Raw genomic sequence first — 56142 nt, 5'->3', positions numbered from 1 at the left:
CCCGCTCACCGTGACCCCGGGGGAGGCAGGCCCCGGCTACGAGGCCGCCACCACCGGCCCCGCCTACCGTGCCGCCCGTACCGCGCTGCGCCGTGCCTGGGGCGCAGATCCCGTGCACTCCGCGAGCGGGGGCTCCATCCCGCTGGTCAACGGCCTTGCCGCGGCGGTGCCCGACGCCGAGGTCCTGCTCTTCGGCGCCGAGGACAACCGGTGCAACCTGCACGGCCCCGATGAGCGCGTACTGCTGTCCGAACTGCGCGGCGCGCTGCTCGCCGAGGCGGCCTTCCTGGCCGAGTACGCCGCGGCGTACCGTCCCGGACGAGCCGGATGACGCAGCCGCGGACGCACGGCCCGGTGCCGCCCGCCGATGGGCCGCCCGCGACACCCGCCCAAGAGCCGCCCGAAAAGCGGCGGTTCACCTTCCCCAGCGCGCTCACCGTGCTGGCCGCCGTCACCCTCGCCGTCTGGATCCTGGCGTTCGTCATCCCCACGGGCACCTACGAGCGGGACGGCGACGGCAGCCCCCTCCAGGGCACCTACCACCGTGAGCCGTCCGACCAGACCTTCCTCGACCGGCTCGACGACCTCTTCCTCGCCCCGGTCAACGGTCTGTACGGCATCAAGGACGACCGCACCGGGCAGGTCGGTCCCGATCTGAGCGGCGAACTGTACGGCAGCGCCGGGGTGTTCCTCTTCGTCCTGGCCATCGGCGCCTTCATCACCGTGGTGTTCGCCACCGGCGCCCTCGACCGGGGGATCGGCCGCCTCGCCCACCGACTGCGCGACCGCGGCCCGCTGCTGATCGTCGGCGTGATGGCGCTCTTCTCGCTGCTGGGCACCGTCGAGGGCTTCGCCGAGGAGACGCTCGGCTTCTACGGACTGATCGTGCCGCTGATGCTCGCGCTCGGCTTCGACCGGCTGGTCGCCACCGGCACGATCATCCTCGGTGCCGGCGTCGGCGTGCTGTGCTCCACCGTCAACCCGTTCGCCACCGGCGTCGCCTCCTCGGCCGCGGAGATCTCCCTGGGCGACGGCATCGCGCTGCGCTTCGCGATGTGGGTGGTGCTGACCGCGGTCACCATCGCGTACGTGGTCCGCTATGCGCGCCGGGTGCGCGCCGACCCCGGCCGCTCCCTGTGCGGCTTCCTGCCCGGGGACCGCGAGCAGGCGCGGACGGCGGCGCGGGCCGAGGAACCGCCCGCGCTGACCGGACTGCACATCACGATCCTGGTGACGGTGGCCCTGGTCTTCGCCTTCATGATCTTCTCGGTGATCCCCTGGGCGGGCGCGCTCACCGGTGACGCCGACGCCGCGCTGTACGGCTTCGAACTCGGCTGGTCATTCCCGCAGTTGGCGGCCCTCTTCGTGGTGGCCGCGGTGCTGGTCGGGCTGCTCGCGCGGATGGGCGAGCAGCGGATCAGCGCCACCTTCGTCCAGGGCGCGGCGGACTTCATGGCGCCCGCGCTGGTGATCGTGCTCGCCCGCGGCGTCACCGTCATCATGAACAACTCGAAGATCACCGACACCGTGCTGCACTCGATGGAGGGCGCGGTCTCCGGCACCCCGTCGGCACTCTTCGGAATCATGGTGTTCGTGGTGAATCTGCCGCTGGCGTTCCTGATCCCGTCCACTTCGGGCCACGCCACGCTCGCGATGCCGATCCTCGCGCCGCTCGCCGACTTCGCGGGGGTGTCCCGGGCGGTGGTGGTGACGGCCTGGGGGGCCGCCAGCGGATGGATGAACCTGTGGGTCCCCACCACCGCCGTCATCATGGGAGGCATCTCCCTGGCAAAGGTCGGCTATGACAAGTATCTGCGCTTCGTCTGGCCACTGCTGGCCGTCCTCTCCGCTCTCATCTGCGGCTTCGTGGCGCTGGGCGCGGTGATCGGCTGACCGCGCGGGACGCGGTGGCCGGCGCGCGGGTGCCGGCGCCTTCGTCGGGCCCGGAGAGCGGGGCGTGGCCGGGGCGGGCGAGCATGCCCGTCCGGTCAGAGGAAGGGAGTCGGCTCCGGAGCGGTCGGGCGGGGCTTGCAGGTGAAGCCGAGCTGCCGCAGCGCCCGGACGATCTCACCCGTGCTGAAGTCCCGCGGGTCCTGGCCGGTGACGATCCGGCCGACCTGCTTGACGGGGTAGGCGGTGGTGCCGACCACGACGGAGTCCCCGTCGATCGGCTCCGGTTCGACCGTGCTCATCTTCTGCTCCACCTCGCTCGCCTGGAGATAGAAGAAAACGCCGGCAATGGTGACGCGCATCATGCCTCAACAAGGGTGAGCAGGAATGGAGCCCGAGATCTCAGCCTCTCATGAAACCGCGCGCCGAAAAGGCCCCGGCCGGTGCGGGCCGGGGCCTTTCGGTGTGCCGGATCCGGCTCCCGCCGGACCCGGCGCGTATCAGCCGAGCAGCTCGTAGGCGGGCAGCGTCAGGAAGTCCGCGTAGTCCGCGTCGAGGGACACCTGGAGCAGCAGGTCGTGCGCCTGCTGCCACTTGCCGGCGGTGAACGCGTCCTCGCCGACCTCGGTGCGGATGTCGGCCAGGGCCTTGGCGGCGACGGTGCGCACCAGGTCCGCGGTCGCCTTCTCGCCGTTCTCGAAGACGACGCCGGCGTCCACCCACTGCCAGATCTGCGAACGGGAGATCTCCGCGGTGGCGGCGTCCTCCATCAGGCCGAAGATGGCGACGGCGCCCAGGCCGCGCAGCCATGCCTCGATGTAGCGGGTGCCGACCTGCACTGCGTCGACCAGGCCCTGGTAGGTGGGCTTGGCGTCCAGCGAGTCGATCGCGATCAGGTCCGCGGCCTTGACGTCGACGTCCTCGCGCAGCCGGTCCTTCTGGTTGGGCTTGTCGCCGAGGACGGCGTCGAAGGAGGCGCGGGCGATGGGCACCAGGTCGGGGTGGGCCACCCAGGAGCCGTCGAAGCCGTCGCCGGCCTCCCGGTCCTTGTCGTTCTTCACCTTGGCCAGGGCCTGCTCGTTGGCGGCGGGGTCCTTGCGGTTGGGGATGAAGGCGGCCATACCGCCGATGGCGTGTGCGCCGCGCTTGTGGCAGGTGCGGACGAGGAGTTCGGTGTACGCCCGCATGAACGGGGCGGTCATCGTCACCGCGTTGCGGTCCGGCAGGACGAACTTGGCGCCGCCGTCACGGAAGTTCTTGACGATGGAGAAGAGGTAGTCCCAGCGGCCCGCGTTGAGGCCGGACGCGTGCTCACGCAGCTCGTAGAGGATCTCCTCCATCTCGTACGCGGCGGTGATGGTCTCGATCAGGACGGTGGCGCGCACCGTGCCCTGCGGGATGCCGACGTAGTCCTGGGCGAAGACGAAGATCTCGTTCCAGAGGCGGGCCTCCAGGTGCGACTCGGTCTTCGGCAGGTAGAAGTACGGGCCCTTGCCGAGATCCAGCAGACGCTGCGCGTTGTGGAAGAAGTACAGGCCGAAGTCGACCAGCGCGCCGGGGACCGCCTGGCCCTCGAACTGCAGGTGGCGCTCGTCGAGGTGCCAGCCGCGCGGCCGCATCACGACGGTGGCGAGCTCCTCGGCGGGCTTGAGCGCGTAGGACTTGCCGGAGCGGGGGTCGGTGAAGTCGATCCGGCGCTCGTAGGCGTCGATCAGGTTGAGCTGCCCGGTGACGACGTTCTCCCAGGTGGGAGCCGAGGCGTCCTCGAAGTCGGCGAGCCAGACCTTGGCGCCCGAGTTGAGCGCGTTGATCGTCATCTTGCGGTCGGTGGGGCCGGTGATCTCCACCCGGCGGTCGTCGAGCGCGGCGGGCGCGCCGGCGACCCGCCAGCTGTCGTCCGCGCGGATCCGCGCGGTCTCCGGGAGGAAGTCCAGCGTGCTGGTCCTGGCGATCTCCGCCCGGCGCTCGGCGCGGCGGGCGAGCAGCTCCTCGCGGCGCGGGGTGAACCGCCGGTGGAGCTCGGCCACGAAGGCGAGTGCGGCGTCGGTGAGGACCTCGCCCTGCCGTGCAGGGGTGTTGTCGGGGTCGACTTCGACGATGGCCAGCGGGGACGGCGCTGGTGCGGACATGAGCTGTCACTCCATTCAGCGGCGGTGCCTGGCGGCCGCCGGGGCGCCCGAGCGGCACGGGGTGCCGCGGGCTCCGAGATACGGTCGCGGGCGCCGTTTGGATTCAGGGCGCTTCTGACCAGTGGAGAGTAGTTTCCTTATCGCGGAACTTCAATGGTTTGTTGACATCGAGATTCTCCGAGTCGACAGAAGTCATGATCGAATGGCTCTGGGTGCCATCGTGGTCACTCTCCATTACCCGCATCCCGGGCACTCGGCCCCTCCAGCCGGTGCAGATCCTCCGGGGTGTCGATGTCGTACGCGTCGGCCACATCGGCGCACTCGACGAGCCGGATCGCGTCGGTGTGCCGCCGGAGGTAGTCCCGCGCCCCCCGGTCGCCCTCCGCGCTCGCCGCGATGTCCGCCCACCGCGCCGCCCCGAAGAGGACGGGATGGCCCCGCCGCCCCCCGTACGCCGCGGCCGCCAGTGCGTCGGCGCCGTCGTACGCGGCCACCACCCGCGCCACCGCCGCGGCGCCGATCCCCGGTTGGTCCACCAGCGACACCACCACCGCATCCGCCCCCGACCCGGCCAGCGCCGTCAGTCCCACCCGCAGCGAGGACCCCATGCCCTGCGCCCAGTCGGGGTTGTCGGAGGTCTCGTACGTCGCGAGATCGGCGACCTCGCGCACGGTGTCCGCGGCCGCGCCCAGCACGATGTGCACCGGGCCGCAGCCGCCCTCCCGCAGAACCCGTGCGGCGTGCTCGACCAGCGGCCGCCCCCGGTGGTCGAGCAGCGCCTTGGGGCGCCCGCCCAGCCGCCGTCCGCCGCCCGCGGCGAGCAGCAGCCCGGCCACCTTCCCCTGGGGCGGCCGGGCGCCCCCCGTTGTCCGTGCCGTGATTCCCGGCCGTGCGGCCGGTGTTGTGGGTGCCATGGGAACTGCTTACCGCACGGCGGCCCGCGGCACGGCGCGCGGTGTGCGGCGCAGGGGCGTCACGCCGCGTCGTCCGCGGCCGCCCGCGGGCGGGGAATCCTCGGGCGCAGCCGCTCGCGGACGTGGTGCGCCTTCTCCTCCTCCCGCCGGCGCTCGTTGACGTAGCGGTATATGTGCTCGACGGTGATCTCGGACGCATCCGAGAGGCCGTACGCCCGGCAGATGAGCTGCACGACGCTGACGCGGCGATGGTCCGGGCCGGTTTCGGGGCCGTTGTTGGACTCCATGACAGTCTCCGATCCAGTGATATGCCGGACATTTCCCCGGAAGGGAGAATGCTCCATCCCCTTCCGCGCTACGCATCGGATCGCGTACGCCCACACCAACGGGTGTCAGGGGGAACGCATGTCTGACGCATAATCAGCCCTACTGTGGGCAACGCGCGAAGGGCGCGCCCGAAGGGGGCGCGAAACCGGCTCTTCGGACAAGGCGCGAACTTCGCGGGCCACGGATGTCACCACGCCGCGCCGGTCCGGATAAAGTGCTGACCCGTTGCGGATATCGAGGCCGTCGTGTCGACGACGGGCCCATTTCTCAGTCGGGGGACGTCGTGGTGAACAGTGTGGGCCCGTCCGGAATTTTCCAGCCGCTGGAAGGCGACGACCCGCGGGTGATCGCGGGCTACCGCCTCTCGGCGAAGCTCGGCGCCGGCGGCATGGGCAAGGTCTATCTCTCCTACACGCCCGGTGGCCGGCCGGTCGCCATCAAGGTGATCCGCCCGGAGTTCAGCGAGGACGCGGAGTTCCGCCGCCGCTTCAAGCAGGAAGTGCAGTCCGCGCAGCGCGTCCAGGGTCTGTTCACCGCACCGGTCATCGACAGCGACGCCGAGGGCCCCAGCCCCTGGCTCGCCACCGCCTACGTACCCGGCCCGTCGCTCTCCGCCGCGGTCGCCGAACACGGCCGTCTGCCGGTCTCCACCGTGCTGTTGCTGGTGGCCGGTATCGCCGAGGCCCTCCAGGTCATCCATGGCGCGGGCATCGTGCACCGTGACCTGAAGCCGTCCAACGTCCTGCTGGCCGCGGACGGCCCGCGGGTCATCGACTTCGGAATCGCGCGCGCCGCCGACGCCACCTCGCTCACCAGCAGCGGCGTCACGGTCGGCACCCCCACCTTCATGGCCCCCGAGCAGGCCGCGGGCAGCACCATCACCCCGGCCACCGACATCTTCGCGCTCGGTCAGGTCGCGGCGTACGCGGCCATCGGCACCCCCGCCTTCGGTGAGGGAACCTCGCACGGCGTGCTCTACCGCATCGTCCACGAGGAGCCGGACCTGACCGGACTCCCCGACGAGCTGCGTGACTTGGTCTCCCGCTGCCTGGCCAAGGATCCCTCGGAGCGGCCGTCCGTCGCCGAGGTGATCGCCCTGTGCGGCGAGGCATCCGGCCAGACGCAGCTGCGCCGCCCCGAGGAGTGGCTGCCCACCGCGGTCGCCGCGGACATCACCACGCGTACCGCCGCCCCCGCGCCGGTGCAGACCCCGCCGCCACCGCTGCAGGCGCCGGCCTCCCAGGCCGCCGTCCCGCAGCCGCCCACGCAGCCCGCGCAGCCGCCCACTCCGCCGCCGGTGCAGCAGGTGCCGACGGCGCTGAACCAGCCGCAGACCCCGCCGCCCGGTTACGGCCCGGCCGCGTACGCGCCGACCGCCACCGGCACGGCGCCGGTCCCGCCGATGTCCGGCGGACCGGGTGCCACCGGCCCGATAACTGCCATGCCGGCCCCGCAGCCTCCCAAGAAGAAGCGCAAGGGCCTGGTGACCGCCCTGGTGCTGGTCTGTCTGCTGGCTTTCGCGGGCGCGGGCGGCGGTGCCGTCTACTACGTCATGAAGGGCGACGGCGCGAAGAAGAACTCCCAGGCCGACGGCAAGACCACCAAGAACACCGACGCCACCCCGTCGCCCAGCGACGGCGCCACGGGCGCGTCCGGGGCCGAGCCGGGCGACAACGCCCAGGCCCCGAAGCAGGATCCGGAGCCGGTCGACTTCAAGGGCATCAACCTGCCCGACGAGTACCACCTGTCGGTGGCCGAAGAGCCGGTCAAGCCCAGCAACGCGGACAACTCCTCGGACATCGACTTCTCGTACCAGGACAACAACTACTCCGACGACCAGGTGGACACCCAGACCGGCAAGCTGGTGCTGCTCGACGCGGGCCAGCAGGGCACGTTGGACACCTGCCGCAGCGACACCCGGTTCACCGAGACGATCCTGACCAAGCGCCTCAGCAAGGGCTCGCAGATGTGCCTGACCACCAGCTACGGCCACGTCGCGCTGATCACCTTCAGGGGCTACGCGCCCGAGTCGTCCCCGAGCAAGTACATGACCGTCGACGTGCGGGTGTGGCGCAACGCGGTGGAGCCCGAAGAGAACTCCTGACCACCCGGGCCGGCCGCGCCCCGCAGGCGCGATCCGCCGCTGCTCACGATCCCCGTCACGACCGGTTCGCCGGCCGGGCGGGGATCGTCCGTGTGGTGCCGCCGCCGGGCAGGGCCCGCGGAACGGGCACGGCACTGTGCGGCACGGCGCGTATCCGGACGGTGATCCGATTTTTTCGCTCTCCGTATGGCGCGGTCACCACAGAGTGGCGTTAACTGTCCCGCATTGTGAAACGGGCCAACGTCCTTGGAGAGCGCCGTCGTTGTGGAACAGAGACAGAGGCGAGTGACCGGGGTCGAAGATGACCCGCGGGTCGAGGAGCTGCGTGGCGCGGTTGCCCGCCTGCGCCGCCAACTGGCCGTACTTCCAGGGGAGTTACCCGACAGGGCGGCCGCCGATGACGAACTGGCCGCACTGGACGCGATGGTGAGCCATGGGATGCCCGAGGTGCCCAGGCTGCGCCGTTCGCTGCTGCTGATCGCCGGGGCGGTCGGCTCGGTCAGCGCCCTCTCGCCGGCGCTGACCGAGGTCCGGGAGGGCATCGACCGCTTCGGGCAGCTGCCGCGCAGCCGATGAACGGGTGCGCGCAAAAGACCGCGGGCCGGGGGCGTACGCCTCCCGGCCCGGCGGTTTCTCGCCGGTGGCGAGGGTGGCCGCCCTAGGCCGGCGACTGGTTGGCCAGTGCGACCGACAGCTGCGCAGCGACGTCCTGGAGCACCGGCACGATCTTGTCCGTCGACGCCTCCGTCACCCGGCCGGTCGGGCCCGAGATGGAGATGGCCGCGGAGGTGGGGGAGTTGGGTACCGGTACCGCGAAGCAGCGGACGCCGATCTCCTGCTCGTTGTCGTCGACGGCGTAGCCGAGCCGGCGGACATCGGCGAGCGAGGCGAGGAAGGCGTCCGGGTCGGTGATCGTCTTCTCGGTGGCGGCCGGCATGCCCGTACGGCCGAGGAGCGCGCGGACCTCCTCCGGCGGGTGGTTGGCCAGGAGGGCCTTGCCCACGCCGGTGGAGTGCGGCAGCACGCGCCGGCCGACCTCGGTGAACATCCGCACCGCGTGCCGGGAGGGCACCTGGGCGACATAGACGATCTCGTCGCCGTCGAGCAGTGCCATGTTGGCGGTCTCGCCGGTCTCCTCGACCAGACGGGCCAGGAACGGCCGCGCCCAGGTGCCGAGCAGTCGCGAAGCGCTCTCGCCCAGCCGGATCAGGCGGGGGCCGAGGGCGTACCGGCGGTTGGGCTGCTGGCGGACGTAGCCGCAGGCCACGAGCGTGCGCATCAGGCGGTGGATGGTGGGGAGCGGGAGCCCGCTGCTGCTGGAGAGCTCGCTCAGGCCGACCTCGCCGCCTGCGTCTGCCATCCGCTCCAGCAGGTCGAAGGCGCGCTCGAGGGACTGGACGCCGCCGCTGGCGCCTGCGGGCTTGGCTTCGGCGGCGGAGGTGCTGGCGCTGGACGGCGGCACGTCGCGTTCCTTTCGGGGCGGGGCGGATCGGTCTCGGCTGGGTCATGCCCTGGGGCTTTGCGGGCGCCGGGCCCGACCGGAGCAGCCTACCGGTCCCCTTCCGCGGACACACTGTCTCTCGCACACTCGTTCCCGCCGGTCAGCGACCCGGCATCATGGAGCGGCAATGCGTTAGTCGCGATCCCTTGACGGTGCCAGTGGCCGTAGCTACGTTCTGCTGCGCGAAACCTACTGTCCATTCTGTGGAATCCTCCAAATCGCTGGAGCGTCATGCGCATTCTCGTCATGAACCCGAACACCACGGTTTCCATGACCGCCTCGATCCGCGCCACCGCCACCGCGGCCGCCTCGCCCGGCACCGACATCGTCGCCACCGAGCCCCTGTGGGGCCCCGAATCGATCGAGGGGCACTTCGAGGGGTATCTCAGCGCCGCGGCCGTCCTGGACCGGCTCGCCACCCTCGACACCCCCTTCGATGCGCTGGTCATGGCCGGGTTCGGTGAGCCGGGCAGGGAGGGCGCCCAGGAGCTCCTGGACGTCCCGGTCCTGGACATCACCGAGAGCGCCGCCCAGATGGCGATGATGCTGGGCCACGCCTACGGCATCGTCACCACGCTCGACCGCGCCGTACCGCAGATCCAGGACCGGCTGCTGACCGCCGGTCTGCTCCAGCGCTGCGCCGCGGTACGCGGCACCGGGCTGGGCGTCCTGGAGCTGGAGCAGGACGAGGCGCGCACCGTCGAGGTGATCATCGAGACCGCGCGCGAGGTCGTCGCGGCCGGCGCCGAGGTGATCTGTCTTGGCTGCGGCGGCATGGCCGGGCTCCAGGAGAAGGTCGCCGCGGCGCTCGGGGTGCCCGTGGTGGACGGCGTGGCCGCCGCGGTGAAGTTCGCGGAGGCGGTCGTCGGACTCGGCCTCGCCACGAGCGCCCACCGCAGCTTCGCGCCGCCGCGTCCGAAGGCGATCGGATCCTGGCCGCTGAGTGCGCACCTTCCGTCGGAGCGCGTCGTGGGCGCAAACTGTCACACCGATTTTTCACGTTAGACATCAGACATCTGATAACTGGCATCTGATAACCGAAGCTCCACCCCACCTGCCTGGGAGGACCTGTGACGACACCCCCGAAGCCGGACCCGCGGCTCTACAACGAAGACCTGGCGCCGGCTCCCGAGCGCAAATGGGGCACGTACAGCATCTTCGCGCTGTGGATGTCCGACACCCACGCGATCAGCAACTACGCCTTCGCCGCAAGCCTGTTCGTGCTGGGTCTGCCGGCCTGGGAGGTGTTCCTCGCGCTGCTCGTCGGCATCTCGCTCGTCTACTGGCTGATGAACCGCATGGGCCACGCAGGCCACCGCACCGGCGTTCCCTATCCGGTGCTGGCACGCGCCAGCTGGGGTGTCTACGGCGCCAACATCCCTGCGTTGCTGCGCGCCGTGATGGCGGTGGCCTGGTACGGCATCCAGACCTGGCTCGCCTCGACCGCTGTGGTGCTGCTGACGCTCCAGGTCGCGCCCGGTCTGGACGCCTACAACCACAACTCCGTGCTGGGGCTGTCCACCCTCGGCTGGATCGCGTTCCTGGTGATGTGGGGGCTGCAGGCCGCTCTGCTGACCCGCGGCATGGAATTCATCCGCAAGGTCCAGGACTTCGCGACCGGCCCGGTGGTCTGGCTCGTGGTGCTGGCGCTCGCGGTGTACCTCGTGGCCGAGGCCGACGGCGGGATCTCGCTGACCCGCAGTCTCACCGGGCTCAGCGGCTCCGCGCAGGTCGAACAGAGCCTGATCGCGGTCAGCCTCACGGTCGCCACCTTCCTGACCCTGGTCCTCAACTACGCGGACTTCGCGCGTTTCACCCCTGACCACCGGTCCTACCGACGAGGCAATCTGATCGGGCTGCCGGTGAACTTCACCGCCTTCGCGGTGGTCGCCGTGCTGGTCACGGCCGGCACCATCTCGGTCTTCGGTGAGGCGATCTACGACCCGGTGAAGGTGATCGAGAAGATCGACAACCCGGTCGTGACGGTCATCGGGGCGGTGTCCTTCATCATCGCGACGATCGGCATCAACGTCGTCGCCAACTTCGTCTCGCCCGCCTACGACTTCGCCAACCTCGCGCCCAAGTACCTGAACTTCAAACGCGGCGGCATGATCACGGCGGTGCTGGCCATCGTCGTCATGCCGTGGAAGCTGTACTCCTCGGCGCTGGTGATCCAGTACTTCCTGGGGGCGCTCGGCGCCTTCCTCGGTCCGCTGGTCGCCATCCTGCTCGTCGACTACTACCTGATCCGGCGCGGGCGGATCGACGTGGACGCCCTCTTCTCGGCCGACCGGGCAGGCGAGTACTTCTACCGCAAGGGCTACAACCCGAAGGCCGTCGTCGCCTTCCTGCCGGCCGCCGTGGTGTCCGCGGCGCTCGCCCTGGTGCCCGCCTTCGGCGCGGTGGCGCCGTTCTCGTGGATCTTCGGAATGGGGCTGGCCGGCGGGCTCTACGCCCTGGTCTCGCGCCGCGGACGGGAGACGACCGCTGTCGGCCCGGTCCCCGAGGACATCATCACGTCGCAGGTCAGGGGCGTCGCGGAGCAGGAGCCTGCGGTGGCGGAGGCGCCCGTGGCGGCCGTCCGGCCGGTGCCGGCCGAAGGGTCTTGACGGGGTGAGGTCCGGAGTGAAGACTGCTTCAACAGTCTGTTGAAGCCGAGATTCCGCGGTGCGGGCTCCACGGCTCATCGGCGGCCGTGCGCCCCACGCGCCATCACGCGACGATGAAGACACGAATCGAGAAGGGGACCCGGTGTCCGAGGTAGAGCTGGTGCTGCGCTCCACGCGCGTCGTCACCCCGCAGGGGACGCGTGCCGCGTCCGTCACCGTCCAGGACGGGAAGATCGCGGCGGTGCTGCCGCACGACGCCGAGGTCCCCGCCGGGGCGCGGGTCGAGGACGTCGGTGACGATGTCCTGCTGCCCGGCCTGGTGGACACCCACGTCCACGTCAACGACCCCGGCCGTACCGAGTGGGAAGGCTTCTGGACGGCCACCCGCGCGGCGGCGGCCGGCGGGATCACCACCCTCGTGGACATGCCGCTCAACAGCCTCCCGCCCACCACCACCGTCGACCACCTCGACATCAAGCGCGAGGTCGCCCGCAGCAAGGCGCACATCGACGTCGGCTTCTGGGGCGGCGCCATCCCCGGCAACGTCAAGGACCTCCGCCCGCTCTTCGACGCCGGGGTCTTCGGCTTCAAGTGCTTCCTCTCGCCCTCCGGGGTGGACGAGTTCCCGCAGCTCGACCAGGAGCAACTGGCCGCAGCCCTCGGCGAGATCGCGGGCTTTGACGGTCTGCTGATCGTGCACGCCGAGGACCCCGGCCACCTCGACGCGGCCCCCGAGCCGCACGGCCCCAAGTACGCCGACTTCCTCGCCTCCCGTCCCCGGGTCAGCGAGGACGACGCCATCGCCGGTCTGATCGCCCTCGCCAAGCGGCTCGACGCGCGGGTCCACGTACTGCACCTGTCCTCCAGCGACGCGCTGCCGCTGATCGCCGCCGCCAAGGCCGAGGGCGTCAAGATCACGGTCGAGTCGTGCCCGCACTTCCTGACCCTGACCGCCGAGGAGATCCCGGACGGCGCGACGGAGTTCAAGTGCTGCCCGCCGATCCGTGAGTCGGCCAACCAGGACGCGCTGTGGCAGGGCCTGGCCGACGGCACCATCGACTGCATCGTCTCCGACCACTCGCCCTCCACCGCCGACCTCAAGACCGCCGACTTCGGCGCGGCCTGGGGCGGCATCTCCTCCCTCCAGCTCGGCCTGCCGGCCATCTGGACCGCGGCCCGCGAGCGCGGCCACACCCTGGACGACGTGGTGCGCTGGATGGCCACCGCCCCCGCGGCCCTGGTCGGTCTCGGCCACAAGGGCGCCATCGAGCCCGGCAGGGACGCCGACTTCGCGGTCCTGGCGCCCGAGGAGACCTTCACCGTCGACCCGGCCGCCCTCCAGCACCGCAACAAGATCACCGCGTACGCCGGGAAGACCCTGTACGGCGTCGTGCGGTCCACCTGGCTGCGCGGCCGGCAGATCAACGACGGTGCCACGCTCGCCGAGCCCACCGGCGAACTCCTCGAAAGGCCGCACCGCACATGACCACCGCCGACCTGCCCCGCTTCACCGGCGACGCCGCGCCGTTCGGAGGCGGTGACCCGTACGCCGACCACCGCACCGCCGAGTTCCCCTTCGCCCACCTCGCCGATCTCGCGGACCGGCGGCTGGGGGCGGGCGTGATCGCCGCCAACGACGAGTTCTTCGCCGAGCGCGAGAACCTCCTCAAGCCCGAGCCCGCCCACTTCGACCCCGAGGCCTTCGGCCACAAGGGCAAGATCATGGACGGTTGGGAGACCCGGCGCCGCCGCGGTGCGGACGGCACGCACCCCTTCCCGACGGACGAGGACCACGACTGGGCGCTGATCCGGCTCGGCGCGCCCGGCGTGATCCGGGGCATCGTCGTCGACACCGCCCACTTCCGGGGCAACTACCCGCAGTCCGTGAGTGTCGAGGGCACCTGCGTCGCCGGCTCCCCCTCGCCCGGGGAACTCCTCGCCGACGACATCGAGTGGACCACCCTCGTGCCCCGCACGGCCGTCGGCGGGCACGCCGCCAACGGATTCGCCGTCGACGTCGAGCGGCGCTTCACCCACCTGCGGCTCAACCAGCACCCCGACGGCGGCGTCGCCCGCCTGCGGGTCCACGGCGAGGTCGTGCCCGCCCCCGAGTGGCTGGCCGCGCTCGGCACCTTCGATCTCGCGGCGCTGGAGAACGGCGGCCAGGTCGAGGATGCCTCGGACCGCTTCTACTCCTCGCCCACCAACACCATCCAGCCGGGCCGCTCCCGGAAGATGGACGACGGCTGGGAGACCCGGCGACGGCGCGGTTCCGGCAACGACTGGGTGCGCTACCGCCTCACCGAGCAGGCCGTGATCCGCGCGGTCGAGATCGACACCGGCTACCTCAAGGGCAACGCGGCCGGCTGGGCGGGGCTGCTCGGGCGGGACGGCACGGATGGCGAGTGGACCGAACTGCTGCCCCGTACGAGGCTGCAGCCCGACACCGTCCACCGGTTCCTGCTCCCGGCGGACGCACCGGCCGTCACCCACGTCCGGATCGACATCTACCCCGACGGCGGGATCGCGCGGCTGCGGCTGCACGGCTCGCTGACCGACGAGGGGGAGCGGCGGCTGCGCGCCCGCCACCAGGAGTGGGGCGGCTGAGCCTCGGCCGCAACGACCATCGCAGGGTGGGCACCCCCGGTCCCGGGGGTGCCCACACTTCTTCGAGAGCCCTCGTCCCGGAACGCCCGCTGTCCATGGGCGCATGTCCCGGAACTCCGTATCCAGCTGCCGCCGGGCGGTGCGTGCTACGGAACAACGCGGGTCAGGAGCTGCTCGCGGGGCCGTCCGTGAGGGAGTGCCAGAACATCAGCTCGTACGCCTGGAGCAGCCGCCCGTAGCGGTGCGCGGTCTCCGGACGTGCCTGTCCGGTGTCCAGGCCGTGCTGGAGCGCGGCGTCGGCCCGTTCCGCCACGTCCGTGGCCGGCTCGGTGAAGAAGGCGAAGAAGCCGAGTGCCGATTCCGGGAAGCCGTAGTGCGCGCGCATCGCCGCGGCGACCGTGCCGCAATAGGCGCCCCAGGCCGCGAAGTTGGCGCTCAGCGCGATCACCACGTCGGTCGGCTCCGCGCCGAGTGCGAGCCGTGCCGCGTAGGACGGGTACGCCTGGCAGCCGGGGCGCGGCTCGTACGCGGAGATCTCCCGGTCGGTCAGTTCACAGGCGTCGGCCAGTCCGGCCAGCTGCTTGAGGGCCAGCGCCTCGCCCTCGGCGAGCAGATCGAAGAAGTCGGCCACCGGCGGATCGGCGTCGGCCCGGCGCGCCAGGTGCTGGAAGCTGAGCCGGTCGGCGGCGATGATCTGGTGCTGTTCCAGGGCGAAGGTGGTGAACACCGCGCGCGGCGCCTGACCCGCCGCGATCTGCGCGACCAGCCGGTTGGTGCCGGTGTCCGGGGCAAGGGCGCGTACGGCGTCGTCGAGGACGGCGGCCGCCGTCGGGCGGGCGGTGTCTGCGGGTCGGGCCATGGTGTCGGGTCTCCTGCGGGTGGTGCGAGGGTGGCCAGGGCTCACAGTAAGGCGGAGGACAGCAGCTCAGGGCGTGTGACGCGGGGCGAGCGATCCGGAGCGGGGCCCGGCAGACGGCCTGCCGGGCCCCGCTCCCACGATCCGGCGCCGGGTCAGCGCAGAATCACCTCGCTCACCTGTGGCGTCACCGACCCGCCGGGCCACACGAGCCGCACCGCGCTGATCTCGTCGTCGCCCGCCGGGAGGGCGGTGTACGCACCGGACAGCGTGCCGAGTGTCCGCACGCCGGCGGCCGTTCGGACCTCGACCCGTGCGTCCCCGGCCGCGCCCTGCGGCCGCAGTACCACCACCGACCGTGCGGCCTTGGGCTCGGCGGGTGTGAACTCCAACGCCTCTCCCGGCCGGGCGGACCGCGCCGCGCGGTAGACGCTCTCCGCCACACCGTCCGCCGCCGACCGCAGCGCGCTGTCGTCCGCCGCCGGCGGGTTGCCGGTCACGGTGCCCCGCTTCTCCCCTGCGACGGTGAACTCCCGTACCACCAGCCAGTTGTCCTGTGCCTCGGTGACACGGGCGCGCACATATCGTGCCGTGGCCCCGGCCGGCGGCTCGGCCGTGACCTCCGCGGTTGCGTCGAAGGCGGCCAGCTTCGTCCAGTTCTTCCGGTCCGAGGAGTATTCGAGGACGCCGTGCCGGAGGAAGTCGTCGGGGCTGCCGCTCTTGCCCATCGCCAGGGTGACGGTGCCGAGCGGGCGCTCGGCATGCAGGTCCAGGCCGACGGACGAGCCCGACCGGGGTGCCGCGGCGCTCCAGAAGTAGGTGCTGTCGTCGCCGTCGGTCATGCGGGAGACGGCGTTGTCCTGATGGACGGCCAGGTCCGTCGAGGCCGTGGGCCTGCCGGTGAGGCCCAGCGCCTTGTCGTGCGCGGCGACCGCATCCTCGACGAAGGTGTCCAGCACCCCGTCCGCGACCAGCACCGGGATCTTCTTGCCGTTCAGATCGACATAGACGAACGACGTGGCGGTCTCCACCAGCGCCGGGATGCGCTGCCGCAGTTGCCATGCCGTGTCGTCGTCGCCTGCCCGTGTCGCCTCGATCAGCCGGAGTGCCGTACGCGCCGCGGCGCCCCAGGCCCGTGTCGCATCCAGCCACGGCCCGCTGTCCGCCACGAAACCGCGGTCGGGCAGCCGGTCGCGCAGCACGCCGGGGGCGTCTTGGAGGGTGCGCAGCGTCCCGTCCAGCCGTCGCACGTCACCTTCCTTGTCGAACTCGGTGATGGCATCGGCGAGTTCGGGAGCCTGCCGAGGGTTGAGGGACGAGGAGTAGTGGGCGTCCGCGAAGGCGCGCAGGGCGCGTGCGGTGCGGGCGTCGCCACCGGCGAGCTCCTCGATCGCCGCGCCCCAGGAGGCCCGTGCGTCATAGGCGCGGTCGTTCCACGCGTAGTCAGCGACGGTGTGCAGCGCGATCTTGGAGGCGGCGGGCTGGATCATCGGGTTCGCGGTGATGCCGGCCAGCTGTGCCGGCAGCCCCTTCTCCCGGCCGCTGAACGGGCCGAGCAGCAGCCGGTTGGTCACGTAGTCGTTGACCGGGTAGTTGTCCCAGGTGAGGATCGGATGCCCGAACACCTCCCGGGCCTGCCGCGCCTGGTCGACGGTCATCGTCGGCGCGATCACCCCCACGCCCGTCCACTCCACCAGCACGTCCTCGTCGAGCTTCGTGGCCAGCGCCTTCTTGTACGGCGACGGCTTCACGTCGTAGTACTCGGTGGGCACCATCTGCAGCGGCTCGGCGCCCGGGTGCCGGGCGATGAACTCCTTGTTGACGCGGTTGAGCAGGTGCGCCTGCGCGGTGCCCGCCGCCCCGCCCCCGGTACCGAACGCGTCCTTGTCCGCGGCGCAGTTCCAGTCCGTGTAGCTGATGTCGTCGAGAGGTACCGCGAAGGTCCGTACGCCGATGTCCCACAGCGTGCGGAACTTCTCGGTCAGCGCCGCGAGGTCGGCGTCGGAGCTGTAGCAGACGGACAGGCCGGGGGAGAGGGCGTAGGTGAACTCGACGTGCCGGGACCGTGCGCGGTCCACCAGTTCCTTGATCTCGGCCAGTCGGTCCGCGGGATAGGGATCGCGCCACTTCTCCCGCAGATAGGCGTCGTCCTTGGGCGAGTAGACGTAGATGTTCATCTTGTGCTCGCCGTAGAAGTCCAGCTGGTCCAGGCGGGCCGCGTGCGACCAAGGAGTGCCGTAGAAGCCCTCGATGACGCCGCGCAGGGGAGTGGCGGGCCAGTCGCGCACGGCGGTGCCCCGGACGTGGGCGCCGGGCCGGTCGCGGTGCGGCAGGAGCTGGCGCAGCGACTGGGCGGCGTAGTACGTGCCGGTGGCGTCCTTGCCGGACAGGGCGATGCGGCCCTCGCCGAGAGCCAGCGCGTAGCCCTGCGCGGGGAGTTCGCCGGTCTCGCCCGCCCCCAGTTCCGTCAGGGCCCGTGCCGCGCCCGGCCCGTCGACGAACACGCTCAGCTGCCGGCCGGCCGGGGCACGCTCGGCGCGCACGACCTTCTCGGCGCCCGCGTCCTTCAGGGACGCCACGACGAGGTCGAGGGCCGGCCGGTCGGTCTTCGGGCCGCTGACGACGGTGACCGTGGGGGTGATGGTGACCCGGTCGTCCCTGGCGTGCACGGACTGCGGGGTGGGGGAGAGGGAGCCGGCGGCCCCCGGGCTGTCCCGGGCGGAGGCGGGGACCGGCGCGGAAGTCCTGTCCGGTGGCCCCGACATGCCCGTCAGGGGAATCAGGGTGAGGGCCACGGCGAGCGCGGTGGCGGCCGCGGTACGCGTACGGTGCATCCTTCGGTCCTCCTCGGTCCAGCGGGTGCGGTGCCTACTGTGCGGTGCGGACGACTGCGCGGTGCGGACGACCGCCGAGCGCGGAAGCAGGCTTCACCCGGATGCCGGGGCGGAGCAATGGACTTTCCCGCCGGGTCGATGGACGTTGGCGAAACGGCCGTGCCGGGCATCCCGGACCTTCCCGCGGGTCGAAGTGCTCCGGACCGGAAGCCCCCGGGCCGTCCTCGCGGGCTGATACGCCGCCGCTCAACGCGACTTGGCGATGACCACCAGCAGACTCATGAACGCCAGCAGCACGTGCGTGGCGATGACGTAGATGAACACCCGGACATACAGCCCGCGGGGTGGCTTGTTCTCGACATAGGCGCGGGCGGGCTCGCCCTCGGGCGACGGCGCGCCGGACGCGGGAGTGGGCTGATCGGGCACGGCGGAAGGGTCCTTCCCCTCGGGGGCGGTGGTACGGGCCCGGCGGTGGCCGGGGGTGTCACACGCCGCGGCGCGGCGCGGAGTCGCCCAGGCACAGTTCGGCGGCGCCGCTCTGCAGCAGGGTGTGCACGAACAGCAGCTCCGTCCCGCCCGGTGAGGCGGCGGCGATGCGGTGCGGGGTCAACGAGTCGAAATGCGCCGCGTCGCCGGGGTCCAGCAGATGGACCGCCTCGCCGAGCGCCAGCCGCAACCGCCCCTTGAGGACGTACAGCCACTCCTCACCCGGATGCACCCGCACCAGGTCGCCCTGGGCCCGCTGCGGCACGTGCAGGCGCAGGGCCTGCATCGCCCGGCCGGCGCCGCCCACCGTCCAGTACGTCCAGCCGCCGGCCTCCGACGCCTCGGTGCGGCCGGCCCGCACGATGGGGTCCCGCTCGGGCGTGGTCTCCCCGAGCAGGTCGGATACCGTGGTGCCGTACATACGGGCGAGTGCCAGCAGCATCGGCAGCGACGGCTGCCGCCGGTTGGTCTCCAGCCGCGACAGGTGCGCAGGCGACAGCCCGACCCGCCGGGCCGCGGTCTCCAGGGTCAGCCCGCTGCGTCGTCGCAGGTCACGCAAGCGCGGCGCGACGGTGGCCAGATCGTCGGACGGGTCGGCGACGGGCTCGTCGGAGGTTTCGCTCATACACCGGGTATAGCGAGGGCTCGCCTCTGAGGCAAAAGATTTGCCTCAGAGGCAAGTCTCGATCCGGTGCCACCCGGCACGGTCCGGGAGGTCGATGCGCTCCTGCGTGTCCGGCCGGGGCGACGGGCGCCCGGTGATCAAATTCGGCCAATGTCTGCACCCTGCCGGGTGCCTGCCGAGAGGCCGTCAGCCGCTCTCCGAGGCGGTGAACTCACGGAAAACTTCCGCCTCTTGGGTTGACAGGGTCATGTCTACGCGCGTCATTCTGGAGCCATGAGAATCCCCCCACGGATCACCAGGATCGGCGCCGCCGGCGCCCTCGCATCGGCCCTTCTCATGGGTGGCGGCGCCGCAGTCGCCGCCCCGCCCGCCGCCACGCCGCACACGGCCACCGTGTCCACCGCCACCGCGCACAAGGCGTCGGCGTACACCGCGCCCGTGCACGTGAACGCCGTCGGCGACATCTGCTACTCCAAGCTGCCCTCCCAGGCCCACGACACGCTGGACCTGATCGAGAAGGGCGGGCCCTACCCCTATCCGCAGGACGGGACGGTCTTCGACAACCGCGAGGGCATCCTCCCGCAGCAGAGTTCCGGTTACTACCACGAGTTCACCGTCGTCACCCCCGGCTCACCCGACCGTGGCGCCCGGCGCATCGTGGCCGGTGAGAAGACGGACGAGGACTACTACACCGCTGACCACTACGAGTCGTTCGACCTCGTCGACCGCAGCTGCTGACGCGGCGGACGACACAGGACACACGGCGGCCGGGGTGCACGGGCACCCCGGCCGCCGTCGTGCTGCCCGGCGCGGCGCGGTGAGTCCTTCGCGCCGCGACGACGGGCTGCCCCGCGGCATGTGACCCTCTCTCTGTAGGTCCCTGTGGCCCCGTAGGCCCCCGGCCTCGTGGGACGGCTTTCCGGTCCGGCCCGGCCTGGTCCCTCGCGCCCTCACCCGGTCTCCCCGCTCGCCCCGCGCCCCTCGCGCCCCCCGTGCTTCCCGTGCTCCCCGTTGTGCACACGGATCCCGTTCGGCCGTACTTGGCGGAAGGCGTGCGCCGGGCGCACCCCCGGGGGAGCATTGTCGGAGGTTCCCGGTAGCGTTTCGGTAGAAACGAGGAGTGGGCGGGGCATCGGCGGCATAGGGATCATGTGGTGATCCGTGGTCTGCCGCCCCGTCCCCCTCCAGGAAGTGCTGCGTCTGCCGTGAGTCACGGCAAGGCGGCATGGAGCGTCGGAGACAAGGAAGGACGGCGAACTGCCGTGTATCGCTGGGAGATCACCCGGGCCGCCCTGGCGCAGCGTGTTTTCGCAGTCGTCCGCAGCAAGACCTATGACGAGGCCAGCGCCACGGCCGACACCCTGCTGTCGGCAGGCATCACCAGCCTGGAGATATCCCTGACCACGCCCTTCGCGCTGGAGGCGGTCACCACCCTCACCCGCGAGCTGGGTGACGACGCCGTCATCGGCGCGGGCACGGTCCTTGACGCGGTGTCGGCCCGGATGGCGGTGGACGCCGGAGCCCGCTTCCTCGTCTCGCCGAGTCTGGACGCCGACGTCATCCGCACCGGCCACCGCTACGGCGTCCCGGTCTTCCCCGGAGTCTCGACGCCCACCGAGATGGTCCGCGCGCTGGAACTCGGCGCGGACGCGCTCAAGCTGTTCCCGGCCTCCGCCCACGGCCCCTCCTGGGTCAAGGACGTACGTGCCGCGCTCCCGCAGGCCCCGTTGCTGCCGACGGGCGGGGTGACGGTCGAGAGCGCGCCGGAGTGGATCGAGGCCGGCGCGGTGGCGGTCGGGATGGGCTCGGCCCTCTCCGAGGGGGACCGGGAAACCGTCGCCAAGCGTGCCGCCGACCTCCTCGGCCGCCTGGCCGACGCCGTTCCGGACCGCCCGACGACCAGGGGCACCGCCGAGCTCTACGAGGACTGACGCCCGCCCGCCCCGCTCGCCTCGGCGGGCGGGGCTCTGGGGTCCGAGGCCGCCCACAGGGTCCCGGCCCTGGCGTTCGCCTCCCGGCATCAAGTCCCGGGCGGTGACCCGCTGTCCGGCGCGTGTCGTCTCGCCGGGCGGTCATGGTCTTCACCTTGGCCGTGGGCTCTGCCACGCTGAGCTCTCGATCATGCGATCCCGCCGCGTCGGTGCCGCCCGCCGGCTGACGGCGCACGACCGTATGCCCGAGCCGACCGTGGATCGCGCCCCCGCCGCGTCCAGACGTTCCGCCGCGTACAGGAGTCACCATGAAGCGCGCCGCCACGCTGTCCGCCCTCGCCTGCCTGCTCGCCGTCACCGCCGCCGCCCCGGCTTCCTCGGACACTCCCGCGCCGACGCCGGGTACCGCGCCCGCGGCCGGACCCGTGGGAGCCTCGGCCGGCGCCGCGGCGGGCCACCGCCCAGCCGCCTCGCTCCTGGACAGCGTCCCGCGGCGCGGTGTGCTGCGCGTCTGCACCACCGGTGACTACCGCCCCTTCACCCACCTCGATACCAAGACCGGTGACTACAGCGGCATCGACATCAAGATGGCGGAAGACCTCGCCAAGAGCCTGGACGCCAAGCCCCGATACGTCGCCACGACCTGGGCCGACCTCGTCGGCGACCTGGCGGCGGGCCGCTGCGACATCGGCATGGGCGGGGTCTCGATCACGCTGCAGCGCGCGCGGGCCGTCTCCTTCGGCGAGCCCACACGCACGGACGGCAAGACGCCCATCGTGCGCTGCGAGGACAAGGACAAGTACCGGACACTGGAGCAGATCGACCGGCCGGGGACGGACGTCATCGTCAACCCCGGAGGCACCAACGAGCAGTTCGCCCGTGAGCACATCAAGCAGGCGAACCTCAAGGTCCACCCGGACAACACCACCATCTTCGACGAGATCGTCGCGGGGCGAGCGGACCTGATGATGACGGATGCCAGTGAGACCCGCTACCAGGCCAAGATCCACCCCGAACTCTGCTCGGTCCACCCGGACGAGCCCTTCACGTTCTCCGAGAAGGCGTACGCGCTGCCCCGCGGCGACGCCGAGTTCCGGGAGTACGTCGACCAGTGGGTGCACCTCGCGACCCACGACGGGACGTACCGGAAGTACGAGGACGCGTGGATGAAGTGAGCCCGGAGGCCGCGGGCGGACGTGGCTCCCATACCGGGTAACTGCGAATGAGAGGTGGCGGGCGATGGCCGGTGCGGATGCGGGGCAGGGGAGTACGGCGTTCGATCTGAGGGCAGCCCAGGAAGCCCTGGATTCCCAGCCGTTCAGCAGGCTGATGCGGGCGCGCGTCACCGCGTTCGATGCCGGCGGGGCGACGCTGGAGATCGACATCCGAGAGGAGCTCCTGCAACAGCACGGCTTCGTGCACGGCGGCGTCCTCGCCTACGCCGCGGACAACACCCTCACCTTCGCCGCCGCCACGGCCCTGGGGCCCGCGGTCCTCACCGGCGGGTTCTCGATCCAGTATCTGCGCCCGGCGCGCGGGCGGACCCTGCGCGCCCGCGCCGAGGTGGTCCAGGCGGGTCGCCGGCAGGCCGTCTGCCGCTGCGACCTGTCGGTGATCGACGCGGAGGGCGCGGAGCGTGTGTGCGCGGTGGCCCAGGGGACCGTGATGCCGCTCAACGGCCCCGCCGACCGCTGACGGCCCGCTCCTCGCACGGGAAGCACCGGGCCCACCGCTCGGCGGATCGTCGACCGACGGCCCGCACACCCACCCTTGTCCGGACAATGTGACCTCTGGACTTCCCGTCATCAGCGCCTCCGGTTACGCTCGCGAGCGTGGGGAAACGCGAAGCAGATACCGCGGGCGCCTCGGGCCCCGTCCAGTTCAGCGTGGACCGGAGCAGCCCGGTCCCGTTGTATTTCCAGCTGTCCCAGCAGCTGGAGGCCGCCATCGAGAACGGCAAGCTCGCCCCCGGCAGCCTGCTCGGCAACGAGATCGAACTCGCCGGCCGCCTCGGGCTCTCCCGGCCCACCGTGCGTCAGGCGATCCAGTCGCTGGTCGACAAGGGGCTGCTGGTCCGCCGTCGCGGCATCGGCACCCAGGTCGTGCACAGCCAGGTCAAGCGCCCCCTGGAGCTGAGCAGCCTCTACGACGACCTGGAGGCGGCCGGCCAGAAGCCCGCCACCCGTGTCCTGCTCAATACCACCACCACCGCCGATGCCGAGGTCGCAGCGGCCCTGGGCATCGCGGAGGGCGCCGAGGTCGCGCTCGTCGAACGACTGCGGCTGACGCACGGCGAGCCCGTCGCGCACCTGCGCAACCACCTCCCCGCGGGGTTGCTCCGGCTGGAGACCGCCGAGCTGGAGGAGACCGGCCTGTACCGCCTGATGCGGTCCGCCGGCATCACCCTGCACAGTGCCCGGCAGGCCGTCGGCGCGCGGGCCGCGACCGTCGAGGAGGGCGAGCGGCTCGACGAACCCGAGGGCGCCCCGCTCCTCACGATGCAGCGCACCACCTTCGACGACACCGGGCGCGCCGTCGAATTCGGCTCGCATGTCTACCGCGCCTCCCGCTACGCCTTCGAATTCCAGCTGCTCGTCCGCCCCTAGGGCGGGTCCGCCTTACGGCGTGTCCGCAGAGTCCCGCCCGGCCCGCGGCGCTTGGCACGCACGCTCGCTGCGTTGTCGGGATCGCCCAATCGTCCCCACCACCCTCGTGGCGGGGACGATCCTCGCTCTTGCGATCGCATGCACCGGACGCCGCGGGCCCCGCCCTCCGGGCGGACGACGGGACTTTGCGGACACGCCCTGGGGCCCTTCGTTCGGATCAGGCCGAATCAGTGAGCAGCGCCACGGCGCGCAAGCCCGGCAAGATCCAGATGGAAGGACCCCGGGGCGTATCGCTCCGGGATGTCCCGCTCTGCGCGGGCTCGGCGTAAGAATGTTCTGACAAACCATTGACGTGGCTCCTCGCGCGCCGTTAGAACTCCTCCAGCCGCATTCCGGCGGCCGGGAGCAAAGGCGGTGCCACGATGATCGGGGTGCGTACGGCTCGGCCCTTCCCTGCCCGCGGCGCCACCGCCATGGGCCACGCGAGGCTCCTCAGGGCCCTTGCGCAAGAGCCCGCCGGGCCGGGCAGGACCGTGACGTGTGTCGCCCGGCCGCCGACGCGGTCGTCCGGCACGCATGCCCGGTGCCGGCGCTCTCCGTCAGGGCCGGGAGGCAGGCGGGCGGCGCCGTGCGGACCATGGCGCCCGGCCTCCTCGGCAGCGGTGAACCGGTGCCCACCGGATGCGCCCCGGCCGGCAACAAGGACCTGACGAAGCCGACGAAGCCCACCGGGCCCGATGACACGGTGCGGCCGCGCCGTCGCGCCCTGTACAGCCCTACGGAAGACGGGACCCGATGAACCGGTACAGATCACCGGTAACGGATACTTGCGCGGTTGGGGCCGGAGCTCCGGCGCCGAGGTGCGCAACCGCACACGCAGCCAACACAGCAGTTCATCAGCGGGAAGGGCAAGTCCTCGTGGCAAGGGTTCGGAGACGGGTACGCGTCGTGAGCGCCGTTCTGGCAGCGGTGCTCGGCGCGTCCCTGGCGGGATGCAGCAGCACCGGTGGCAAGCGCGCCGAGGACGAGCGGGCCGCCATGGCCGCCGGCGGCAAGGCCGCCGTGAACACTCCGCGGTGGACCTTCGCGATGGTCACCCACTCCGGCGATGGCGACACCTTCTGGGACATCGTGCAGAACGGTGCCGAGCAGGCCGCCGCCAAGGACAACATCAAGTTCGTCTACGGCCACGACAAGGAAGCCCAGCGGCAGAGCCAGCTCGTGCAGTCCTACATCGACCAGAAGGTCGACGGGCTGATCGTCTCCCTCGCCAAGCCCAACGCCATGAAGGACGTCGTCGCCAAGGCCCGTAAGGCCGGTATACCGGTGATCACGGTGAACTCCGGCGCCGAGGAGTCCAAGGCCTTCGGCGCGCTCAGCCATATCGGGCAGGACGAGAAGGTGGCCGGCGAGGCCGTCGGCGAGGAACTGAACAAGCGCGGCCGGAAGAAGGCCCTGTGCGTCCTGCACGAGCAGGGCAACGTCGGCCACGAGCAGCGGTGCGACGGCACCGCCAAGACCTTCAGGGGCGACCTGCAAAAGCTCTACGTCGAGGGCACGAACATGCCCGACGTGCAGTCGGCCATCGAGTCCAAGCTCCAGGCCGACAGCGGCATCGACGCCGTCGTCACGCTCGGCGCGCCGTTCGCGCCCACCGCCGTCAAGGCCGCCGAGCAGGCCGGCAGCAAGGCCGAGATCGACACCTTCGACCTCAACGCGCAGGTCGCGGGCGGCCTCAAGGACGGCTCGCTCGGCTTCGCCGTCGACCAGCAGCCCTACCTCCAGGGCTACGAGGCCGTCGACCTGCTCTGGCTGTACAAGTACAACTCCGACGCCCTCGGCGGCGGCAAGCCGGTGCTGACCGGCCCCCAGGTGATCACCAGGAAGGACGCCTCCGCGCTCCAGGAGTACACGAAGCGGGGGACCCGATGAGCAGCGCCGAAGCCCCTCCGCGGGAGCCGGCGGTGAGCAAGGCCGACGAGCGGCTGGTGCGCCGCTCGCCGGCGCGCCAACTGCTGGGCCGCCCCGAACTGGGCTCGGTCGTCGGCGCCGTCGCGGTCCTCGTCTTCTTCTCCGTGGCCGCCGAACCGTTCCTGCGCGCGTCCAGCCTCTCCACCGTGCTCTACGCGTCCTCGACGATCGGCATCATGGCCGTGCCGGTGGCGCTGCTGATGATCGGCGGTGAGTTCGATCTGTCGGCCGGTGTCATGGTCGTCAGCTCGGCGCTGATCTCGTCCATGTTCAGCTACCAGATGACCGCCAACACCTGGGTCGGCGTCGGGGTGTCCTTGCTGGTCACCCTCGCCATCGGTGTCTTCAACGGTTTCCTGCTGACCAGGACGAAACTCCCGAGCTTCCTCATCACCCTCGGCACCTTCTTCATGCTGACGGGCCTCAACCTCGGCTTCACCAAGCTGATCAGCGGCACCGTCTCGACGAAGACCATCGCCGACATGGAGGGCTTCGAGTCGGCCCGGGCGCTCTTCGCCTCGCACCTGACCATCGGCGACGTCGACGTCCAGATCACCATCGTGTGGTGGCTCGTACTGGTCGCCGTCGCCACCTGGATCCTGCTGCGCACCCGCGTCGGCAACTGGATCTTCGCGGTGGGCGGCAACTCCGACGCCGCGCGGGCGGTCGGCGTCCCGGTCACCAAGACCAAGATCGGCCTCTACATGGGCGTCGCCTTCGCCGCCTGGGTCTCCGGCCAGCACCTGCTGTTCTCGTACGACGCGATCCAGTCCGGCGACGGCGTCGGCAACGAATTCCTCTACATCATCGCGGCGGCGGTCGGCGGCTGTCTGATGACCGGCGGTTTCGGCTCGGCGATCGGCGCCGCGGTCGGCGCCTTCATCTTCGGCATGACCAGCAAGGGCATCGTCTACGCCCAGTGGAACCCGGACTGGTACAAGTTCTTCCTCGGCGCGATGCTGCTGCTCGCCACGCTCCTGAACGCATGGGTCCGCAAGCGGGCGGAGGAGAAAGCATGACTGAGCTGACCAAGACCGCCCCCGAAGCGAAGCCCGCGCTGGTCGAGCTGGCCGGCATCAGCAAGTTCTACGGCAACATCAAGGCGCTGGAGGGCGTGTCCCTCGAGGTCCACGCGGGGGAGATCTCCTGCGTGCTCGGCGACAACGGCGCCGGCAAGTCCACCCTCATCAAGATCATCGCCGGGCTGCACCAGCACGACGCGGGCTCCTTCACGATCGACGGGGAGGAGGCCCGGCTCTCCTCGCCCCGCGAGGCGCTGGACCGCGGCATCGCGACCGTCTACCAGGACCTGGCCGTCGTCCCGCTGATGCCGGTGTGGCGCAACTTCTTCCTCGGCTCGGAGCCGACGACGGGAGTGGGCCCCTTCAAGCGGCTCGACGTCCGCACCATGCGCGAGACCACCCGCAGCGAACTGCTGCGGATGGGCATCGACCTGCGTGACGTCGACCAGCCCATCGGCACCCTCTCCGGCGGCGAGCGGCAGTGCGTCGCCATCGCCCGTGCCGTCTACTTCGGCGCCAAGGTCCTCGTCCTCGACGAGCCCACGGCGGCGCTCGGCGTCAAGCAGTCCGGCGTCGTCCTGAAGTACGTCGCGGCGGCCCGGGACGCCGGCCTCGGAGTGGTGTTGATCACCCACAACCCGCACCACGCCTACCTCGTCGGCGACCGCTTCGTCCTCCTCAAGCGCGGCACCATGGCCGGCAGCCACGCCAAGTCGGAGATCGCCCTGGAGGAGCTCACCCGTCAAATGGCGGGCGGCAGTGAACTGGAACAGCTCAGCCATGAGCTGGCCCGCACGGCGACCCCGAGTTTTCCGGGCGGCCACCGGCCGGACTGACGCCCCGCGCCCCGCGGCGGGCCACCCGCCGCGGGGCGTCCCACCTCACCTCGCGGTGCGCCGGATGGTTCGCGTGATGCACAATCGCACCGAAACATGCACGCCGAGGCCCCGGCCTCCCGAGACCCCGCAGGGACGAGACGACTCTTGCGAGCACGCAGCCGCCGCGACCGTAACGGCAGCCGTAACGGCGATGAGGTGGGTCGATGAGCATCTACCGGGAACGGGTCCACCGGGGATCGGCCAGAGCCACCGTGCTGCGCACGGTCGGCACCCGCGAGCGGCGCTCGCATCTGACGGCGCCGCGCGTGCCCACCGTCGGCATCGACATCGGCGGCACGAAGGTCATGGCGGGCGTGGTCGACGCCGACGGCGTCATCCTGGAGAAGGTCCGCACCGAGACGCCGGACAAGTCCAAGAGCCCCAAGGTCGTCGAGGACACCATCACCGAGCTGGTGCTGGACCTCTCCGACCGGCACGACGTGCACGCGGTGGGGATCGGCGCGGCCGGCTGGGTCGACGCCGACCGCAGCAAGGTGCTGTTCGCCCCGCATCTGAACTGGCGCAACGAACCGCTGCGCGACCGGCTGGCCGACCGCCTCGCGGTGCCGGTGATGGTCGACAACGACGCCAACACCGCCGCCTGGGCGGAGTGGCGCTTCGGCGCCGGCCGCGGCGAGGACCACCTCGTCATGATCACGCTCGGCACCGGCATCGGCGGCGCGATCCTGGAGGACGGCGCGGTCAAGCGCGGCAAGTACGGCGTGGCCGGTGAATTCGGCCATATGCAGGTCGTCCCGGCCGGGCACCGCTGCCCCTGCGGCAACCGCGGCTGCTGGGAGCAGTACAGCTCGGGCAACGCGCTGGTCCGCGAGGCCCGCGAGCTGGCCGCCGCGGACTCCCCGGTCGCGTACAACATCATCGAGCGGGTCGGCGGGCGCATCGGCGACATCTCCGGGCCGCTGATCACCGAGCTGGCCCGGGAGGGCGACGCGATGTGCGTCGAACTCCTCCAGGAGATCGGCCAGTGGCTCGGGGTCGGCATCGCCAACCTCGCGGCCGCTCTCGACCCCTCCTGCTTCGTCATCGGCGGTGGCGTCAGTGCCGCCGACGACCTGCTGATCGGCCCGGCCAGGGACGCCTTCCGGCGCCATCTCACCGGCCGCGGCTACCGTCCGGAGGCCCGTCTCGCCAAGGCTCAGCTCGGTCCCGAGGCCGGCATGGTCGGCGCCGCCGACCTGGCCCGGCTGGTCGCCCGCCGCTTCCGGCGCGCCAACCGCCGCCGCGTCGAGCGCTCCGAGCGCTATGAACGGTCCGGCCGCCGATGACCGACCCGGACTTGCCGCCCCTGCACGACGACCAAGACCACCAGTCCGCCGCGCAGCCCCGTACCAAGCCCCGCCGTCCCGTGCTGTTCGCGCTGATCGTCTTCCTGCTGATCGCCATCCCGGCCGGCTACATCGTCATCTCCGCCGAGCAGAGCCGCGACAGCGGCGAGGGCAAGGAGCAGGAGGCCGCCGCCACCGGCCTGACCAACGCCTTCCCCGCCCGCGTCCAGCAGCGGATCTACGACGTGCCGGTGCCGAAGGGCTCCACCCCGGTCTATTACTACGAGAGCAACTCGTGGAAGAGCAGCTCGCTGTTCGTGCAGTTCAGGACCAACGACGGGGGGCTGGACCGCTATCTGCGGAAGGTCGGGACCGACTCCACGGCGCTCAAGAAGGGCAAGGTCACCATCCCGGCGGGGCAGGCGGCCCAGGTGGGCTGGGACTTCACCACCGACGAGGAGTGGGCCGGCGCGGTCAACCCGAAGAAGGCGCCGCACCCCTCCCAGCGGATCATGGTCAGCTTCGAGGAGCCCGGGCATCCCGTCGTCTACACCGTCTCGACCGTAAAATTCTGACGCTTTCCGGCAAGACCCTGCACATCGGATCGACGGTCCCGACGACGCCCCCGTACTCGTACTGGGAGCGTCTCTCGGGACCACCTGCAGAGGCGAGGAGCCCTCGCCGGCCTTATGCCGGGCGACGTGGTGCCGCTACGGGTGCGCACACCGTCGTAGCTGCCGCGTCTCATGACGTCATCGGCTTGCTCGACGAACTCGGCGTGCTCAACGCAGCTGTAGGCCAGCGGGGGTTGAAGTCTGCGTGGTCGCTGAAGTGGGCCGCGGTGGGCTGTCAGCTTGCGCCACTCCAGGCCGAGGCTCGACGGCGCGTCTGCGTACGGCCGTGCCGGTGGACCTGGCCGGCCTCAACGGCTGCTTCCCTCCGAGAGTTGACCGGCCGGGCTCACGCAGTCGCTCCTGGTGAAGCGGAACAGGTCTCCGAACCCGAATCGTTGGATCCGCATGCCTCACCTGATCAGCGGCGCTCGGGGGGAAATCGGCTGCAGGGGCGTGCAGGGTGCTGGCATGGACACTGCACAGGTGAATCACCAGAAGAAAACCGTTTCGCGAGTATTCGCGGTCAGCGCTGCCCTGGGCATCGCTCTTGCGGCAGGGACGGCGACGGCCGCCTCCGCCGTGGCTGCGACGCCCGCCCGACACGTCGCCACGAACGCCGCTACTGCCCATTCGATCCCAACCGGCGGCCAGAACATCTTGGGCCAGCGCGACGGCTGGGGCCACGGCCACGATGAGGGCCACGGCCACGGCCACGGCCACGGCCACGGTCACGGTCACGGCCACGATGATGACGACGACTGCAGCGGCCTCATCGTGCTCCTCTGCCACTGACCGATAGTCCGCACGGGCTCGGGCCGGGTTGGAGGAGGGCGATGCGCCTGCGCAACTCACGGCAGGGGCCGTTTCGTCCGTATGCGGGTGGGAGATTGACGAGTGCCTCAACTCCCGATATCCGACGGGTAGCAATGGCTACCTGCGGAATGACTCGTGTGCTGATCGCTCGGACGTCCCCAGGGGGGGTGGGCGATCTCCTCCCACCTGGCCGGCGGGCCTCACGGGTGAGGGCCTGGCCGGCCCCCCGACAGTTCAGCGCGTGGAAGAGCGCTCCGGCGATGGGAGGGGAGGACCAGGGCACGCGGAGGGGGGCCCTGGGCCCCAAGGGATGCTCCACCGCATATACAGCCGCTTCGAGTTCCTGCTGTGGAATCCCTGTCACCTCCCGGGACGGCCTTCGCGCCCGCCTGCGCCGGCCGACCGGCGTTGCGGTCCTGATCGAGAAGGTACCCCGCCCGAACCGCAATCCGTCCGCACGTCCGTGCCCGGGGTCATCGCGGGAGTTGCGCGGGAAGCGCGGACATGAACGGCCTTAAGGAGTCTCCACTTGCGTGGTGGAATGGGCCAGGTCCGGGGTCAGGCGAGCCGGACATCGGGTCCGTCCAGGTCGGGTAGGTTCTCGGTTGAGAGGGGTGCCTTCACCGTCACCTTGTCGCCGATTTCGATCGTCATCCGGTCCACCGCCATGTGCAGCGGACCGTGGTATCCCGCTTTCCTGGTCCGCTCCAGGATGACCTTGTCGCCCTTCTCTCCGTGCAGGCCCTTCTTCACAATGTGAGAGAAGACCGCTGCCCGAGGGCGCGCCTTGGAGAACACCCGGGCCGCCTGTTCAGGTGTGGTCAGCTTCGCCTCAACGGCCTTGAACTTTCCTGACTTGGCGATCTCTTCCGAGAGCGCCACCACATTGTGGATCAGCACATCGACATGTGCACCGTGCGAGACGACATTCTCTTCGTAGGTGGTGTCGCCCGACAGAAGTACGGATTTCCCCGCGTGGTCGAAGCGGTAGCCGAAGGCGGGATTTCCGTCGTGGTGTTCCACGGTGAATGCGGTCACCTTGATGCCGTCGCTGTCGTAGACGACGCCCGGTTCGATCTCGTGGACGCGGATGTCCAGGTCTTCCTTCTTGAAGAGGTCGTTCGCACGGTGGTCCACATCGTGCTCATACATCGCCCGCATCCCTCTGACCATTCCGGCGGTCCCCCGCGGGCCCCAGACCTCGATCCGTTCCTTCCGTCCGTACATGAACCACGGGTTGAGCCAGAGGGACGGAAGGTCTTCGTAATGGTCGTTGTGCAGATGGGTCAGAAAGACCTTGGTGACGTCCTTGGGGTGGACCTGGGACTCGTACATGTTCTGTGTGGCCCCACGGCCCGCGTCGAAGAGGAATCGTCGGTCGTCGGCCTCGATGAGGGTCGACATTCCCTGTCGGGTGGTCGTCATCTCCGGCCCTCCGGTGCCGAGAAGATAGACCTTCACCTTGTGCGGGCCATCGGTATCGGAAACAGTCGCGCGGGCGGGCGAGGCTTTCTCGGACGTGCAGCCCATGAGGCCGAAAGAAAGGGCAACGGATCCCGCGAGCAAGGGGCGGCGGGCGATTTCGCTCATGGTGGTTCCTTCCGACGTGCAGAACAGCCGCAACGGCGGGATCAGTAGAGCAATGCTCGGCGCAGAGGCACACGGACAGTCCCTACAGCTCGACTGGGTAGCGGATCGGAGGATCGTCCAATGCCAGAAGGCATTGAGGGCCGGGCCTGTCGGCAGGTGCGCAGCAGCATCCCCGCCAAAGGGGGCCGTGGCAGAGCGAGAGGAGCGCTCGGGCCGCCCTGTGCCGTCAGCGTCTCCGTCCGGCTCGGCGGCCCGGCATTCGCGGTTGCGGCCCCACCACGTGCGAAATCGTGAGGGTCTGAGCTTGTGAAGGGGTGAGTTCAGATATCGGTACGCCCTGCGACGCCGCTTTTCCGGGCCGGAAGACGCCCGGTCCCGATCACGCGCAAGGCACCGGATCCGTACCCGCGGATCATGGTGTGCTATGACGAACCGGGTTCACCCCGCTGTCTTCTTTAGCCCCATGGCGAGGCTCTGACCTGCGCAAACCCCGCGTCGGGCGTGCCCGGCGGGCACGCTCCGACGGCTCTTCCTGACCCGGGTGTCAGGATCGCGTCAGAGAGTCGGTAGCGTGGGCGGGTGAGCGAGAAGACCCTGCAGCACCGGATCGACGGTCCCGACGATGCCCCCGTACTCGTACTGGGCGCGTCTCTCGGGACCACCTGGCACATGTGGGACCGGCAGATCCCCGAACTGACCCGCCACTGGCGCGTCATCCGTTTCGACCTGCCCGGTCACGGCGGCTCGCCCGCCCACCCTGCCTCCTCCATCGCCGAGCTGGCCGACCGCCTGGTCGCCACCCTCGACGCCCTGGGAGTGGACCGCTTCGGCTACGCCGGCTGTTCCATCGGCGGCGCCATCGGCACCCAGCTGGCCCTCACCCGCCCGCACCGGGTCACCTCCCTCGCGCTGGTGTCCTCCTCCGCCCGCTACGGCACGGCCGACGCCTGGCGCCAGCGCGGTGTGGTCATCCGGACGAACGGGCTCGACCCGATCGCCCGCACCGCCCCCGAGCACTGGTTCACGGCGGGCTTCGCGGGCGCCCAGCCCGCCATCGTCGAGTGGGCCGTCCAGATGGTGCGCACCACGGACCCCGGCTGCTACATCGCCGCCTGCGAGGCCCTGGCCGCCTACGACGTGCGCTCCTCCCTCAGCCGGGTCGGCGTTCCCACGCTCGTCGTCGCAGGCTCCGAGGACCAGGTCACGCCGACGACCGACGCCCGCACCCTGGTGGCGGGCATTCCGGACGCGAGCCTCGCGCTGGTGCCCGGCACCTCCCACCTCGCGCCCGTCGAGCAGCCCTCGGCCGTCACCGACCTGCTCATCAGGCACTTCACCACCGCCTGGCACGACAAGCCCGGCGCCGCGGGGCAGGCCGCGATAGGCGCCGCCGCCCCCAAGCCGCAGATAGCGCCCCCGCCGCCCCCGATGGCGCCGCCCGCCGCGATAGAGTCCGGCCTCGCCCAGCCGGCCCAGGTCCGCGGCGGTACGTACGAGCAGGGCATCAAGGTCCGCCGCGAGGTGCTCGGCGACGCCCACGTCGACCGGGTCGAAGCCGGGACCGACGACTTCACCGGCGACTTCCAGGACCTCCTCACGCGCTACGCCTGGGGTGAGACCTGGAGCAGACCGGGCCTCGACCGCCGCACCCGCAGCGTCATCACGCTCACCGCGCTGGTCGCCCGTGGCCATCAGGACGAGGTGGCGCTGCACACCCGTGCCGCGCTGCGCAACGGCCTCACCCCGTCGGAGATCAAGGAGGTGCTGCTGCACACCGCGGTCTACTGCGGCGTACCGGCCGCGAACTCCGCCTTCCGGGTCGCCCAGCAGGTGATACGGGAAGAGACCACGCCGGAGAGCTAAACCGGCTCGCCCGCCTCGGCGACGAACTCGACGGCGACGTCGTACAGGCTCGGGCTCGCCGTGACCGGCAACTGCTCGTCCTCCCGCGCCGCGCGGGTGCGCTCGCGGAAATCGGGGTCCGCGGTGGCGGCCTCCCACGCCTCCTGGCTCTCCCAGTGGGCGACGTTGACGAGCTGGAACCGGCTGTCCGACGCACGCGCGCGGTGCAGCCGGGTGTCGAGGAAGCCGGGCTTGGTGCTCATGAGCGCGGCCCGCCGCTCCCACCGGGCGACGAACGCGTCGACGTGTTCCGCGGCTACTTCGAAGACGTTGATGAACGTGACGGACGAGTTCGCCGGGGTTGCCGGCCGGCTGTCTGTGACCATGGGACGAGCCTATAAGCGGCGGGCAACTGCTCACCAGCTGGGGGTAGTTGGGCGAACCGTCGCGAAGGGGCCGGCGATGTCCCTCCCCGGGCGGCCCCGGCCCGCCCGGGGATTGGAGAACCGGCGGAGCTGTCGGTCGGCGGTCCGGCAGCCGTGCGCGGCAAGATGGCAGGTATGGAACTCACGAAGAAGACCCATGCCTGTGTCCGGCTGGAGAAGGACGGGCGGACGCTCGTCATCGACCCCGGTGTGTTCAGCGAGGAGGACGCGGCCGTCGGCGCGGACGCGATCATGGTCACCCATGAGCACCCGGACCACTTCCACGAGGGCCGGCTGCGGGCGGGCATGGAAGCCAACCCCGCGGCCGAGATCTGGACCCTGGCCAGCGTCGCCGACCAGTTGTCCGCCGCCTTCCCCGGCCGGGTGCACACGGTGGGGGAGGGCGACGCCTTCTCCGCCGCCGGCTTCGACGTGGAGGTGCACGGGCAGCTGCACGCCGTCATCCACCCCGAGATCCCGCGCGTCACCAACGTCGGCTTCCTGCTGGACGGCTCCGTCTTCCACCCGGGAGACGCGCTGACCGTGCCGCACGGCCGCACCGTCGACACGCTGCTGCTGCCGGTCCACGCTCCCTGGAACAAGGTCGCCGAGATCATCGACTACGTCCGCGAGGTCGCGCCCCGCCGGGCCATCGACATCCACGACAGCCTGCTCCAGGACCACGCCAGGCCGATCTACGACTCCATGATCGACAAGCTGGGCGGCACCGACCACGGCCGCCTCGCCCCGGGCGCCCGCACCGGTCCGGTCTGACTGTCAGTCCCTCGCTGTAGGTTACGGATATGCGCATCGCGACCTGGAACGTCAATTCGATCACCGCCCGCCTCCCGAGGCTGCTGGCCTGGCTGGAGCGCACCGGCACGGATGTGCTGTGCGTCCAGGAGACCAAGTGCTCGGCCGAGCAGTTCCCGCGCGAGGCCCTGCGCGACCTCGGATACGAGGCGGCGGTCAACGCCGACGGCCGGTGGAACGGCGTCGCCCTGCTGTCGAAGGTGGGCCTGGAGGACGTCGTCATGGGCCTCACCGGCGGCCCCGGCTACGAGGGCGTTCAGGAGCCGCGTGCCATCTCCGCGACCTGCGGCCCGGCCCGCGTCTGGTCGGTGTACGTCCCCAACGGCCGGGAGGTCGATCATGCGCACTACGCCTACAAGCTCAGCTGGTTCGAGGCGCTGAAGGCGGCGGTCGCCGAGGACGCGGCGGGTGACCGCCCCTTCGCCATCCTCGGCGACTACAACGTCGCACCGACCGACGAGGACGTCTGGGACACCACCGCCTTCGAGGGCGCGACCCATGTCACGCCTGCCGAGCGTGCGGCGCTTGCCGGGCTGCGTGAGGTCGGCCTGTCGGACGTCGTGCCGCGCCCCCTGAAGTACGACCGGCCGTACACCTACTGGGACTACCGGCAGCTCGCCTTCCCCAAGAACCGCGGTATGCGGATCGACCTGGTCTACGGCAACGCCCCGTTCGCCAAGGCCGTCTCGGATGCCCATGTCGACCGCGAGGAGCGCAAGGGCAAGGGCGCGTCGGACCATGCGCCGGTCGTCGTGGACCTGGACGTCTAGGACCTGTCCCCGCGCTGCTTCCCCGGATCCGGGCCCGGGCCGGCCCGGACCGGGTCCGCCTTGTTCGTCCGCCCGGCCCGGGCTCTGCCCTGCTCCTCTCGCCCGGCCCGGATGAGGGGCCGGGCTGTCTCCCGCCTGCCCGGACGAGGCCCTCAGGGCGTTCCCGGGCCGGGCTGACGAACAGGAATAACCTGGCGGGTGCGGGCGCCGCCGGACCTGGCAAGGGAGGGCTGCCGCACGGCGCCCCGGCCAGGGCACCCCTGTCCCGAGAGGAAGGGCGCGGCCCACGACCGCATCCGCCCGGGCGAGCGACCCCCACCCTCGGTTCATCCGACTTCACCCTTTCCGCGCGTAGGCTGCCCGCGCTGACCATTCGTCACGAAAGGAGAAGATTGTGGCCTCTCGCCTCAACCCGTACATCACCTTTTCCGGGGAAGCCAAGCAAGCCCTGGAGTTCTACAAGGAGGTCCTGGGCGGCACCCTGAACGTCAACACCTACGGCGACTTCGGCAGCGAGGCGCCGCCCGGATTCGCCGACAAGGTCATGCACGGCCAGCTCGAATCCACGAGCGGCTTCACCCTGATGTGCGCCGACAACCCGCCCGGGTCCGAGCACGATCCCGGGAACAACTTCGCGGTGAGCCTGAGCGGCGACGACGCGGACGAGCTGCGCGGCTACTGGAGCAAGCTGTCCGACGCCGGCACCGTGTCCGTCCCCCTGGAACGGCAGATGTGGGGCGATGTGTTCGGCATGTGCACGGACAAGTTCGGCATCACGTGGATGGTCAACATCAGCGAGCAGCAGACCTGATCCGGACGCCGGTGACCGGCCCGGGGCCCGTCCCGCGATGAGCCGCCGGACGAGCCCCCGGGTGCGTATGGCGCCACGGCGAGATCCGCACGTACTGCGGGGTCCGCATGCACCAGGGGCCCGCATGCACCGAGGTCCACAGGCACCGAGGTCCACATGCGCGGAGGCCCGACCGCACCGCGGCCCGCACGGCGCCCGGCTGCCTGCCCGGCGTCAGCGCCGTGAGGGCACCAGCGCGGCGAGATCCACCGACTCGCCCAGCGCCTTCAGTCCCGCGTCGCCGGGGTGGAGGTGGTCGCCGCTGTCGTAGACCGGCAGCATCCGCTGGGGCCGTTGCGGATCGCGGAGTACGGCGTCGAAGTCCAGTACGGCGTCGAAGACCCCGTCGTGACCGCGCAGGAACGCGTTGACGGCCTGCCGCCGCTCGTCGACCGCAGGCAAGCAGTCGGCGTAGCCCTCACAGGGGGCGATGGTGGCCGCGACGACCCGCAGTCCGCGTTCGTGCGCCCGCCGGGCGATCGCCCGCAGTCCCGCGATCACCTCGTCCGCCGAGGTGCCCCAGCGCACATCGTTGATGCCTTCGAACACCACGACCGTCCGCGCCGACGGCTGCGCCAGCACATCGCGCTCCAGCCGGTGCTGGGCACTCACACCGCCGGTGTCCGTGCTGACCCCGTCGCCCTGATAGCGGTCGGTGACGATGCGGTTCGCGGAGATGCCGTGGTTGATCACGCCGTACCGGGGAAACCGGTCCTGCGCCTGGAAGCGCCGGGCGAGCACATCGGGCCACCGCCGGTTCGCGCCGCTCGTCGACTTGACCCCGTCGGTGATCGAGTCGCCCAGCGCCACGATCGATCCCGGCCCCGAGCCGACATCGACTCCGGACAGGAACGGCCAGATGGTCATGGTCCCCGGGAAGGCGCCGCCGTCCGTGTCCCCGGTCAGATTCCCGCTGCCCGGCGCGCTCAGATAGGACTGCTGGATGGCTTCCTGATGCACCGGAGCGGCCACCACGGTCCCCGGAAGATGGATGCTCACCAGCAGATTGGTGTCCGCCGGCACGGTGAAGTCCACCGGATCGCTGAAGGCCTCCGCCCCGGCCGGTATCCGCGTCCCGGTGTGCCCGCGGCGGAAGGTCAGCGGCACCGGCGCGGCATCCGCCGCGGCACCCGAGCCCTGCACCGCCACGCTCGCGGCGCCTATGTCCACCGGTGCCGCCGCGAAGGTGTTCGCCAGGCGTATTCGCGCCCTGGGCCCACCGGCGCCGGCGTGCACCACGAGCCGCAGCGTACGGTCCTGCCACGGTCCGACGGCCCGGTAGCCGGCGGCGCTCGCCGCCCAACTCCCGGTCCTGCCCTGCCCGGTGTCCCGCACCGACATCGCGAAGACATGGAGGGCGCCCGCCCCCTCGGTGCGCCGCGGCAGTACCACCGAGGCGACCTCCTGGCCGGCCCGCAGCGGCACGCTCACCGCGTACAGCCGCGCCGGCCCGCCCTGCTGCCCGTCCGTGCCGTTGATGTGCGGCAGTGCCACCGCCTTGGTGCTCAGCGGGCCCGACCGCCAGTCGGGCGCGGTGAGTTCGAAGCCGCTGCGCGAGCCGTCGCGGTAGCGCACGCTCCCGTTGCCGGTGACGCCGTCGCCGCTCCCGCCGGTGCCGGCGACCAGGAAGGTCAGCGCGTCACCCCGTCCGTGCAGGGCCACCGTCTGACCGTCCGCGATCACGTTGTCCGCGGCCCCGGACCTCCGGCGCGGCCACTCCAGCCGTGCGCTGTCGATCGTCAGTACGCTCCCTGGCGACCAGCCGGCCGCGGCCAGGTCCTGTGCGGACAGGGAGTGCCCCGCCCCGTCGAAGTCGGCCTCGCCGGGTCCGGAGTTGTCACTGATCGCCGTATTGTCGAAAAGCCTCGCCAGGGGCAGTGGAGCGGGCGGCCGTTGTGCCCGCCCCGCGGCGACAGCGGTACCGGCCGGCAGCGCGGCCGCGGTGAGCAGGAGTGTCAGGGCGGTGCCCCATAGTCGTACGCGCATCTCTGCGTTCCCTCCGGGTGGCGCCAACAGGCAGGTGCAGTAGTGCGATCCGGCCATTCCGCGAGGGGCAGGGGGACTCCTGCGGATCCAGCTGATCCGATACGAGTGCCATGAAAGTAGGGAGGCCGGGAGGGGGCGTCAAGATGACGGTCAGGTCACTGTCATGCCGCGCGCCTGTGGCCGGGGCCCCTGTGGCGGTGGGACCCTGCAGACCATGAACATGTCTTTCCTGGACAAGTGGCGCAAGCGCCTGCACGCGGAGCATCCGGTGCCCCTCGCGGACTCGGTGCGCGCCGACCCGGACAGCGTCGTCGAGCTGCTGTCCGAGTGCGAGCTGCTGCGTGCCCAGGCCGACGGCGCGGGGGTGGAACTGGACGACTCCGCGGGGTCGTTGGAAGCGCTGGACCAACTGCAGCCGGTCTGGCGGGACGACCCGGAAGTGGTGCCCTGGCTCGGCAACGACGCCGGCCTCTACCTCGGCACCGTTCTCGTGCGCACGGTGCACGGCGCGGTCTGGGAGGTGCGGCAGGACGGGCAGCCGGTGGTCCGGCTGGCGTCGGGGCGGGAGATCGATGTGGTGGCGGTGGGGCACGAGTGGGCCGATGTCGGGGCGCCCGAGCTGTCGCAGGTCTATGCCGAGGTCGCGGAGAGCTGAGCCGCGCCGGGGGCCGGCGGCGGTGCGGCGGGCGCGGTGCATGCGTCCCGGCGCCGGATCGGTCGTCCATCCGCCCCAACAGGTTCATTCGTCGCCCTGGTTTCTCCCCCTGTCTCCGCGCCTCCGTGCGTGTCAGTAGGAAAACGCCCCTTTCATCCCGGTAGGTTGCGGGCTCTCCGCTGTACGGATGAGAGTGGGCAGGTCTGCATATGGCCGGTGATGCGCTGATTGAGCTGCGCGGGGTCAACAAACACTTCGGGAAACTGCATGTCCTCCGGGACATCGACCTCACCGTCGGCCGCGGAGAGGTGGTGGTGGTCATCGGGCCCTCCGGGTCCGGGAAGTCCACCCTGTGCCGGGTCATCAACCGCCTTGAGCCGATCGAGTCCGGCAGTATCACGCTGGACGGCACGGAGCTGCCCGAGGAAGGCCGCGCGCTCGCCCAATTGCGCGCCGAAGTCGGCATGGTCTTCCAGTCCTTCAACCTCTTCGCGCACAAGACGGTGCTGGCCAATGTGATGCTGGCGCCGATCAAGGTCCGCAGGAAGAACAAGGACGAGGCCGCCGGACGGGCCCGCGAACTCCTCGACCGGGTCGGTCTCGCCTCCCAGGCGGACAAGTATCCGGCGCAGCTCTCCGGAGGCCAGCAGCAGCGCGTCGCCATCGCCCGCGCGCTCGCCATGGACCCGCAGGCACTGCTCTTCGACGAGCCGACCTCCGCGCTGGACCCGGAGATGATCAACGAGGTGCTGGAGGTCATGCGGCAGCTCGCCCGGGACGGCATGACGATGGTCGTCGTCACCCACGAGATGGGCTTCGCCCGCTCCGCGGCCAACCGCGTGGTGTTCATGGACGAAGGCCGCATCGTCGAGGACCGCACCCCCGAAGCGTTCTTCACGGCGCCCGAGAGCGACCGGGCGAAGGACTTCCTCTCCAAGATCCTCAAGCACTGAACGGGGGCGCTGCGATGCACATCCATTCCCTGCGCCCGCGCCTGCGCCGCGCCCTGGCCGCGGTGGCGCTCACCGCGCTCGCGCTGGCCACCGGCGGCTGCGGCAAGGAAGGCAGCCCGCCGGTCAAGGGCCCCGAGGGCAGCGAGCTGCCCCAGTACAAGGTGGCGAAGAACTTCCAGCTGCCCGATTCCCCGACCTGGGAGAAGGCCAAGCGCCGGGGCCACCTCGTCATCGGCGCCAAGGAGGACCAGCCGTACATGGGGGAGAAGGACCCTGCCTCCGGCCTCTACACCGGCTTCGACATCGAGATCGCCAAGATGATGTCCGCTGCCCTCGGCTTCCCCCCGAAGACGATCGAGTTCAAGACGATCGCCTCAGCCAACCGCGAAACGGCCCTGCAGAACGGTCAGATCGACTTCTACGTCGGCACGTACACCATCAACGACATGCGCAAGAAGCTGGTGGGCTTCGCCGGCCCTTACTACATGGCCGGCCAGTCGCTGCTGGTCCGTACGGACGAGAACGACATCAAGGGGCCGCGGGACCTGGCCGGCAAGCGGGTCTGCTCGGCGGCCGGCTCGACCCCGTACCAGCGCATCCAGTCCGACTACCCCCGGGCCGATCTGATCGCCTACGACACCTACTCGGTGTGTGTGGACAACCTGCTGACCTTCCAGGTCGACGCGGTCACCACCGACGACGCCATCCTGCTGGGCTACGCCGCCAAGGTGCCCGACGAGCTGAAGGTGGTCGGCAAGCCGTTCTCGGAGGAGCCCTACGGCATCGGGGTCCCGCGTGGCGACAACGCGCTGCGGTTCGCCCTTGACGACGCGATCGTCGCGTCCGAGAAGAACGGCGACTGGAGGAAGGCGTACGACGCGACTCTGGGTCTGTCGGGAGTTCCCGCACCGAAGCCGCCCCCGGTCGACCGCTATCCGGCGAGCTGAGGAGCAAGGACCTAAACCGATGAACGTTCTCTTCGACAATTGGTCCCTCTACGGGGAGGGCCTGCTGGGCACCGTCGAACTCACCGTCTTCGCCTCCCTGCTCGCGCTCGTCCTCGGCTTCCTCATGGCGGCCTTCCGTGTCGCGCCCGTCGGCTCTCTGCGGGTCTTCGGCACGGCGTGGGTGACGGTGCTGCGCAACACGCCGCTGACGCTGCTGTTCTTCGCGGTCGTGCTCGGTCTGCCGCGCTTCGGGCTGGTGCTGCCCTTCAAATTGTTCGCCATCCTCGCGCTGGGCTGCTACACCTCGGCCTTCATCTGCGAGGCGGTGCGCTCCGGCATCAACACCGTGCCGGTCGGGCAGGGCGAGGCGGCCCGCAGCCTGGGCATGACCTTTCCGCAGACCCTCGGGGACGTGGTGCTCCCGCAGGCGTTCCGGTCGGTCATCCCGCCCATCGGCTCCACCCTCATCGCGCTGGCGAAGAACTCGGCGATCGCCGGATCGTTCAGCGTCGTCGAGCTGCTCGGCGTCTACAAGCCGCTCAACGAGCTGGGTTACAGCATCGTCTGGACCTTCATCTGGATCGCCGTCGGCTATCTGATCGTGACCCTGACCATCAGCGCGCTGTTCAACGTGCTGGAGAAGCGCTTCGGAGTCGCCCGATGACCACAGCCCTCTACGACGTCCCGGGGCCGAGGACCAAGCGGCGGCATCTGTTCTACGGTCTCGCGTCGACCGTGGTGATCCTCGCCCTCATCGGCTGGATCATCTACCTGCTCTTCGACACCGGCCAGTTCGTCGCCGAGAAGTGGACTCCCTTCACCTACCAGGGGATTCAGGATCTGCTGCTCAAGGGCCTGGGCAATACGCTCAAGGCGTTCGGCCTCGCCGCGGTGCTGTCGCTGGCCCTCGGCGCGGTGCTCGCGGCCGGCCGGCTCTCCGAATACCGGGTCCTGCGCTGGGTGTGCACCCTGCTGGTGGAGTTCTTCCGCGCGATGCCGGTACTGGTCATGATCTTCTTCATCTATGTGGCGCTGAAGGTCGAGCCGCTGCCCGCCCTGGTCGCCGGGCTGACCCTCTACAACGGCTCGGTGCTCGCCGAGGTCTTCCGTACCGGCGTCAACTCAGTCGACCGTGGCCAGCGGGAGGCGTCCTACGCGCTGGGCATGCGCAAGACCCAGGTCATGACGCACGTCCTGGTGCCGCAGGCGGTGCGGGCGATGCTGCCGACGATCATCAGCCAGCTGGTGGTGGCCCTGAAGGACACCTCGCTCGGATTCCTGATCACCTACGAGGAGTTCCTGCACGCCGGCAAGCTCATCGCCTCCAATCTCGACTACGACCTGCCGTTCATCCCGGTCGTCATGGTCATCTCGCCGATCTACATCGGCATGTGCATGCTGCTCTCCTGGCTCGCCAACTGGGTCTCCAGGCGACAGAAGCGCAACCCGAAGGTGGAGGCCACGGACGTCGGCGCTCCGGAGCCGGGCTCGCTGCTGCCGGGCGGCCACAAGCGGCCCGCCGGCTGAGGCGTCGCACGTCACGGAACGCGCGAGTGCCGGCCCCGCCCGCAGAGGACGGGGCCGGCACTCGTCGGAGGGCAGGTGCGGCGCGCGTCAGTCGCGAACCGGCACCGTCACATACGACGGGTCGCCCGCCGGGGAGGAGAACGACAGCCGGGCGCCGCTCGGGTTGTGCTCGATGTAGAGCGGGTCGACGGTGTCCACGACGACCGCGAGGCGGTGTCCGGCCGGCACGTCGTACGCGGTGGAGAACAGCTCCAGGTCGACGCCGAAGGGCTGGTTCGGGGTCTTGCCGTGGAAGGTGAACGGCGCGTGCGTGACCAGCTTGCCGACGCCGAGCGGGCCGACGTCGTAGAGGTAGGCGATGCCGGTGCCGCTCTCCGCGGTGCTGGTCACGGTGGTGTGCAACCTCGTGGTCCCGCGCACCCGCTGCCCGCTCTCGTAGCGCTCGGACTGCCAGACCGCGGCAAGCGAGCGGGGCAGCAGCGGGATCGAGGCCATCGGCGGCAGCTTGAGGAACTGATCCAGCATGCTGGACAGGAAGATCAGCCCGCCGTTGGCACCGGAGTCGAGGTTGGCGCTGATCCGCTTGGTGTCGTTCAGCTCGATCCTCCGCTGCGCGGACGGCACCTCCTTCCAGCTCGGGTAGCCCTCGTACGCCCCGGTCGAGCGGGACTTGAGCAGCACCGGCGACTCCCGGTCGATGCCGTTGTCCGCGCCCTTGAGGTAGTGGTCGAACCAGCGCTTGGTGTTGGTCCAGGTGTCGTTGGGCAGCCCCAGCAGACCGAGTCCCTCCGCGGTGGCGTGGTCCCCCGGACGGAACTCCAGCCGCTTGGGACCCTTGAGCTTCTCGAAGAAGTCGGCGTACTGGTTGGGCGGGAAGAGCGAGTCGCCCCAGGCGTTGCCCAGCATGATGGCGGCGCCGTTGTCGTTGATGCGGTCGAGGTAGGTGGCGGGGGAGCGCTTCTTCCCCCACGCGATCATGTCCTCTTCCTTGTCGAGGTTGGAGGCCAGGAAGTCCTTGAGGACGGTCTGGAGTTCCTCGCTGGGGCGCCCGGTGAGCGCACCCGCCCCGCCGAGCATCGCGGTGGCCTGGAGGTGCTGGGTACGGCCGCTGTAGATGGAGCCGATCAGGTCGGCCCAGCCGCTGAGTGCCGCGACCACCTTGATGCGCTTGTCGAACGCGGCGGCCAGCAGGCTGATCCCGGCGCCGTAGGAGACCCCGCCCATGCCGACCTTCTGCGGGTCGGCCGGGGTGTTGGCCAGCGCCCAGTCGATGACCTTCGAGGCATCGGCGATGTCCTGCGGCCCGGCCGTCTCGATCTTTCCACCGGACTGCCAGAACCCGCGTGAGTTGTATCCGACGACCACATAGCCGGCGTCCGCCAGCTTCTTGGCCTGCGCCATGTATTCCACCTGCGGCATCGCCCAGCTGGTGGGCAGCACGATGACCGGGTAGCGCCGGGTGCCGTCCGCACCGGCCGGCGTGAAGACATTGGCCTTGAGGGCGGTGCCGCCGTCACCCGTGATGTCGACGAACTTCACGGACGAGGTGGCGGCCGCCGCGGCGGAGGCGGGTGCCGACGTCACCGCCGCCGCGTCGGCGGTCGCGGGTGCCGTGGTGAGCACCGTGGTGGCGAGCACTGCCGCGGAGACGGTGCCGACGGCGGCGCGCAGAGTCGTGCGGGAGGGCGTCATCTTCTGCTCCAGATCTCGATGCGAATCGCCGGACGCTGTCCGGAGACAGGAGGGGCATCCGTCAACTCGATGTGAATGGAGAGTAAAGTCCGCCTCTTACCCGAGGTAACCCGTCGGTAGGTTACGGGTGGGTAACGTCGTTGCGGTGAGGGGGAGTCGGCGCGGTCGGCTCGCGAGTGAGGTCATGACGCGCCGAGTTGACGTCACGCTCCGTGGGGGGCTCCGACGGAACCGGGCCGCCTGCCCGCTCATCCTTCCCGGTGCAAGGGACCGGAAGAGGCCGGAAGGGGGAGCGGTGCCGCAGACGCCGTTCGACGAGAGTGAGCGCCGCATCTGGGCGGGCACCGCCGAGGCGTACGCGGCCGGGTTCGGCGGGCTCTGCGCCCACCCGGTGCCGCGGCTGCTGGATGCCGCAAAGGTCGGCGCCGGGATCCGCCTGCTGGACGTCGGGACGGGCACCGGGGCCGCCGCGAAGGCGGCCGGTGCCCGCGGTGCGCGGGTGACCGCGGTGGACGCAGAGCCCGGTATGGCGGCCGGCGTCGCGCGTACCCTCCCGGATGCGGCGGCCCTGATCGCCGCCCTGCCCCAGCTGCCTTTCCGCGACGGCGCGTTCGGGGCCTCGGTGGGCAACTTCGTCCTCAACCACGTCGGGCGCCCCCTGGCGGCCCTCGGCGAACTGCGGCGGGTGACGCGGCCGGGCGGCCGTATCGCGCTGACCATCTGGGCGGCCCCCGGCGCACCGGGGCAGGCGCTGCTCGGCCGCGCCCTGCAAGCGGCCGGCGTGACCCGCCCGCCGCACCTGCCGGCCCTGGCCGCCGAGGACGACTTCCCGCGCACCGCCGACGGCTTCGCCGGACTGCTGCGCGCCGCCGGCCTCACGGACGTGCGCTGCCTTCCGCTGCGCTGGGACCACCACGCCACGGCGGAGGAGTGGTGGCGCGGGCCGGCCGCTGGTGTGGCGACGATCGGCCGGATCGTGACCGCTCAGCGCCCTGAGGTGATCGAGCGGATCAGAGGCCACTTCGTCGAGCTGAGTCGTGAGTTCACCGGGACCGACGGCCGTCTGGTGCTGCCGCACGCGGCGCTGCTGGCCTCCGGGCGGGTCCGCTGACGCACACCCGGAGGCCCTGCGCGGGCCGCCGTCGTCACGCGGCGGCGGGCGCGGATGCGGTCAGGCCGGTTCCGGCCTGCCGAAGAGCAGGTCGTAGCCCGGTGGGAGCTGGAGCAGAATGCGGCCCATCAGCTCCTCGTCCGCCGCGTCGGCCACGACGCTCAGCACCGCGCCGACATCCCACTTCGCCGTCTCCTCGGTGGCTCCGTCGACCCATGCCGCCGTCGCCCGCACGAACCGCTGTGCGTCGAGCGGCTCGGCCGCCGGCAGCGGGTCGAGCAGTATCAGGGTGCAGGTCTCCGGAAGCCGGGCGGCCAGCTCGGACCTCTCGGAACCCACCACATGCGCTCCCAGGAGCGCGAGTACCACGCGGGTGACCCGCTCCGCCTCCTGCTGTGAGGGGTATTCGCCGCGTTCCTGGACGGCCGACAGGAACGCTTCCCACTTCATCACCATCTCGGGGCTCCCCTTGGTCTTGCGGACACTGCACGGTGCGAGGGGGCGTGACGGCCTGTGGCAGGCGGCGGGCGCCGTGGCCGGGCCGGCCGATCGGGGGCGGTTGCGCTCGGATCCAGGACCTCGCCGAGGAAGAGCCGGCGGTCGAGGCCCCCGGTCGGCCGCTGGGTGATCAGCTTCCGGCCGGCTGCTCCGTGGCGGGCACCTGCGGCGTCAGCCGGTCGAGTTCGCGGAAGGGCTCGGCTCGCGTGAGCACCATCGGTCACTCCCTCGCGGATGCACGATGCACATGGCGACACCACGTATATAACTCTCCCCGGCAGAGTTGACAAGTGTCGACCCGGAGTGGCCGTGGCGTGCGCTTCCACCCGTTCGGCCGTAGCCACCCGGACGGTCGCAGGGCCGTCGGGACCGGTGGGAACGCCGCCCCGGGCACCCCGCAACGGCCGGGTGCGCTGGCCGGTGCGGACACGGCGGGAGACCCTCGTGCCGAGGGCCTGCGGCGGGCATCGGGCGGGCGACGATCCCTGTCGGGCGCGCGGGGTTACCGGCCCGATAACGGGTACTCGGGTGTTTCCCAGGAACGGTAGAGAGGTGAGAACAGTGAGCCACTCCACTCACCACCACCCGAACGGCACAGGTGCGCACTCAGTGGGTGAGTTGGTCCAACAAGCCTCCGAGCAGCTCTCCACCCTCGTCCGCCAGGAAATGCGGCTGGCGCAGGCGGAACTGACGCAGAAAGGCAAGCGCGCCGGGATCGGCGGCGGCATGCTCGGCGGCGCGGGGGTGGTCGGCTTCGTGGCGCTCCAGGCGCTGGCAGCTGCCGCCATCGCCGGGCTCGCGCTGGTGGTGCCGGTCTGGGGTGCCGCTCTGATCGTTGCCGGGGCTCTGCTCGTCGTGGCGGGCGTACTCGCGCTGGCAGGCAAGAAGGAGGTCGGCCGAGCGGTTCCGCCGACCCCGAAGCAGGCGATGAGCAGTGTGAAAGCCGATGTCGAGGAGATCAAGGGAAGGGCACGACGATGACGAGCACTCCTGACTCGGGCGGTCCCGACGCGCAGAGCCCGGAGGAGCTGCGCGAGCAGGTGCAACGCACCCGGGAGCACCTCGGCGACACCGTCGAGGAGCTGGCCGCCAAGGCGGATGTGGCGGGCCATGCCAAGCACAAGGCGGCCGAGGTACGGGACCGGGTCCAGCAGAAGGCGTCCCAGGCCGCGCATGTGGTCCAGGAGAAGACCGCGCACGTCTCCCACACCGTCCAGGAGAAGACTCCGGAGCAGGTGCGGGTCGCCGCCGAGCGAACGGGGCCCCGCAGGTCCGGGGCGGTCCTCGCGGCAGGTGCGGCGGTGCTTGTGGCGTTCCTGTGGCTGCGGGGGCACCGCGGCGGGAAGAGGTGCTGACCCATGGTGAAGCTGCTGTACAAGCCGCTCTCCTTGCTGTTCGGGGTGCTCGGCGGTGTGGTGGCGGGCGCCATCTTCAAGCAGCTGTGGAAGCTCGTGGCCGGTGAGGACGACGCTCCGGACGCCACCGACGAGGACCGCCGCTGGCGCGAGGTGCTGGCGGCGGCCGCGCTGCAGGGCGCGATCTTCGCCGCGGTGAAGGCCGCCGTGGGCCGCGGGGGCGCCGTGGGCGTGCGCCGGGTGACGGGCACCTGGCCGAGCTGACGCGTCGAACGCGGGAGATCAAGCAGGCGAAAGCTGCCGGTGCCCCGGCGACAGAACTCTGCCGCCGGGGCACCGACTTTCGTACGGGGCCGGGCGCGGGCCTGCCGAGGCGCCGTGCCGACGCTCGAAGTGGTCAGCGGGAAAGGGCTGTCGATGTCCGGCGGCGGTGAGTGGCGTGTGCTGCGGCGGGGTGGAGCAGGGGCGGGTCAGCTGCCGCTCATCAGGTCCCGGAGACCCGAGCGCAGGTCCTCGACGTTCATCACCGGCTGGAGGGAGATCTTCGCGTTCAGCTCCATGAAGAACGATTCGAGCAGGACCGGCATCTGCCACGCCTCCTGCATGTCGAAGTAGAAGAACGCGGCGCGGTCACCGTCGTCGAGGGTGAAGTAGGCCGCCTCGGGCTTGAGTTCGGCCAAGGCCGACTCCAAGACCTTCTGGAGCTTGCCGCCCTTGATCGCTTCATTGCCCGCGTCGGTCGGTATCCGCGCTTTGAGAACCATCCTCATCGAGCTCACTCCTCGCGCAGTCGCGGTCGACCGGAGCTCGGGGCGCTCGGCGCGCTCGCGGGAAGGACCGGCCGCACCGTTCTCAGGATCTCACGGCCCGGACGTGCCGGATAATCCTCCGCGCGCCGGGCCGCTCCTCCCGCGGCGTTCCGCGCGCGGACGCGGGGCCGTGAACCAGGTCAGGGGCGTCCGGACGGCGGGACCTCCTCGCCCGCCGGCACCGGCCCCGGGGGAGTGCCGTCACCGAAGGGCCTGCCGCCCAACTCCTCGCGGTAGTGCGGGGTCAGCCAGCCGTACATGTCCGGCCCGAGCGGGACGATGCCGTTCGGATTGATGCCGGTGTGCACCCGGTAGTAGTGCTGCTTGATGTGGTGGAAGTCGACGGTGTCGCCGAAACCCGGCGTCTGGTAGAGATCCTTGGCGTACGCCCACAGCACCGGGTCCTCGGCCAGCTTGAAGCGGTTGCACTTGAAGTGGCCGTGGTAGACCGCGTCGAAGCGGACCAGCGTGGTGAACAGCCGGATATCGGCCTCGGTGATGGTGTCGCCCACCAGGTACCGGCGCTGAGCCAGCCGGTCGGACAGCAGCTCAAGCCGCGTGAACACCTCCCGGCAGGCTTCCTCGTACTCGCTCTGCCCGGTGGCGAACCCGGCGCGGTACACCCCGTTGTTGAGGTCCCGGTAGACCGCGGCCATGACCTCGTCGATCTCCGCGCGCAGCGGCTCCGGATACAGGTCGGGCGCCCCCGGCCGGTGCAGGGCCGTCCACTCGGTCGCGAAGTCCAGGGTCATCCGGTGGTAGTCGTTGGTGACGAGTTGCCCGCTGGGGACGTCCACGAGGGCCGGCACGCTGACCCCGTTCGGATAGTCCTTCTCGCGCGCGTCGTACGCCTCGCTCAGGAAGCGGATGCCCAGGACCGGGTCCCGGCCGTCCGGGTCCAGGGTGAAGCGCCAGCTGCGGTCGTCCTGGACCGGATCGGCGATGGCGAGGGTGAGCGCGTCCTCCAGGCCGAGCAGCCGCCGGGAGATGACCGCGCGGCTCGCCCAGGGGCAGGCGCGGCTGACCGCCAGTCGGTAGCGCCCCGCCTCGACCGGCCAGCCGTCGCGGCCGTCAGCGGTGACGCGGTCCGCGAAGTGGCTCTTGGACCGCTTGAACGGTTTGCGGCCGTACTCCGTGTTGCCGTCCGTCCTGGTGTCGCTGTCGGTGGGCCGGCCCATCGCCCGCTCCTTTCCCGTGCGCGGATGCTCGACGCGTGCTGCTGGACGTGTCCTTCTGAGCTGTTCCCTGTCTGTGAGCCTTCCTGGACACGCGGGGGTATGCCACCGGGCCGACGGCGGGGTACGGCTCGGCGGGGGCGGGGATTTGTCCGGAGCGCGGGATATCGTCGCGGCATTTCCGGGGCTCGTGGACGCAGGACGCGATTCTTTACGAAGGCAATAATCGTCACCGGCCGGTAACCTCGCGGGCGGCCCTACAATCGACCGATGATCAAGAAAGTATTCGGTGCGGCCCTCGCCGGCGCCGCGCTCCTCATACCGGCCGTGAGCGTTACGGCAACCGCCAACCCCGGGCCCTCCGGAATTCCGGCATCCGGAATTCCGTCAGCCGAAAGTCCGGACAGGTCGAAGACTGTCCCGCAGGACGCGAAATGGCAGCGCGTGGGTGACGGCATCACCGCGGGAATCAGTGGCCTGGCGGCAGCCGGGCGGCACGGCGCCGCCGTCGACACGCTCGCCGTGCGCGACAACAAGAAGCCCGGCGAGAACCGCCTGGTGGCCGTGCGGTACAGCCCCGACGCGAAGCCGCGGGTGCGCGAGGTGACCTGGCGCGGCGAGCAGCCGGTGGACCTGGAGGCGATCGACGCCGTGCCGGGCCGCGACGGTTCCTATGTCGCCGTTTCCAGCAGCGGTACGGCATATCACATCCAACGGGAAATCCAAGGGGACGGCAGGGAAGGGGACACGGTGCGCGTGGTGCGCGCCACCCGACTGCCCGGCGTCGCCGCCGACGACAATTACGAGGGATTCGCCCTGATCGCCGCACAGGGCACCATTGCCGCGGTCTGGGCGGATCGCGGCCAGGATGACCGCCCCGGCAAACTCACGGCGGCCGAATGGAATCCGCGTACCCACACATTCGGGAAGCGGGATTCCAAGGAATTCCGGGTGCCCTACCCCACCAAGGACGTGCGGCATATTTCCGATGTGAAGATCTCCGGCTCCGGCGCGCTGACCGTCTCCTCGGCCTCCGACCCGGGCGACGACGGACCGTACGACTCCGCGCTCTACGACGCCGGCCGGGTCCTGATCGGCCGTGACGGGGACGTCCGCCTGTCACTGTCCGCCGCGCCGCACCGGCTCGCCACCTTCCCCGGGCACAAGATCGAGGCGTTGCTCTGCCTGCCCCGCTCCCGCGAGGGGATTCTCGGCACCGACGACGAGAACGACGGCGGGTCGCTCACCTCTGCGGCGTTCTGCCGCCCGTGAGCCCAGGCAGCCGAGGGGCAGCCGTCCCTGCCTCGCGGCTGCGCGTGCGCGCCGGCACCTACGCGCACGGCTCGGCCCGTGCCTTCGCCCGCCTCAGCCGAGACGGGTCAGATCGGGGCGCAGCCGGTGCCAGACCGGGTGCCGCAGCCGGCCGGCCGATGTCCAGCCCGACAGGGTGATCTCGGCGACCAGCCGGGGCTCGACCCAGTGCGCGTCGGGCAGGTCCACGGGGTCGGCGAAGGGGGAGCGGGGGCGCGCGAGGACACCCAGATAGTCCGCGAGGTCCCGGCGTTCCCGGTCGGACATCCCCGATCCGACGGACCCCACGTAGCGCAGCCCGGTCGGCTCCTCGACGCCGGCCAGCACCGCGCCCGGCAGCCCGCCGAGGGCGCCGTGGCCGGCCACCCAGCCGCCGATGACCACATCGAGCGTCATCACATGCTTGGTCTTGCGCCACTCGGGTGAGCGGACCCCCGGCGTGTAGAGGGACGTCAGCCGCTTCGCCACCACGCCCTCGATGCCGCCCCGCAGCGACGCCTCCCATGCCTCCTGCCCGTGTCCCACGACGTGGGCGGGCACCGACCAGTTCTTGCCGCGAAGGCCCAGCCCGGAGAGCAGAGCGCGGCGCTCGTGGTACGGCGTGCCGAGCAGCGACCCGCCCAGGTACATGATGTCGAACAGCACCAGATGCACGGGGTGCTCCATCGCCAGCCGGGCCGTGCGGCGCGGGTTCACCACGCCCATCCGGCGCTGCAGCAGCCCGAAGTCGGGGCGTCCCCGGGCGTCCAGCACCACCACCTCGCCGTCGAGTACCGCGGGGCGCCCGCGCAATTGTGCGCCGAGGGGCCCCAGCTCGGGATAGGTCGAGGTCGCGTCGTTGCCGGCCCGGGTGACCAGCCGCACCGTGCCGTCACCGGAGGTGTTGACGACGCAGCGGGCGCCGTCCCATTTGGCCTCGAACGCCCAGGCCGCCTCCTCGCTCCCGGCCGGCAGCGGCGCGACGGTGGCCAGCATCGGCCGGATCACGGGGTAGGGGACAGAACCACCCTCGGCGGTCGGAGCCATATGTCGATGATCGGGCGCGGCACGGGCAGGCGCAGTTCGGCGGAAGCCGGGCGGGCCCCTTGGTCGGGACGCCCCGCCCGGGGGGCTCTCGGAGTTCTTCTGCGGGCTGCACAGAGGGCGTTCGGACCGCACCGTGCGATCGGGTGGACCGTGTGGGCGGCCCCCCCGGCTCATCCCTCGCCGGTGCGCTTCCCGGCCTTCGGTGCCTGGGTCTCCTCGCCCTCGGTGTCGATGTGCGGCAGGATCCGGTCCAACAGGCGGGGGGTCCACCACGCCGCCCGGCCGAGCAGCGTCATCACCGCGGGGACCATCAGCAGCCGGACCACGGTGGCGTCGATCAGCACACTCACGGCCAGGCCCAGGCCCAGCATCTTCACCACGATGTTCTCGCTGATGATGAAGGCAGCGAAGACGCTCACCATGATCAGCGCGGCGCAGGTGATGACCCGCGCGGTGATCTCCAGGGCATGGGCCACGCTCGCCTTCGCGTCGGCGGTACGCAACCACGCCTCGTGCACCCGCGACAGCAGGAAGATCTCGTAGTCCATGCTCAGCCCGAAGACGATCGCGAACATCATCATCGGCACGTAGCTCTCGATCGGCACGGTTCCGGAGACCCCGAGCTCGGGTCCGCCCCAGCCCCACTGGAAGACGGCCACGACCACCCCGTAGGAGGCGGCGATCGACAGGACGTTGAGCACCGCCGCCTTCAAGGCGACCAGCAGACCGCGGAAGACGATCAGGATGATGAGGAAGGCGAGGGCGACGACCACGGCGATGATCAGCGGGAGCCTGCTGGAGACGATGTCCAGGAAGTCCACCTGGGCCGCGGTCGTGCCGGTCACATAGCCGTGCGCGGCGGTGCCCCGCACCGCCTGCGGAAGTACGTCGTCGACCAGGTGGTTGGTCAGGTGCGTGGTCGTCTCGTCCTGCGGTGCCTGCGTGGAGTACGCGGTCCCGACGAGCGCGTCGCCGTCCGGGGTGGCCTTGAGCGGGGTGATGGTGGCGGCCCCCGGCACATTCGTGAGCGCCTTCCCGGCCTGCGTCGCCAGCGCCGCGCGGTTCGCCTGCGGCACCCCTGACTGGTCGATGACCAGTGTCAGCGGCCCGTTGGAGCCGGGGCCGAACGCGGACGACATCAGGTCGAAGGCGCGGCGGTCGGTGAACGACTTCGGATCGGCGCCGTCGCCGATGTGGCCCAGCTGGATGGAGAAGACCGGAATGGCCAGGACGGCCACGACGGCCACCCCGCCCGCCAGGAACCACCACGGGCGGCGCTCCACCCGCTGCGCGTACCGGTGCCAGGTGCCGCTCTCGGGGGCGCCCGGCGCGGCCCCCGTCTCCGCGACGGGCTTGCGGACCCGGAGGCGGTCGATGTGCCTGCCGATCAGTCCGAGCAGCGCGGGCACCAGGGTGAGTGCGCCGAGCACCGCGGAGACCACGGTGACGGCCGCCGCCACACCCAGCTTGGAGATGAAGCTGACACCGGAGACGGAAAGCCCGGCGAGCGCGACGATGACCGTGCAGCCGGAGACGAGGACGGCCCGGCCGCTGGTGGAGACGGCACGTCCGGCGGCGCCGACCGGATCGGCGCCGTCGATGAGGTGCTGCCGGTGCCGGGTGATCAGGAACAGCGCGTAGTCGATGCCCACGCCGAGGCCGATCATCGTGGCCAGGGTCGGCGAGACGGTGGCGAAGGTGAACGCGGCGGCCACCAGTCCCAGCGCCCCCAGCCCGCAGACGACGCTGAGCAGCGCGGTCACCAGGGGCACCGCGGCGGCGAGGACGCTGCCGAAGCCGATCAGCAGGACCAGGATCGCCACCGCGAAACCGATCAGCTCGCTGATCCGGTCGTTGGCCTTCGGACGGGCCAGTTCGCCCAGCGTTCCGCCGTACTCCACGTCGACACCGGCGGAGCGCAGTGGCTGCACGGCCTTGTCGACGCCGTCGAGATAGCCGGAGCCCAGGGTGGAGGGCTGTTTGTCGAAGCGGATCGTGATGTAGCCGGTTTTGCCGTCCGCGGAGAGCGGGCCGACGTTCGGCGTGCCGGGCGGCAGTGCCGGAGGCTTGGAGCCGGGCGGGGGCAGCGGGCTCTGCGCCGACAGGACGTCCGGCAACGTGCCCAAGGAGGTGACGGCGCCCGAGATCTGGCTGCTGAAGGCGGTGAGCGGCTGCGCGCTGTCGTGCAGCACGACCTGGCTGTTGTAGCCGCCGGCCTTGGGGTCGTGCGCCCGGAGTACGTCCAGGCCCTTTTCCGACTGGGTGCCGGGGAGCGTGAAGTTGTCGGAGTAGCCGCCACCGTAGGCGTGCTGGAGAACCTGGAGCCCGACCAGGGCGGCCAGCCACAGTGCGATGACGACCACGCAGTGCCGCGCACACCACTCACCGAGGCGTCCCAGCCGGCCAGGGGAGCGCGCGCCGCCGGGCGGTGTGGGGCTGCTCGGAGTGTGCGGCAACGGCATGGGCGCTCCCGACGAGGACCGGCGCTCGACGGGCCGCCGCGGTCTGGTGGTGCTCGTGCGGGCGCCTCCCGTGGGAGCGTCCGGCATGAGCGCATCGGACACTCTGCATTCAAAGCCCGTTCGGCGACCGTGGCACGCCCACGCGGTGAGACGGGTGGTGGTGCACCCGCCGGAACGCGGTCCGGCCCCGACCTCCCGCAGCTCCGTTTCCTGACGCCGGACCTCGGTCGCCCCCGCCTTCCCACGGTTCCTTACGATCATGGGGATCGCCTCCGGGCGGAACCGCGCAGCGCGTGCGCCCGTCGCATGAGGCGGCACCGGACGATCCGACGCGACGTGAGGCAGGCATATCCGTGAGCAATCGACACGCTTCGTACGCTGGGCCGGAGGCCGGCCTGTGAGCCGGGCGGTGCTGGTGACCGGCGCCTCGCGCGGCATCGGACGGGCCGTCGCCGAGAGGTTCGCCGCACACGGCGACCGGGTCGCGCTGCACTACGGCTCCCGCCGCGAGGCGGCGGAGGAGGCCATCGCCGCCCTGGAGGGGAGCGGACACGTCCTCGTCCAGGGCGATGTGGGCACTCCGGAGGGTGCGGCGGCCGTCGTCGAGGCGGCTGTGACGCGTCTGGGCGGGATCGACGTGCTGGTCAACAATGCCGCCACGAATGTGGCCCACCCCTTGGACCGGACGTCCTTCGAGGACTGGCACCTCGCCTGGCGGCAGATCGTGGACGTCAACCTGCTGGGCGCGGCCCATGTGAGCTACGGGGCTGCCCGGAACATGATCGAGCGCGCGGTCGAGGGCCGGATCATCCACATCGGGTCGCGCGGTGCGTATCGCGGCGAGCCGGATCATCCGGCCTACGGTGCGACCAAGGCGGCCCTGCACGCCATGGGCCAGTCGCTGGCGGTCCATCTCGCGCCGCACGGCATCGCGGTCGCGTCGGTCGCCCCCGGGTTCGTCGCGACGGAGCGGGTGGCGGACCGCATCACGGACGGGGTCCGGCAGCAGAGTCCGTTCGGACGGGTCGCCTCCCCCGAGGACGTGGCGGCCGCCGTGCACTATCTCGCCTCGCCCGAAGCGGTCTGGTCCTCCGGCACGGTCCTGGACGTCAACGGGGCGTCCCACCTGAGGTGACGGTGGCGGGAAGACCGCAGACCGGCGGACCGGAAGCCGGGAGTCAGGAAAAGGGAAAGCCCCGGCCGAACGGGGGAATTCGGCCGGGGCGTCCAGGGCGCGGGTGCTGTCGCGGTGGCCTCGCGGGGAGGCCCGACGGGCAGGCAAACCGCGGGGGAACGGTTGCGGCCCGTGGGTACCGGCGTGACGGCACCCGCTTCCAATTGAACGATAAACCATCGAGTGGCGTTCCGGCGAAGGGGGTGGCCCCCCTCACGCGGGGGCGGGGGAGCGGCTCCCCGGCCGGGCCGCGGCGCCGCTCGCCGGGCGCCGTCCGTGCCGCCGTCAGGCCTGGGCCGGTGAGCTCACCTGGCGGAAGAGGTTCTCGACGCGGGTCTGGGCGAGAAGCCTGCGCAGCCGGTGGTCGGTGATCACGAGGGTGACGCTGCCGCCGGTCGCCAGCAGCCTGCGGGCGGTGGTGACCAGCGGGTCGAGGCCGGTGGTGTCCATGAAGGTCACGTTGCGCAGGTCGACCAGGATGCGGTCCCGGGTGGCGGCCGCCGCGGTGAGAGCCGCGGAGACGCGCGGTGCGGTGAGGACGTCCTGCTCCCCCTCCAGCGTGACGATGGCCGGGCCGTCGTGGTTCACGGGGGTGGCGGTCAAGGGGTGTCCTTCCGTGCCGATCCGGGCTCCGTGGGTGGTGGTGCCGCTGGATCACCAGCCTAGAGCTGCCGAACGGACAGACGGAAGTAAATCAGGCCAAAAGAGACATAGGTGACATTCCTGCTGGCGCGGGTGCGGCGAGGGGTGCGTCCGGCCGACGCGTCAGCGGTGCCCGGTGCCGCTGCCCACGCGCCTCAGGCCCCCGCCCGGTGACCCTTCGATTCGACCGGCGTGATCGCGGCCTTGGTGACGTCCGCGACGAGCTCGACGACATCGGGCCCGTACGCCTGGGAGTTGACCACCTTCAGCAGCAGGCAGAACTGGCCGTCGGCGCCGTGCTTGCGGGCCAGCCGGGCCCGGTTGCGCACCAGGTGGCGGACCGCGGCCCGATGGGTGACCGGGCGCTGGCCGGCCGCAAGGAACACCGGCCGGTCGCCCTCGCCCGCCCGCAGCCGCGCCAGCAGGACGTAGCGGCGTGACCCCCGCGGGCGCCCGGTGCCCGCCCGCCGGTGGGGCCGCATAGGCTGGTGCGATGCAGGAGCAGTACCGGACTCTCGCGCGCGAG

53 protein-coding genes and 1 pseudogene (1 of these 54 only partly in view) are annotated in these 56142 nt (G+C 71.0%); 34 read left to right on the top strand and 20 right to left on the bottom strand.

All coding sequences use genetic code 11. The features are described 5' to 3' along the window. Together ACGFZW_RS35945 and ACGFZW_RS35940 are read left to right on the top strand one after the other, a co-directional pair. Positions 1-331, top strand: partial view of a M20/M25/M40 family metallo-hydrolase gene (locus ACGFZW_RS35945; protein WP_393897532.1) — the 3' end only. The gene continues 1070 nt to the left of window position 1, outside the view; 331 of the gene's 1401 nt are visible here — the last part of the coding sequence; its start codon lies beyond the left edge, outside the window; it ends in the stop codon at positions 329-331. Beyond that, positions 328-1893: a YfcC family protein gene (locus ACGFZW_RS35940; protein ID WP_393897531.1), complete on the top strand. Its 1566-nt coding sequence runs from the start codon at positions 328-330 to the stop codon at positions 1891-1893. The genes ACGFZW_RS35945 and ACGFZW_RS35940 overlap by 4 nt, the downstream gene beginning before the upstream one ends. A gap of 95 nt (positions 1894-1988) precedes the next feature. On the opposite strand, the gene ACGFZW_RS35935 is transcribed toward ACGFZW_RS35940, so the two are convergent. The 4 genes from ACGFZW_RS35935 to ACGFZW_RS35920 form a co-directional block, all read right to left on the bottom strand. Then, positions 1989-2255: an SCO5918 family protein gene (locus ACGFZW_RS35935; protein ID WP_393897530.1), complete on the bottom strand. Its 267-nt coding sequence runs from the start codon at positions 2253-2255 to the stop codon at positions 1989-1991. Between the two features lie 135 nt (positions 2256-2390). Then, positions 2391-4019, bottom strand: coding sequence for a malate synthase A (gene aceB / locus ACGFZW_RS35930; protein WP_393897529.1), 1629 nt, complete (start codon positions 4017-4019; stop codon positions 2391-2393). Positions 4020-4243: 224 nt separating this feature from the next. Continuing rightward, positions 4244-4855 (bottom strand): NTP transferase domain-containing protein, encoded by a 612-nt coding sequence (locus ACGFZW_RS35925; protein ID WP_393897545.1) that lies wholly within the window; start codon positions 4853-4855, stop codon positions 4244-4246. A 137-nt stretch (positions 4856-4992) separates the two neighbouring features. Further along, positions 4993-5220 carry a hypothetical protein gene (locus ACGFZW_RS35920; protein WP_393897528.1) on the bottom strand — a complete coding sequence of 76 codons (228 nt, stop codon included), beginning with the start codon at positions 5218-5220 and terminating at the stop codon, positions 4993-4995. A 323-nt stretch (positions 5221-5543) separates the two neighbouring features. On the opposite strand from ACGFZW_RS35920, the gene ACGFZW_RS35915 reads away from it, so the two are divergent. Together ACGFZW_RS35915 and ACGFZW_RS35910 are read left to right on the top strand one after the other, a co-directional pair. Next, positions 5544-7364: a serine/threonine protein kinase gene (locus ACGFZW_RS35915; protein ID WP_393897527.1), complete on the top strand. Its 1821-nt coding sequence runs from the start codon at positions 5544-5546 to the stop codon at positions 7362-7364. Between the two features lie 285 nt (positions 7365-7649). Continuing rightward, a complete protein-coding gene (locus ACGFZW_RS35910) occupies positions 7650-7940 on the top strand; it encodes a DUF5955 family protein (RefSeq protein WP_393897526.1) in 291 nt (96 codons plus the stop codon). An 82-nt stretch (positions 7941-8022) separates the two neighbouring features. Here the strand turns inward: ACGFZW_RS35910 and ACGFZW_RS35905 are convergent, their stop codons facing one another. After that, a complete protein-coding gene (locus tag ACGFZW_RS35905) occupies positions 8023-8826 on the bottom strand; it encodes an IclR family transcriptional regulator (RefSeq protein WP_393897525.1) in 804 nt (267 codons plus the stop codon). 270 nt (positions 8827-9096) lie between these two features. Here ACGFZW_RS35905 and ACGFZW_RS35900 point away from each other — a divergent pair, with 270 nt between their 5' ends. The 4 genes from ACGFZW_RS35900 to alc all read left to right on the top strand — a co-directional run bounded on the left by ACGFZW_RS35900 (position 9097) and on the right by alc (position 14081). Beyond that, the gene (locus ACGFZW_RS35900; RefSeq protein WP_393897524.1) at positions 9097-9870 is read left to right on the top strand and encodes an aspartate/glutamate racemase family protein; all 774 of its coding nucleotides are present in this window, start codon (positions 9097-9099) and stop codon (positions 9868-9870) included. A 65-nt stretch (positions 9871-9935) separates the two neighbouring features. Continuing rightward, positions 9936-11474: an NCS1 family nucleobase:cation symporter-1 gene (locus tag ACGFZW_RS35895; protein ID WP_393897523.1), complete on the top strand. Its 1539-nt coding sequence runs from the start codon at positions 9936-9938 to the stop codon at positions 11472-11474. Between the two features lie 142 nt (positions 11475-11616). Further along, the gene (allB, locus tag ACGFZW_RS35890; RefSeq protein ID WP_393897522.1) at positions 11617-12960 is read left to right on the top strand and encodes an allantoinase AllB; all 1344 of its coding nucleotides are present in this window, start codon (positions 11617-11619) and stop codon (positions 12958-12960) included. Continuing rightward, on the top strand, positions 12957-14081 hold the full coding sequence (alc, locus tag ACGFZW_RS35885) for an allantoicase (RefSeq protein WP_393897521.1): 1125 nt from the start codon (positions 12957-12959) through the stop codon (positions 14079-14081). Before allB ends, alc begins: the two co-directional genes overlap by 4 nt. Positions 14082-14244: 163 nt before the next feature. On the opposite strand, the gene ACGFZW_RS35880 is transcribed toward alc, so the two are convergent. The 4 genes from ACGFZW_RS35880 to ACGFZW_RS35865 form a co-directional block, all read right to left on the bottom strand. After that, on the bottom strand, positions 14245-14940 hold the full coding sequence (locus ACGFZW_RS35880) for a transcriptional regulator (RefSeq protein WP_393897520.1): 696 nt from the start codon (positions 14938-14940) through the stop codon (positions 14245-14247). Positions 14941-15092: 152 nt separating this feature from the next. Continuing rightward, positions 15093-17771 carry a beta-N-acetylglucosaminidase domain-containing protein gene (locus ACGFZW_RS35875; protein WP_393897519.1) on the bottom strand — a complete coding sequence of 893 codons (2679 nt, stop codon included), beginning with the start codon at positions 17769-17771 and terminating at the stop codon, positions 15093-15095. A 246-nt stretch (positions 17772-18017) separates the two neighbouring features. Then, complete coding sequence (locus tag ACGFZW_RS35870; protein ID WP_393897518.1) at positions 18018-18197, bottom strand: DUF6126 family protein; 180 nt, start codon at positions 18195-18197, stop codon at positions 18018-18020. A gap of 58 nt (positions 18198-18255) precedes the next feature. Next, entirely contained in the window at positions 18256-18882 is a 627-nt protein-coding gene (locus ACGFZW_RS35865; protein WP_393897517.1) for a helix-turn-helix domain-containing protein, read from the bottom strand. A gap of 273 nt (positions 18883-19155) precedes the next feature. On the opposite strand from ACGFZW_RS35865, the gene ACGFZW_RS35860 reads away from it, so the two are divergent. From ACGFZW_RS35860 to ACGFZW_RS35810, 11 genes are all read left to right on the top strand, one after another. After that, positions 19156-19620 carry a ribonuclease gene (locus ACGFZW_RS35860; RefSeq protein WP_393897516.1) on the top strand — a complete coding sequence of 155 codons (465 nt, stop codon included), beginning with the start codon at positions 19156-19158 and terminating at the stop codon, positions 19618-19620. Between the two features lie 524 nt (positions 19621-20144). Next, positions 20145-20813 carry a bifunctional 4-hydroxy-2-oxoglutarate aldolase/2-dehydro-3-deoxy-phosphogluconate aldolase gene (locus ACGFZW_RS35855; RefSeq protein WP_393897515.1) on the top strand — a complete coding sequence of 223 codons (669 nt, stop codon included), beginning with the start codon at positions 20145-20147 and terminating at the stop codon, positions 20811-20813. Positions 20814-21121: 308 nt separating this feature from the next. Next, entirely contained in the window at positions 21122-21988 is an 867-nt protein-coding gene (locus ACGFZW_RS35850; RefSeq protein WP_393897514.1) for a transporter substrate-binding domain-containing protein, read from the top strand. A gap of 64 nt (positions 21989-22052) precedes the next feature. Continuing rightward, a complete protein-coding gene (locus ACGFZW_RS35845; RefSeq protein WP_393897513.1) occupies positions 22053-22508 on the top strand; it encodes a PaaI family thioesterase in 456 nt (151 codons plus the stop codon). Positions 22509-22699: 191 nt separating this feature from the next. Beyond that, the gene (locus ACGFZW_RS35840) at positions 22700-23419 is read left to right on the top strand and encodes a GntR family transcriptional regulator (RefSeq protein ID WP_393897544.1); all 720 of its coding nucleotides are present in this window, start codon (positions 22700-22702) and stop codon (positions 23417-23419) included. A 948-nt stretch (positions 23420-24367) separates the two neighbouring features. Then, entirely contained in the window at positions 24368-25351 is a 984-nt protein-coding gene (locus tag ACGFZW_RS35835; protein ID WP_393897512.1) for a sugar ABC transporter substrate-binding protein, read from the top strand. Beyond that, on the top strand, positions 25348-26409 hold the full coding sequence (locus tag ACGFZW_RS35830; protein ID WP_393897511.1) for an ABC transporter permease: 1062 nt from the start codon (positions 25348-25350) through the stop codon (positions 26407-26409). Before ACGFZW_RS35835 ends, ACGFZW_RS35830 begins: the two co-directional genes overlap by 4 nt. Further along, positions 26406-27248, top strand: a complete 843-nt coding sequence (locus tag ACGFZW_RS35825) for an ATP-binding cassette domain-containing protein (RefSeq protein WP_393897510.1) — start codon at positions 26406-26408, stop codon at positions 27246-27248. The genes ACGFZW_RS35830 and ACGFZW_RS35825 overlap by 4 nt, the downstream gene beginning before the upstream one ends. A gap of 206 nt (positions 27249-27454) precedes the next feature. Then, complete coding sequence (locus tag ACGFZW_RS35820) at positions 27455-28576, top strand: ROK family glucokinase (protein ID WP_393897509.1); 1122 nt, start codon at positions 27455-27457, stop codon at positions 28574-28576. Continuing rightward, positions 28573-29151, top strand: coding sequence for a hypothetical protein (locus tag ACGFZW_RS35815; protein ID WP_393897508.1), 579 nt, complete (start codon positions 28573-28575; stop codon positions 29149-29151). The genes ACGFZW_RS35820 and ACGFZW_RS35815 overlap by 4 nt, the downstream gene beginning before the upstream one ends. 507 nt (positions 29152-29658) lie before the next feature. After that, positions 29659-29982, top strand: a complete 324-nt coding sequence (locus tag ACGFZW_RS35810; RefSeq protein WP_393897507.1) for a hypothetical protein — start codon at positions 29659-29661, stop codon at positions 29980-29982. 579 nt (positions 29983-30561) lie between these two features. On the opposite strand, the gene ACGFZW_RS35805 is transcribed toward ACGFZW_RS35810, so the two are convergent. After that, a complete protein-coding gene (locus ACGFZW_RS35805) occupies positions 30562-31593 on the bottom strand; it encodes an MBL fold metallo-hydrolase (protein WP_393897506.1) in 1032 nt (343 codons plus the stop codon). Positions 31594-32172: 579 nt separating this feature from the next. On the opposite strand from ACGFZW_RS35805, the gene pcaC reads away from it, so the two are divergent. Further along, complete coding sequence (gene pcaC, locus ACGFZW_RS35800; protein WP_393897505.1) at positions 32173-33456, top strand: 4-carboxymuconolactone decarboxylase; 1284 nt, start codon at positions 32173-32175, stop codon at positions 33454-33456. Here the strand turns inward: pcaC and ACGFZW_RS35795 are convergent. Next, positions 33453-33821, bottom strand: a complete 369-nt coding sequence (locus ACGFZW_RS35795; protein WP_393897504.1) for an antibiotic biosynthesis monooxygenase family protein — start codon at positions 33819-33821, stop codon at positions 33453-33455. The two genes, pcaC and ACGFZW_RS35795, sit on opposite strands and share 4 nt — an antisense overlap. A 174-nt stretch (positions 33822-33995) precedes the next feature. On the opposite strand from ACGFZW_RS35795, the gene ACGFZW_RS35790 reads away from it, so the two are divergent. The 3 genes from ACGFZW_RS35790 (at position 33996) to ACGFZW_RS35780 (ending at position 36254) form a co-directional block, all read left to right on the top strand. Continuing rightward, positions 33996-34634 carry an MBL fold metallo-hydrolase gene (locus ACGFZW_RS35790; RefSeq protein WP_393897503.1) on the top strand — a complete coding sequence of 213 codons (639 nt, stop codon included), beginning with the start codon at positions 33996-33998 and terminating at the stop codon, positions 34632-34634. A 29-nt stretch (positions 34635-34663) separates the two neighbouring features. Further along, a complete protein-coding gene (locus ACGFZW_RS35785) occupies positions 34664-35443 on the top strand; it encodes an exodeoxyribonuclease III (RefSeq protein WP_393897502.1) in 780 nt (259 codons plus the stop codon). Between the two features lie 394 nt (positions 35444-35837). Then, positions 35838-36254 (top strand): VOC family protein, encoded by a 417-nt coding sequence (locus tag ACGFZW_RS35780; RefSeq protein ID WP_393897501.1) that lies wholly within the window; start codon positions 35838-35840, stop codon positions 36252-36254. A gap of 213 nt (positions 36255-36467) precedes the next feature. Here the strand turns inward: ACGFZW_RS35780 and ACGFZW_RS35775 are convergent, their stop codons facing one another. Beyond that, the gene (locus ACGFZW_RS35775; protein WP_393897500.1) at positions 36468-38279 is read right to left on the bottom strand and encodes an SGNH/GDSL hydrolase family protein; all 1812 of its coding nucleotides are present in this window, start codon (positions 38277-38279) and stop codon (positions 36468-36470) included. Between the two features lie 214 nt (positions 38280-38493). Between ACGFZW_RS35775 and ACGFZW_RS35770 the strand changes: the two genes are divergently transcribed. From ACGFZW_RS35770 to ACGFZW_RS35750, 5 genes are all read left to right on the top strand, one after another. Next, positions 38494-38934, top strand: coding sequence for a DUF6278 family protein (locus ACGFZW_RS35770; protein WP_393897499.1), 441 nt, complete (start codon positions 38494-38496; stop codon positions 38932-38934). Positions 38935-39143: 209 nt separating this feature from the next. After that, positions 39144-39887 carry an amino acid ABC transporter ATP-binding protein gene (locus ACGFZW_RS35765; RefSeq protein WP_393897498.1) on the top strand — a complete coding sequence of 248 codons (744 nt, stop codon included), beginning with the start codon at positions 39144-39146 and terminating at the stop codon, positions 39885-39887. Positions 39888-39901: 14 nt separating this feature from the next. Continuing rightward, positions 39902-40834 (top strand): glutamate ABC transporter substrate-binding protein, encoded by a 933-nt coding sequence (locus ACGFZW_RS35760; protein WP_393897497.1) that lies wholly within the window; start codon positions 39902-39904, stop codon positions 40832-40834. A gap of 19 nt (positions 40835-40853) precedes the next feature. Next, complete coding sequence (locus ACGFZW_RS35755) at positions 40854-41498, top strand: amino acid ABC transporter permease (protein ID WP_393897496.1); 645 nt, start codon at positions 40854-40856, stop codon at positions 41496-41498. After that, a complete protein-coding gene (locus ACGFZW_RS35750) occupies positions 41495-42361 on the top strand; it encodes an amino acid ABC transporter permease (RefSeq protein WP_393897495.1) in 867 nt (288 codons plus the stop codon). Before ACGFZW_RS35755 ends, ACGFZW_RS35750 begins: the two co-directional genes overlap by 4 nt. A gap of 87 nt (positions 42362-42448) precedes the next feature. Here the strand turns inward: ACGFZW_RS35750 and ACGFZW_RS35745 are convergent, their stop codons facing one another. Further along, entirely contained in the window at positions 42449-44053 is a 1605-nt protein-coding gene (locus ACGFZW_RS35745) for an alpha/beta fold hydrolase (protein WP_393897494.1), read from the bottom strand. A 295-nt stretch (positions 44054-44348) separates the two neighbouring features. On the opposite strand from ACGFZW_RS35745, the gene ACGFZW_RS35740 reads away from it, so the two are divergent. Next, a complete protein-coding gene (locus ACGFZW_RS35740) occupies positions 44349-45164 on the top strand; it encodes a class I SAM-dependent methyltransferase (protein ID WP_393897493.1) in 816 nt (271 codons plus the stop codon). 60 nt (positions 45165-45224) lie between these two features. Here the strand turns inward: ACGFZW_RS35740 and ACGFZW_RS35735 are convergent, their stop codons facing one another. Further along, positions 45225-45620, bottom strand: coding sequence for a DUF2267 domain-containing protein (locus ACGFZW_RS35735; protein ID WP_393897492.1), 396 nt, complete (start codon positions 45618-45620; stop codon positions 45225-45227). Positions 45621-46223: 603 nt separating this feature from the next. Between ACGFZW_RS35735 and ACGFZW_RS35730 the strand changes: the two genes are divergently transcribed. Genes ACGFZW_RS35730 through ACGFZW_RS35720 form a run of 3 tightly spaced genes read left to right on the top strand, consistent with a single transcriptional unit; the run spans position 46224 to position 47281 of the window. Further along, positions 46224-46643, top strand: coding sequence for a phage holin family protein (locus ACGFZW_RS35730; RefSeq protein WP_393897491.1), 420 nt, complete (start codon positions 46224-46226; stop codon positions 46641-46643). Then, complete coding sequence (locus ACGFZW_RS35725; protein ID WP_393897490.1) at positions 46640-47017, top strand: DUF3618 domain-containing protein; 378 nt, start codon at positions 46640-46642, stop codon at positions 47015-47017. Before ACGFZW_RS35730 ends, ACGFZW_RS35725 begins: the two co-directional genes overlap by 4 nt. A 3-nt stretch (positions 47018-47020) precedes the next feature. After that, positions 47021-47281 carry a DUF4235 domain-containing protein gene (locus tag ACGFZW_RS35720; RefSeq protein WP_393897489.1) on the top strand — a complete coding sequence of 87 codons (261 nt, stop codon included), beginning with the start codon at positions 47021-47023 and terminating at the stop codon, positions 47279-47281. Positions 47282-47487: 206 nt separating this feature from the next. On the opposite strand, the gene ACGFZW_RS35715 is transcribed toward ACGFZW_RS35720, so the two are convergent. Further along, the gene (locus ACGFZW_RS35715; RefSeq protein ID WP_393897488.1) at positions 47488-47787 is read right to left on the bottom strand and encodes a hypothetical protein; all 300 of its coding nucleotides are present in this window, start codon (positions 47785-47787) and stop codon (positions 47488-47490) included. A gap of 179 nt (positions 47788-47966) precedes the next feature. After that, the gene (locus tag ACGFZW_RS35710) at positions 47967-49004 is read right to left on the bottom strand and encodes a glutathione S-transferase family protein (protein WP_393897487.1); all 1038 of its coding nucleotides are present in this window, start codon (positions 49002-49004) and stop codon (positions 47967-47969) included. Between the two features lie 267 nt (positions 49005-49271). Between ACGFZW_RS35710 and ACGFZW_RS35705 the strand changes: the two genes are divergently transcribed. Then, positions 49272-50273, top strand: a complete 1002-nt coding sequence (locus ACGFZW_RS35705) for a hypothetical protein (protein ID WP_393897486.1) — start codon at positions 49272-49274, stop codon at positions 50271-50273. Between the two features lie 93 nt (positions 50274-50366). Here the strand turns inward: ACGFZW_RS35705 and ligD are convergent, their stop codons facing one another. Together ligD and ACGFZW_RS35695 are read right to left on the bottom strand one after the other, a co-directional pair. Continuing rightward, on the bottom strand, positions 50367-51338 hold the full coding sequence (gene ligD / locus ACGFZW_RS35700) for a non-homologous end-joining DNA ligase (protein WP_393897485.1): 972 nt from the start codon (positions 51336-51338) through the stop codon (positions 50367-50369). 170 nt (positions 51339-51508) lie between these two features. Beyond that, positions 51509-53800, bottom strand: a complete 2292-nt coding sequence (locus ACGFZW_RS35695; protein WP_393897484.1) for an MMPL family transporter — start codon at positions 53798-53800, stop codon at positions 51509-51511. 397 nt (positions 53801-54197) lie between these two features. On the opposite strand from ACGFZW_RS35695, the gene ACGFZW_RS35690 reads away from it, so the two are divergent. Then, positions 54198-54935, top strand: coding sequence for an SDR family NAD(P)-dependent oxidoreductase (locus tag ACGFZW_RS35690; protein ID WP_393897483.1), 738 nt, complete (start codon positions 54198-54200; stop codon positions 54933-54935). 324 nt (positions 54936-55259) lie between these two features. On the opposite strand, the gene ACGFZW_RS35685 is transcribed toward ACGFZW_RS35690, so the two are convergent. Together ACGFZW_RS35685 and ACGFZW_RS35680 are read right to left on the bottom strand one after the other, a co-directional pair. After that, positions 55260-55577, bottom strand: coding sequence for an STAS domain-containing protein (locus tag ACGFZW_RS35685; RefSeq protein WP_393897482.1), 318 nt, complete (start codon positions 55575-55577; stop codon positions 55260-55262). A 194-nt stretch (positions 55578-55771) separates the two neighbouring features. Next, positions 55772-56059, bottom strand: a pseudogene (locus ACGFZW_RS35680) (hypothetical protein); the annotation flags it as partial. Positions 56060-56142: the final 83 nt, after the last annotated feature.

This window comes from Streptomyces sp. NPDC048248 (assembly GCF_043201875.1).
Lineage (GTDB): Bacteria > Actinomycetota > Actinomycetes > Streptomycetales > Streptomycetaceae > Streptomyces.
The sequence above is the reverse complement of the archived record's forward strand: the minus strand, read 5'-3'. Positions and strand labels throughout refer to the sequence as shown.

Bases quoted from the DNA above. Each gene is read 5' to 3' on its own strand.
- ACGFZW_RS35935 (WP_393897530.1), bottom strand. From the start codon at position 2,255: ATGATGCGCGTCACCATTGCCGGCGTTTTCTTCTATCTCCAGGCGAGC.
- ACGFZW_RS35795 (WP_393897504.1), bottom strand. From the start codon at position 33,821: ATGGTCACAGACAGCCGGCCGGCAACCCCGGCGAACTCGTCCGTCACG.
- ACGFZW_RS35750 (WP_393897495.1), top strand. From the start codon at position 41,495: ATGACCACAGCCCTCTACGACGTCCCGGGGCCGAGGACCAAGCGGCGG.
- ACGFZW_RS35920 (WP_393897528.1), bottom strand. From the start codon at position 5,220: ATGGAGTCCAACAACGGCCCCGAAACCGGCCCGGACCATCGCCGCGTC.
- ACGFZW_RS35845 (WP_393897513.1), top strand. From the start codon at position 22,053: ATGGCCGGTGCGGATGCGGGGCAGGGGAGTACGGCGTTCGATCTGAGG.
- aceB (WP_393897529.1), bottom strand. From the start codon at position 4,019: ATGTCCGCACCAGCGCCGTCCCCGCTGGCCATCGTCGAAGTCGACCCC.
- ACGFZW_RS35785 (WP_393897502.1), top strand. From the start codon at position 34,664: ATGCGCATCGCGACCTGGAACGTCAATTCGATCACCGCCCGCCTCCCG.
- ACGFZW_RS35760 (WP_393897497.1), top strand. From the start codon at position 39,902: ATGCACATCCATTCCCTGCGCCCGCGCCTGCGCCGCGCCCTGGCCGCG.
- ACGFZW_RS35695 (WP_393897484.1), bottom strand. From the start codon at position 53,800: ATGCCGTTGCCGCACACTCCGAGCAGCCCCACACCGCCCGGCGGCGCG.
- alc (WP_393897521.1), top strand. From the start codon at position 12,957: ATGACCACCGCCGACCTGCCCCGCTTCACCGGCGACGCCGCGCCGTTC.
- ACGFZW_RS35755 (WP_393897496.1), top strand. From the start codon at position 40,854: ATGAACGTTCTCTTCGACAATTGGTCCCTCTACGGGGAGGGCCTGCTG.
- ACGFZW_RS35705 (WP_393897486.1), top strand. From the start codon at position 49,272: ATGATCAAGAAAGTATTCGGTGCGGCCCTCGCCGGCGCCGCGCTCCTC.
- ACGFZW_RS35815 (WP_393897508.1), top strand. From the start codon at position 28,573: ATGACCGACCCGGACTTGCCGCCCCTGCACGACGACCAAGACCACCAG.
- ACGFZW_RS35880 (WP_393897520.1), bottom strand. From the start codon at position 14,940: ATGGCCCGACCCGCAGACACCGCCCGCCCGACGGCGGCCGCCGTCCTC.
- ACGFZW_RS35830 (WP_393897511.1), top strand. From the start codon at position 25,348: ATGAGCAGCGCCGAAGCCCCTCCGCGGGAGCCGGCGGTGAGCAAGGCC.
- ACGFZW_RS35765 (WP_393897498.1), top strand. From the start codon at position 39,144: ATGGCCGGTGATGCGCTGATTGAGCTGCGCGGGGTCAACAAACACTTC.
- ACGFZW_RS35805 (WP_393897506.1), bottom strand. From the start codon at position 31,593: ATGAGCGAAATCGCCCGCCGCCCCTTGCTCGCGGGATCCGTTGCCCTT.
- ACGFZW_RS35790 (WP_393897503.1), top strand. From the start codon at position 33,996: ATGGAACTCACGAAGAAGACCCATGCCTGTGTCCGGCTGGAGAAGGAC.
- ACGFZW_RS35865 (WP_393897517.1), bottom strand. From the start codon at position 18,882: ATGAGCGAAACCTCCGACGAGCCCGTCGCCGACCCGTCCGACGATCTG.
- ACGFZW_RS35820 (WP_393897509.1), top strand. From the start codon at position 27,455: ATGAGCATCTACCGGGAACGGGTCCACCGGGGATCGGCCAGAGCCACC.
- ACGFZW_RS35850 (WP_393897514.1), top strand. From the start codon at position 21,122: ATGAAGCGCGCCGCCACGCTGTCCGCCCTCGCCTGCCTGCTCGCCGTC.
- ACGFZW_RS35710 (WP_393897487.1), bottom strand. From the start codon at position 49,004: ATGGGCCGGCCCACCGACAGCGACACCAGGACGGACGGCAACACGGAG.
- ACGFZW_RS35735 (WP_393897492.1), bottom strand. From the start codon at position 45,620: ATGGTGATGAAGTGGGAAGCGTTCCTGTCGGCCGTCCAGGAACGCGGC.
- ACGFZW_RS35860 (WP_393897516.1), top strand. From the start codon at position 19,156: ATGAGAATCCCCCCACGGATCACCAGGATCGGCGCCGCCGGCGCCCTC.
- ACGFZW_RS35900 (WP_393897524.1), top strand. From the start codon at position 9,097: ATGCGCATTCTCGTCATGAACCCGAACACCACGGTTTCCATGACCGCC.
- ACGFZW_RS35725 (WP_393897490.1), top strand. From the start codon at position 46,640: ATGACGAGCACTCCTGACTCGGGCGGTCCCGACGCGCAGAGCCCGGAG.
- ACGFZW_RS35715 (WP_393897488.1), bottom strand. From the start codon at position 47,787: ATGAGGATGGTTCTCAAAGCGCGGATACCGACCGACGCGGGCAATGAA.
- ACGFZW_RS35810 (WP_393897507.1), top strand. From the start codon at position 29,659: ATGGACACTGCACAGGTGAATCACCAGAAGAAAACCGTTTCGCGAGTA.
- ACGFZW_RS35745 (WP_393897494.1), bottom strand. From the start codon at position 44,053: ATGACGCCCTCCCGCACGACTCTGCGCGCCGCCGTCGGCACCGTCTCC.
- ligD (WP_393897485.1), bottom strand. From the start codon at position 51,338: ATGGCTCCGACCGCCGAGGGTGGTTCTGTCCCCTACCCCGTGATCCGG.
- ACGFZW_RS35770 (WP_393897499.1), top strand. From the start codon at position 38,494: ATGAACATGTCTTTCCTGGACAAGTGGCGCAAGCGCCTGCACGCGGAG.
- ACGFZW_RS35875 (WP_393897519.1), bottom strand. From the start codon at position 17,771: ATGCACCGTACGCGTACCGCGGCCGCCACCGCGCTCGCCGTGGCCCTC.
- ACGFZW_RS35775 (WP_393897500.1), bottom strand. From the start codon at position 38,279: ATGCGCGTACGACTATGGGGCACCGCCCTGACACTCCTGCTCACCGCG.
- ACGFZW_RS35720 (WP_393897489.1), top strand. From the start codon at position 47,021: ATGGTGAAGCTGCTGTACAAGCCGCTCTCCTTGCTGTTCGGGGTGCTC.
- ACGFZW_RS35825 (WP_393897510.1), top strand. From the start codon at position 26,406: ATGACTGAGCTGACCAAGACCGCCCCCGAAGCGAAGCCCGCGCTGGTC.
- ACGFZW_RS35940 (WP_393897531.1), top strand. From the start codon at position 328: ATGACGCAGCCGCGGACGCACGGCCCGGTGCCGCCCGCCGATGGGCCG.